General features: G+C 71.1%; 45 protein-coding genes and 3 pseudogenes. 23 read left to right on the top strand and 25 right to left on the bottom strand.

Translation table 11 applies throughout. The features are described from left to right. Positions 1 to 295 (top strand): annotated as a pseudogene (locus HLK59_RS17590) (nickel transporter); the annotation flags it as partial. Between the two features lie 57 nt (positions 296 to 352). Then, positions 353 to 1,945 carry a serine/threonine-protein kinase gene (locus HLK59_RS17585; protein ID WP_171142387.1) on the top strand — a complete coding sequence of 531 codons (1,593 nt, stop codon included), beginning with the start codon at positions 353 to 355 and terminating at the stop codon, positions 1,943 to 1,945. A 4-nt stretch (positions 1,946 to 1,949) separates the two neighbouring features. Here HLK59_RS17585 and HLK59_RS17580 read toward each other — a convergent pair whose 3' ends face one another. Next, entirely contained in the window at positions 1,950 to 2,744 is a 795-nt protein-coding gene (locus tag HLK59_RS17580) for an SGNH/GDSL hydrolase family protein (RefSeq protein WP_171142386.1), read from the bottom strand. Positions 2,745 to 3,056: 312 nt separating this feature from the next. Here HLK59_RS17580 and HLK59_RS17575 point away from each other — a divergent pair, with 312 nt between their 5' ends. The 7 genes and pseudogenes from HLK59_RS17575 to HLK59_RS17545 all read left to right on the top strand — a co-directional run bounded on the left by HLK59_RS17575 (position 3,057) and on the right by HLK59_RS17545 (position 12,614). Further along, on the top strand, positions 3,057 to 4,262 hold the full coding sequence (locus HLK59_RS17575; protein WP_171142385.1) for a S8 family peptidase: 1,206 nt from the start codon (positions 3,057 to 3,059) through the stop codon (positions 4,260 to 4,262). 124 nt (positions 4,263 to 4,386) lie between these two features. After that, complete coding sequence (locus HLK59_RS17570; protein WP_171142384.1) at positions 4,387 to 4,776, top strand: hypothetical protein; 390 nt, start codon at positions 4,387 to 4,389, stop codon at positions 4,774 to 4,776. Position 4,777: 1 nt separating this feature from the next. Further along, positions 4,778 to 5,875 (top strand): GNAT family N-acetyltransferase, encoded by a 1,098-nt coding sequence (locus tag HLK59_RS17565; RefSeq protein WP_171142383.1) that lies wholly within the window; start codon positions 4,778 to 4,780, stop codon positions 5,873 to 5,875. A 377-nt stretch (positions 5,876 to 6,252) separates the two neighbouring features. Beyond that, positions 6,253 to 7,074 (top strand): glycosyltransferase family 2 protein, encoded by an 822-nt coding sequence (locus HLK59_RS17560; RefSeq protein ID WP_171142382.1) that lies wholly within the window; start codon positions 6,253 to 6,255, stop codon positions 7,072 to 7,074. Further along, positions 7,071 to 8,004: pseudogene (locus tag HLK59_RS17555) on the top strand (glycosyltransferase family 2 protein). The gene HLK59_RS17560 and the pseudogene HLK59_RS17555 overlap by 4 nt, the downstream one beginning before the upstream one ends. Further along, positions 7,997 to 8,797: a polysaccharide deacetylase family protein gene (locus HLK59_RS17550; protein WP_171142381.1), complete on the top strand. Its 801-nt coding sequence runs from the start codon at positions 7,997 to 7,999 to the stop codon at positions 8,795 to 8,797. Before HLK59_RS17555 ends, HLK59_RS17550 begins: the two are co-directional and overlap by 8 nt. Further along, positions 8,790 to 12,614 carry a lipopolysaccharide biosynthesis protein gene (locus HLK59_RS17545; RefSeq protein WP_171142380.1) on the top strand — a complete coding sequence of 1,275 codons (3,825 nt, stop codon included), beginning with the start codon at positions 8,790 to 8,792 and terminating at the stop codon, positions 12,612 to 12,614. Before HLK59_RS17550 ends, HLK59_RS17545 begins: the two co-directional genes overlap by 8 nt. Before the next feature lie 22 nt (positions 12,615 to 12,636). Here the strand turns inward: HLK59_RS17545 and HLK59_RS17540 are convergent, their stop codons facing one another. Continuing rightward, positions 12,637 to 14,058, bottom strand: coding sequence for a xylan 1,4-beta-xylosidase (locus HLK59_RS17540; RefSeq protein ID WP_171142379.1), 1,422 nt, complete (start codon positions 14,056 to 14,058; stop codon positions 12,637 to 12,639). Positions 14,059 to 14,216: 158 nt separating this feature from the next. Between HLK59_RS17540 and HLK59_RS17535 the strand changes: the two genes are divergently transcribed. Further along, a complete protein-coding gene (locus HLK59_RS17535; RefSeq protein WP_171142378.1) occupies positions 14,217 to 15,311 on the top strand; it encodes a DUF5925 domain-containing protein in 1,095 nt (364 codons plus the stop codon). A gap of 81 nt (positions 15,312 to 15,392) precedes the next feature. Here the strand turns inward: HLK59_RS17535 and HLK59_RS17530 are convergent, their stop codons facing one another. After that, positions 15,393 to 15,761: a GntR family transcriptional regulator gene (locus HLK59_RS17530; protein ID WP_171142377.1), complete on the bottom strand. Its 369-nt coding sequence runs from the start codon at positions 15,759 to 15,761 to the stop codon at positions 15,393 to 15,395. Between the two features lie 72 nt (positions 15,762 to 15,833). Here HLK59_RS17530 and HLK59_RS17525 point away from each other — a divergent pair, with 72 nt between their 5' ends. Further along, on the top strand, positions 15,834 to 16,763 hold the full coding sequence (locus HLK59_RS17525) for a GNAT family N-acetyltransferase (protein WP_171142376.1): 930 nt from the start codon (positions 15,834 to 15,836) through the stop codon (positions 16,761 to 16,763). Further along, entirely contained in the window at positions 16,744 to 17,247 is a 504-nt protein-coding gene (locus HLK59_RS17520) for a DUF402 domain-containing protein (protein WP_171142375.1), read from the top strand. Before HLK59_RS17525 ends, HLK59_RS17520 begins: the two co-directional genes overlap by 20 nt. Here HLK59_RS17520 and HLK59_RS17515 read toward each other — a convergent pair. Beyond that, positions 17,244 to 17,858: a class I SAM-dependent methyltransferase gene (locus tag HLK59_RS17515; RefSeq protein WP_171142374.1), complete on the bottom strand. Its 615-nt coding sequence runs from the start codon at positions 17,856 to 17,858 to the stop codon at positions 17,244 to 17,246. The genes HLK59_RS17520 and HLK59_RS17515 overlap by 4 nt on opposite strands. Before the next feature lie 173 nt (positions 17,859 to 18,031). Here HLK59_RS17515 and HLK59_RS51985 point away from each other — a divergent pair, with 173 nt between their 5' ends. Further along, positions 18,032 to 18,166: a hypothetical protein gene (locus tag HLK59_RS51985; RefSeq protein ID WP_277349493.1), complete on the top strand. Its 135-nt coding sequence runs from the start codon at positions 18,032 to 18,034 to the stop codon at positions 18,164 to 18,166. Between the two features lie 29 nt (positions 18,167 to 18,195). Here the strand turns inward: HLK59_RS51985 and HLK59_RS17510 are convergent, their stop codons facing one another. Then, positions 18,196 to 18,645 carry a GNAT family N-acetyltransferase gene (locus tag HLK59_RS17510; protein WP_171142373.1) on the bottom strand — a complete coding sequence of 150 codons (450 nt, stop codon included), beginning with the start codon at positions 18,643 to 18,645 and terminating at the stop codon, positions 18,196 to 18,198. A 140-nt stretch (positions 18,646 to 18,785) separates the two neighbouring features. Here HLK59_RS17510 and HLK59_RS17505 point away from each other — a divergent pair, with 140 nt between their 5' ends. After that, the gene (locus HLK59_RS17505; RefSeq protein ID WP_171142372.1) at positions 18,786 to 19,805 is read left to right on the top strand and encodes a lytic polysaccharide monooxygenase; all 1,020 of its coding nucleotides are present in this window, start codon (positions 18,786 to 18,788) and stop codon (positions 19,803 to 19,805) included. A 60-nt stretch (positions 19,806 to 19,865) separates the two neighbouring features. On the opposite strand, the gene HLK59_RS17500 is transcribed toward HLK59_RS17505, so the two are convergent. Together HLK59_RS17500 and HLK59_RS17495 are read right to left on the bottom strand one after the other, a co-directional pair. Next, positions 19,866 to 20,726 carry an alpha/beta fold hydrolase gene (locus HLK59_RS17500; protein WP_171142371.1) on the bottom strand — a complete coding sequence of 287 codons (861 nt, stop codon included), beginning with the start codon at positions 20,724 to 20,726 and terminating at the stop codon, positions 19,866 to 19,868. A gap of 173 nt (positions 20,727 to 20,899) precedes the next feature. Further along, positions 20,900 to 21,346 (bottom strand): MarR family winged helix-turn-helix transcriptional regulator, encoded by a 447-nt coding sequence (locus HLK59_RS17495; protein WP_171142370.1) that lies wholly within the window; start codon positions 21,344 to 21,346, stop codon positions 20,900 to 20,902. A gap of 97 nt (positions 21,347 to 21,443) precedes the next feature. Here HLK59_RS17495 and HLK59_RS17490 point away from each other — a divergent pair, with 97 nt between their 5' ends. After that, a complete protein-coding gene (locus HLK59_RS17490) occupies positions 21,444 to 21,818 on the top strand; it encodes a cupin domain-containing protein (protein WP_171142369.1) in 375 nt (124 codons plus the stop codon). Here the strand turns inward: HLK59_RS17490 and HLK59_RS17485 are convergent. From HLK59_RS17485 to dnaE, 3 genes are read right to left on the bottom strand one after another with little or no spacing between them, the layout of a single operon-like run. Beyond that, positions 21,796 to 22,845, bottom strand: a complete 1,050-nt coding sequence (locus tag HLK59_RS17485) for an NADAR family protein (RefSeq protein WP_171142368.1) — start codon at positions 22,843 to 22,845, stop codon at positions 21,796 to 21,798. The two genes, HLK59_RS17490 and HLK59_RS17485, sit on opposite strands and share 23 nt — an antisense overlap. Positions 22,846 to 22,859: 14 nt before the next feature. Continuing rightward, positions 22,860 to 23,828 (bottom strand): hypothetical protein, encoded by a 969-nt coding sequence (locus tag HLK59_RS17480; protein WP_171142367.1) that lies wholly within the window; start codon positions 23,826 to 23,828, stop codon positions 22,860 to 22,862. After that, complete coding sequence (gene dnaE, locus HLK59_RS17475; RefSeq protein ID WP_171142366.1) at positions 23,825 to 27,253, bottom strand: DNA polymerase III subunit alpha; 3,429 nt, start codon at positions 27,251 to 27,253, stop codon at positions 23,825 to 23,827. The genes HLK59_RS17480 and dnaE overlap by 4 nt, the downstream gene beginning before the upstream one ends. A 133-nt stretch (positions 27,254 to 27,386) precedes the next feature. Here dnaE and HLK59_RS17470 point away from each other — a divergent pair, with 133 nt between their 5' ends. Further along, the gene (locus tag HLK59_RS17470) at positions 27,387 to 28,433 is read left to right on the top strand and encodes a DUF3533 domain-containing protein (RefSeq protein ID WP_171142365.1); all 1,047 of its coding nucleotides are present in this window, start codon (positions 27,387 to 27,389) and stop codon (positions 28,431 to 28,433) included. 171 nt (positions 28,434 to 28,604) lie between these two features. Here HLK59_RS17470 and HLK59_RS17465 read toward each other — a convergent pair whose 3' ends face one another. Then, positions 28,605 to 29,687 (bottom strand): S1 family peptidase, encoded by a 1,083-nt coding sequence (locus HLK59_RS17465; protein WP_171142364.1) that lies wholly within the window; start codon positions 29,685 to 29,687, stop codon positions 28,605 to 28,607. A gap of 233 nt (positions 29,688 to 29,920) precedes the next feature. After that, complete coding sequence (locus HLK59_RS17460) at positions 29,921 to 30,778, bottom strand: slipin family protein (protein WP_171142363.1); 858 nt, start codon at positions 30,776 to 30,778, stop codon at positions 29,921 to 29,923. Positions 30,779 to 30,867: 89 nt separating this feature from the next. On the opposite strand from HLK59_RS17460, the gene HLK59_RS17455 reads away from it, so the two are divergent. Continuing rightward, a complete protein-coding gene (locus tag HLK59_RS17455; RefSeq protein ID WP_346779750.1) occupies positions 30,868 to 31,737 on the top strand; it encodes an alpha/beta hydrolase in 870 nt (289 codons plus the stop codon). Here the strand turns inward: HLK59_RS17455 and HLK59_RS17450 are convergent. The 7 genes from HLK59_RS17450 to HLK59_RS17420 form a co-directional block, all read right to left on the bottom strand. Next, on the bottom strand, positions 31,732 to 32,388 hold the full coding sequence (locus tag HLK59_RS17450; protein WP_171142361.1) for a hypothetical protein: 657 nt from the start codon (positions 32,386 to 32,388) through the stop codon (positions 31,732 to 31,734). The genes HLK59_RS17455 and HLK59_RS17450 overlap by 6 nt on opposite strands. Positions 32,389 to 32,496: 108 nt before the next feature. After that, complete coding sequence (locus HLK59_RS17445) at positions 32,497 to 33,405, bottom strand: alpha-lytic protease prodomain-containing protein (protein WP_171142360.1); 909 nt, start codon at positions 33,403 to 33,405, stop codon at positions 32,497 to 32,499. A 207-nt stretch (positions 33,406 to 33,612) separates the two neighbouring features. Then, positions 33,613 to 34,398, bottom strand: coding sequence for a DUF1684 domain-containing protein (locus HLK59_RS17440; RefSeq protein WP_171142359.1), 786 nt, complete (start codon positions 34,396 to 34,398; stop codon positions 33,613 to 33,615). 4 nt (positions 34,399 to 34,402) lie between these two features. Continuing rightward, complete coding sequence (locus HLK59_RS17435) at positions 34,403 to 35,746, bottom strand: NtaA/DmoA family FMN-dependent monooxygenase (RefSeq protein WP_171142358.1); 1,344 nt, start codon at positions 35,744 to 35,746, stop codon at positions 34,403 to 34,405. Next, the gene (locus HLK59_RS17430) at positions 35,743 to 36,798 is read right to left on the bottom strand and encodes an LLM class flavin-dependent oxidoreductase (RefSeq protein ID WP_171142357.1); all 1,056 of its coding nucleotides are present in this window, start codon (positions 36,796 to 36,798) and stop codon (positions 35,743 to 35,745) included. The genes HLK59_RS17435 and HLK59_RS17430 overlap by 4 nt, the downstream gene beginning before the upstream one ends. A gap of 146 nt (positions 36,799 to 36,944) precedes the next feature. Next, complete coding sequence (locus HLK59_RS17425) at positions 36,945 to 38,732, bottom strand: FAD/NAD(P)-binding domain-containing protein (protein ID WP_171142356.1); 1,788 nt, start codon at positions 38,730 to 38,732, stop codon at positions 36,945 to 36,947. 432 nt (positions 38,733 to 39,164) lie between these two features. After that, positions 39,165 to 40,343, bottom strand: coding sequence for a DUF5685 family protein (locus tag HLK59_RS17420; protein WP_171142355.1), 1,179 nt, complete (start codon positions 40,341 to 40,343; stop codon positions 39,165 to 39,167). A gap of 290 nt (positions 40,344 to 40,633) precedes the next feature. Here HLK59_RS17420 and HLK59_RS17415 point away from each other — a divergent pair, with 290 nt between their 5' ends. Further along, positions 40,634 to 41,074: a cell division protein SepF gene (locus HLK59_RS17415; RefSeq protein WP_164428030.1), complete on the top strand. Its 441-nt coding sequence runs from the start codon at positions 40,634 to 40,636 to the stop codon at positions 41,072 to 41,074. Positions 41,075 to 41,113: 39 nt separating this feature from the next. Here the strand turns inward: HLK59_RS17415 and HLK59_RS17410 are convergent, their stop codons facing one another. Together HLK59_RS17410 and HLK59_RS17405 are read right to left on the bottom strand one after the other, a co-directional pair. After that, positions 41,114 to 42,304, bottom strand: coding sequence for an acyl-CoA dehydrogenase family protein (locus HLK59_RS17410; protein ID WP_171142354.1), 1,191 nt, complete (start codon positions 42,302 to 42,304; stop codon positions 41,114 to 41,116). Between the two features lie 101 nt (positions 42,305 to 42,405). Further along, positions 42,406 to 44,001: an MFS transporter gene (locus HLK59_RS17405; protein ID WP_171142353.1), complete on the bottom strand. Its 1,596-nt coding sequence runs from the start codon at positions 43,999 to 44,001 to the stop codon at positions 42,406 to 42,408. 262 nt (positions 44,002 to 44,263) lie between these two features. Between HLK59_RS17405 and HLK59_RS17400 the strand changes: the two genes are divergently transcribed. Both HLK59_RS17400 and HLK59_RS17395 read left to right on the top strand, forming a co-directional pair. Further along, positions 44,264 to 45,535, top strand: coding sequence for a mannosyltransferase family protein (locus HLK59_RS17400; protein WP_171142352.1), 1,272 nt, complete (start codon positions 44,264 to 44,266; stop codon positions 45,533 to 45,535). 238 nt (positions 45,536 to 45,773) lie between these two features. Continuing rightward, positions 45,774 to 46,772, top strand: a complete 999-nt coding sequence (locus HLK59_RS17395) for a phosphatase PAP2 family protein (RefSeq protein ID WP_171142351.1) — start codon at positions 45,774 to 45,776, stop codon at positions 46,770 to 46,772. A 99-nt stretch (positions 46,773 to 46,871) separates the two neighbouring features. On the opposite strand, the gene HLK59_RS17390 is transcribed toward HLK59_RS17395, so the two are convergent. Beyond that, entirely contained in the window at positions 46,872 to 47,087 is a 216-nt protein-coding gene (locus HLK59_RS17390; protein WP_171142350.1) for an I78 family peptidase inhibitor, read from the bottom strand. A gap of 27 nt (positions 47,088 to 47,114) precedes the next feature. Between HLK59_RS17390 and ctaD the strand changes: the two are divergent. Continuing rightward, positions 47,115 to 49,010: pseudogene (gene ctaD / locus HLK59_RS17385) on the top strand (cytochrome c oxidase subunit I); the annotation flags it as partial. A gap of 43 nt (positions 49,011 to 49,053) precedes the next feature. On the opposite strand, the gene HLK59_RS17380 reads toward ctaD, so the two are convergent. The 3 genes from HLK59_RS17380 to HLK59_RS17370 all read right to left on the bottom strand — a co-directional run bounded on the left by HLK59_RS17380 (position 49,054) and on the right by HLK59_RS17370 (position 51,975). Continuing rightward, entirely contained in the window at positions 49,054 to 50,094 is a 1,041-nt protein-coding gene (locus HLK59_RS17380; RefSeq protein WP_171142349.1) for a YafY family protein, read from the bottom strand. A gap of 71 nt (positions 50,095 to 50,165) precedes the next feature. Further along, positions 50,166 to 51,455: an ABC transporter substrate-binding protein gene (locus tag HLK59_RS17375; RefSeq protein ID WP_171142348.1), complete on the bottom strand. Its 1,290-nt coding sequence runs from the start codon at positions 51,453 to 51,455 to the stop codon at positions 50,166 to 50,168. Further along, positions 51,424 to 51,975, bottom strand: coding sequence for a hypothetical protein (locus HLK59_RS17370; RefSeq protein ID WP_171142347.1), 552 nt, complete (start codon positions 51,973 to 51,975; stop codon positions 51,424 to 51,426). The genes HLK59_RS17375 and HLK59_RS17370 overlap by 32 nt, the downstream gene beginning before the upstream one ends. A 124-nt stretch (positions 51,976 to 52,099) precedes the next feature. Here HLK59_RS17370 and HLK59_RS17365 point away from each other — a divergent pair, with 124 nt between their 5' ends. Together HLK59_RS17365 and HLK59_RS17360 are read left to right on the top strand one after the other, a co-directional pair. Then, the gene (locus tag HLK59_RS17365; RefSeq protein ID WP_171142346.1) at positions 52,100 to 52,567 is read left to right on the top strand and encodes a hypothetical protein; all 468 of its coding nucleotides are present in this window, start codon (positions 52,100 to 52,102) and stop codon (positions 52,565 to 52,567) included. Then, positions 52,567 to 54,880 (top strand): ATP-binding cassette domain-containing protein (locus HLK59_RS17360; protein ID WP_171142345.1); only part of this gene is annotated, 2,314 nt, incomplete at its 3' end. The genes HLK59_RS17365 and HLK59_RS17360, both read left to right, overlap by 1 nt.

The following is a 54,880-nucleotide window of genomic DNA, read 5'->3' as shown; positions in this document are numbered from 1 at the left end:
AGATTTGTCTAAGGGACAGGTCCTCGTCGGCGCCATGGCGCTCGGACAGGCCTGGTTCGGCTTCCTCCTGGTCGTGGCGTACGGCGTCGGTCTCGCGCTCACTCTCACCGCGGCGGGGTTCGCCGTCGTGAAGCTGGGTACCGGGATGAATCGGCTGCTGGACCGGCGTCCCCGCTGGACCACACATCCGGTGACGGCGCTCGTCCGCAGGTCCGCGCCCCTGATGTCGGCACTCCTCGTGGTGGGACTCGGGGCCGGATTGGTGCTCAAGGGGGCGGCATCCGCACTTGGCTGAGCTACTTTTGGGGAGAAATGACGCTAAGTCACGCGGAGTTGCGAATGGGGGACGCCCGTGTCCGAAGAACCGGGCAGTGAACGTCTGATCGCGGGCCGCTACCGCCTCCTGTCACCGCTCGGCGAGGGCGGTATGGGGACCGTGTGGCGCGCCCGCGACGAGGTGCTGCACCGCGAGGTCGCGGTGAAGGAGGTACGGGCACCCTCGGGTCTCGCGGTCTCGGACGTCGAGCGGATGTACGCCCGCCTCGAGCGCGAGGCGTGGGCCGCGGCCCGGGTCTCCAACCGCAATGTGGTGACGGTGTACGACGTGGCCACGCAGGACGGCCGCCCGTGGATCGTCATGGAGCTGGTCCGCGGTGTCTCGCTGGCCGACGTCCTGGACGCGGAGGGCCCGTTGCCCCCGCAGCGGGCCGCCCACATCGGTGCCGAGATCCTCTCCGCGCTGCGGGCCGCGCACGAGGCGGGGGTGCTGCACCGGGACGTGAAGCCGGCCAACGTGCTGCTGTCGAACGACGGCCGCGTGGTGCTCACCGACTTCGGCATCGCCCAGGTGGAGGGCAGCTCGGCGCTCACCATGACCGGCGAGGTCATCGGCTCGCCCGAGTTCCTCGCGCCGGAGCGGGCGCTGGGCCGTACCCCCGGCCCCGAGTCCGACCTGTGGTCGCTGGGCGTGCTGCTGTACGCGGCGGTCGAGGGCAACTCGCCGTTCCGCCAGAACACCCCGCTCAGCACCCTGCGCGCGATCGTCGACGAGGAGTTGCCCACCCCCTACCGGGCCGGTCCGCTCGCCCCCGTCATCGAGGGCCTGCTGCGCAAGGACCCGGCGGAGCGGCTGTCGGCCGACCGTGCCGAGCAGGATCTGCGGCTCGTCGCGGCGGGGGGCACCACGCGCACCGAACCCGTCCCGCCGGTCCCGTACACACCGACGATCGCCGGCTACCGGGAGGAGCCGCCGCCGGCCCCCTTCCCGACGGCGCCCACGGCCCCCACGCCGGCCGCCGCGACCACCAGGACGTCCCCCGAGCCGCCCGACCGCAACCGCCGTGCCGCGGTGGTCCTGATCGCGGGCCTCGCCGCTCTGGCGTTCGCGATCGCGGGACTGACGTACGCCCTGCTGAACCGCGACGACGGCGGGGGCAAGCAGGGGAACAACGAGACGAGCCGGTCCACGGGTGAGATCACACCGACCGGGACGGACGAGGAGAGCGAGGAGCCGCCGCCCCCTTCCACCCCGGACAAGGGCACGACGAGCGCTCCGCCGCCGGTGACCGTCCAGGCCACGCTCGCGGGGGCGAACACGGAGTACACGGGGACGTGTCCGCCGCCGAACGCCGAGGCCCCCGCCTTCACGGCGACGATCACGGTGAGCCGGGTGCCGGCGCAGGTGCGCTACCGCTGGGTGTCGTCGGACGGCGATGTCATGGACAACGGCTGGAAGACCCTGTCGTTCCCGGCGGGCGGCGGCACCTCCAAGCAGGACAAGGTGGTCGCGACGACGAACGACGACAGCGGGACGTTCGAGAGCGACATCAGTGTCGAGGTCCAGGACCCGCAGCACGTGACGTCCAACTCGGTGCCGTTCTCGGTGACGTGCGAGACGGAGACCCCGACGGACGGGGCCTCCCCTTCTCCTTCGGATACCGAGTGACGGTTCAGGCGGCGCTGTTCAGTACGGGCAGATAGCCGCCGGACTGGCCGGCCGCGGTGGGGTGGTACGACTCGCCGATGTTGAGCCAGTTGAGGCTGTGCAGCCAGGAGCTGCCCGAGCAGAGCTCGTGGCCGGTGAAGGTGGAGCGGACGTCGCCCCAGGTGAAGCCGTGGTTCGCGGCGCGCTTGGCGATGGCGGCGTCGAGGTAGTCGGCGGCGTCGTTGATCGCCTTCCGCTTGGTCTCGGAGAGGCCGACGCAGGTGGTGCCGAGCTTGTAGAAGCGCGGGTAGCCGAGGACGACGACGTGGGCGTTCGGGGCGCGGGTGCTGATCGCCGAGTAGACGCTGTCCAGTTGGCCGGGCAGCGTCGAGTCGACGTAGGCCTTCGCGGTGTTGATGCGGGACAGGCAGGAGCTGTCGGACTGGAGCACACAGGTGGTCATGACGTCGGAGAAGCCGGCGTCGTTGCCGCCGATGCTGAGGGAGACGAGGGCGGTGGCGCTGTTCAGCGGGGCGAGCTGGTTCGCCAGAACATCACCCGTTCGAGCGCCCGAGCAGGCCGTGAAGGCGAACGACGAGGGTGAGTTGGCGGCGGCCCAGAGGTAGGGGTGCGCCTTCGTGCTGCGCTTGCAGTCGCCGCTGGAGGAGATGTAGCTGCCGGCGCCCACTCCGGAGGAGTAGGAGTCGCCGAGGGCCACGTAGGGGCCGGTGGCGGCCTGCGCGGGGGTTGCCCCCGCCAGTGCGGCGCCGACGGCGAGGAGGAGCGAGGTGACGTAAGCGGCAAATCGGGAACGTCTCATGGAACCTCCCTTTAGCAGGATCTCTGCCTCAACCGTCGTAGCAACTACGCGTGTTGACGGGAAGTGTCCATGCCAAGACTTTTCCGCACTTACCCACCGTGTTCCTGTGTGTTCACAGTGTGTTTGATTACGCGCACATGACAAATTTGTTGACGAGCATTCAACTGCCTTGATCTACACCCGTAGATCACCCAGTCTTTACTCCAGCCGGTAGCGGAACGCGACGCTCCCGGTCGTGCGCGTCATGACGCGCACCCCCCACTGACGCGCCCTCACCCAAGCGCGCGTCGCCTAAGAGGAGGACTCCCTCGTATGGCACCACTGCGTAAGTTCCGGTTCGCCGCGATAACCAGCCTGGCGACCGCCGCCCTCGTGGGCGGACTCACCGCCCTCCCCGCCGAGGCCGCTCCGGCCGAGGGCAAGGTCCTTGCCGCCAACTCCCCCACGGCGATCAAGGACAGCTACATCGTCACGCTCAAGTCGGGTTCCGCGGGCCTGAAGGCGTCCTCGGCCGCGGGCAAGAACCTCGTCAAGGAGTACGGCGGCACGGTCAAGAAGACGTTCGGCACCGTACTGAACGGCTACTCCGCCACCCTCTCCGCGGCCGAGGCCAGGAGACTGGCGGCCGACCCGGCCGTGGCCCACGTCGAGCAGAACCAGACCGTCAAGCTGGCCGACACCACGCAGTCCAGCGCCCCCTGGGGCCTGGACCGCATCGACCAGGCCGCGCTCCCGCTCTCCGGCACGTACACCTACCCGGACACCGCGGGCAGCGGCGTGACGGTCTACGTCATCGACACCGGCGTGCGCATCACCCACACCCAGATCAGCGGCCGCGCCTCCTACGGCTACGACGCGGTCGACGGCGACACCTCCGCAGGCGACGGCAACGGCCACGGCACCCATGTGGCCACCACCATCGCGGGCACCACCTACGGCGTCGCCAAGAAGGCGAACATCGTGGCGGTCCGGGTGCTCGACAACAGCGGTTCGGGCACCACGGCCGGGGTGATCGCGGGCATCAACTGGGTGACCAACAACCACACCACCCCGTCGGTCGCCAACATGTCACTCGGCGGCTCCGCCTCCACCTCGCTCGACACCGCGGTCGCCAACTCCATCGCCAGTGGTGTGACCTACGCGGTCGCGGCGGGCAACAGCGCCGCCAACGCCTCCTCGTACTCCCCGGCCCGCGTCTCCACCGCGATCACGGTCGGCGCGACCACCAGCACCGACGCCAAGGCCAGCTACTCGAACTACGGCTCCACGCTGGACATCTTCGCGCCGGGCTCCTCGATCATCGCCGGCTACAACACCAGCGACACCGCCACCGCCACGCTCTCCGGCACCTCGATGGCGACCCCGCACGTGGCGGGCGCCGCGGCGGTCTACCTCGCGAGCCACACCTCGGCCACCCCGGCCACGGTCGCCTCGGCCCTGGTGAACGGCGCCACCTCCGGCGTGGTCACCAGCGCGGGCACCGGCTCGCCCAACAAGCTCCTGAAGCTCGTCCCGTAACACCCCGCAGTCCGGGCCCCGGAGGTGCTGAGCACCTCCGGGGCTCGTTACGCCCTTGACGACCCTGGTAGCGCTGCGCGACATTGAAGCCTCGCATCCGGCGCGTCGGGGGGCAAAGTCGCCAATGCAGACCATAGGTAACAGGGCATCATCAACAGACCTGTCGCCGCTGCTCGCGGGTGCCGCGACGGCCGTCGGCGGCTTCGGCGCGATCCTCGCGCTCGTCGGCTCGGACTCACCGCTGCGCGGCCCGTTCACGCTGTTCTTCCTGCTGACGGCGCCCGCCGTGGCGATCGCCGCCGCGCTGCGCGGCCTCGAACCGCTCGGCCGGGTGATCACCGCGCTCGCGGGCTCGGTCGTCGTCAACATGCTGGTGGCTCAGGGCATGCTCGCCACACACCGCTGGTCGTGGCGCGGCGGGATCGTGGCCGTGACCGCGATCAGCTCCCTTCTTCTCCTGCTGGTCTGGGTGCGGCGCCGACGCGGCCGTACGACGACGGGACGGACTCCCTGACGTGGACATCAGCGTGTACCGCCCCGGCGAGCTCAGCGCCGCCGACCGGGCGGCATGGACGTCCTTGCAGTCCAAGGCCCATCTCCAGGGCTCGCCGGAGCTGTCGAACCCGTTCCTGTCCCCCGAGTTCGCGCTCGCGGTGGGCCGGTACCGGCGGGGTGTGCGGATCGCGGTGGTGCGCGAGGGCGGGGAGCCCGCCGCGTTCTTCCCGTACCAGAGAAGCGTCACCGGAGTGGGCCGGGCCGTCGGACTCGGTGTCTCGGACGCCCAGGGCCTGGTGCACCGGCCCGGGTTCGCGTGGGACGCGCGGGAGCTGCTGCGCGCCTGCGGGCTCGCCGTGTGGGAGTTCGACCACCTGGTGGAGGGCCAGGAGGCGTTCGCGGTCGGGGCCACCGACAGCTTCCCGTCGCCGGTCATGGACGTCGACCAGGGATACGAGGCCTATCTGGCCCATCTGAGGTCCCACGCACCGAAGTTCACCAGGACCACGCTCGCCAAGGAGCGCAGGCTCGGCCGGGACGCCGGCGAGATGCGCTATGTGCACGACGAGCGCGATCCGGCGGCCCTGCGCACCCTGATGGACTGGAAGTCCGCGCAGTACCGCAGGACCGGACGGAGCGACCGCTTCGCGCACGAGTGGATCACGCATCTCGTGGAGCGCCTCTTCCACACCCGTTCCGATCCGTTCGCGGGGATCCTGTCGGTGCTGTACGCGGGCGGCAAGCCGATCGCCGCGCACTTCGGACTGCGCAGCGAAAGGGTGCTGGCCTGCTGGTTCCCGGCGTACGACCCGGCGTTCTCGAAGTACTCGCCGGGCCTGGTGCTGCATCTGCGGATGGCGGAGGCGGCCGCCGCGGACGGCATCGCGTATCTGGATCTCGGGCGGGGGCAGAAGGAGTACAAGGACTCCCTGAAGACACGGGAGATCACCGTGTCGGAGGGGTGGGTGACCCGGCGTCACCCGGTCGCACTCGGGCACAGGGCGCGCCGCGCCCCGGTCCGGGCGCTGCGCAACACCGTCCAGTCGCGGCCGGAGCTCTTCGAGCCGGCGGACCGGATTCTCAAGAGGATGGGAAGAATCCGTTCGCGGACCCCATAGGTTCCGTAACGGTCAAACCAACAAAAACGTGAGGCCTGGTTCCAGGTCTTGCCATACGGGTTCAATCGTCAATACCGTCATACATCTCACCCGTGTCGGAACGTCACCCAGCGGTACTAGGGGAGGGCTCAAGGACCGCGACGGACCGGGGCGGGGCGCGGTAGGGGGGTGCCGTGCTCGGTGACCGCACAAGTGACCGAGTCGTGCCGCGCGACCGGCGGCCGTTTCGTCCGTCGGCCGGCTTTGCCAGCTCACCCGGGCGTGCTCGGAGATTCCTTTCGGCATGCCGTAGGTGAAACAAACCCCCCTTTCGAACCGGACAACAGCCGGGCCGCCCAGGGGCGGGCGGTCCAGCCGGACGAGAGGGAACCAGACTCATGAGCTCAGTTCTGCGCTCGGCGACCACGGGCCAGGATCCGTCCACGGCCGGGAAGTACCGGCCTGTCTCCACTCACCTGGCCATCGCGCCGCCGGTGAGTGTGGTGATTCCCGCCATGAACGAGGCGGAGAATCTTCCGTACGTCTTCAAGACCCTGCCCGACTGGATCCACGAAGTGGTCCTGGTGGACGGGAACTCCACCGACGACACCGTCGAAGTGGCCCGCGGGCTGTGGCCGGAGGTCAAGGTCGTCAAGCAGCGCGGCAAGGGCAAGGGCGACGCGCTGATCACCGGGTTCGAGGCGTGCACCGGCGACATCATCGTGATGGTCGACGCGGACGGCTCGGCCGACGGCCACGAGATCCTCAGCTATGTCTCCGCCCTGCTCTCGGGCGCGGACTTCGCGAAGGGGTCCCGCTTCGCCAACGGCGGCGGCACGGACGACATGACCTTCATCCGCAAGCTCGGCAACTGGGCGCTGTGCACGATCGTCAACCGCAAGTTCGGCGCCCGCTACACGGATCTCTGCTACGGATACAACGCGTTCTGGCGGCACTGCCTCGACAAGATCGACCTCGACTGCACGGGCTTCGAGATCGAGACCCTGATCAACATCCGGGTGGTCAAGGCGGGCCTGAAGGTGCAGGAGATACCGAGCTACGAGTATCTGCGCATCCACGGCGCGAGCAATCTGCGGGCCGTGCGCGACGGGTTCCGGGTGCTCAAGGTGATCCTCGGCGAGCGCTCCAACCGGCGTGAGCTGCGCCGCCAGGCCCATCACTCCCCGATGCTCGACTCGGTCCGGGGAGAGGTGTCTTGAGCGGTCCCGACATCTCCGTCGTGATCTGCGTCTACACCGAGGACCGCTGGGAGGACATCCTCGCGGCGGTCTCCTCGGTCGCGGCGCAGTCGTATCCGGCGCGCGAGACGCTGCTGGTCGTCGACCACAACCCGGCGCTCCTGGACCGGCTGGCCAAGGAGTACAAGGAGGCCGGGGAAGGCACCGTGGTGCGGGTGCTCGCCAACGCGGGTCCCCGCGGTCTGTCCGCGGGCCGCAACACCGGGATCGCCGCCTCGCGCGGCGAGGTGATCGCCTTCCTCGACGACGACGCCGTCGCCGAACGCGACTGGCTGCACCACTTCGCCGCGGGGTACACCGACCCGCGGGTGATGGCCGTGGGCGGCCGTACGGTGCCGATCTGGGCGTCGGGGCGCCGTCCCGCCTGGTTCCCCGAGGAGTTCGACTGGGTGGTGGGCTGCACGTACCGGGGTCTGCCGCCGGGCCTGGTCCGGGTGCGCAACGTCCTGGGCGGCAACGCCTCGTTCCGCCGGACGGCGTTCGACGCGGCCGGCGGTTTCGCCACCGGTATCGGGCGGGACGGCGACAAGCGGCCGCTGGGCTGCGAGGAGACCGAACTGTGCATCCGGCTCTCCCGGGCCAGACCGGACGCGGTCCTCCTGATCGACGACCGGGCGGTGATCCACCACCGGGTGCCCGAGGCGCGTGAGCACTTCGGGTACTTCCGTACGCGTTCCTACGCCGAGGGCCTGTCGAAGGCGCTGGTGGCGCGCAGTGTCGGCGCGGACAAGGGCCTCGAGTCCGAACGCCGGTACACCACCCCGGCGGGCGGGCGCGATCGTCGCGGGGGTGCTGACGGCCGCCGGCGGGTACGTGGTGGGCAGTGTCCGGGCCCGCAGGGGCGGCGCCACGTTCCAGGTGGCGCGGATCGAGGGGGACGTACATGGGTGACGCACGTGTGCCGATTCTCATGTACCACGCGATCGCGGCCGACCCGAACGAGGCGACCCGCGAGCTGTCGGTGACTCCGGAGGCGTTCGCCGCGCAGATGGAGATCGTCGGGGAGCTGGGGCACACCCCGATCACCACCGCCCAGTTGGCGGCGAGTTGGCGCTCGGGGCGTCCGCTGCCCGAGCGGCCCGTCCTGGTCACCTTCGACGACGGCTACGAGGGGGTGCACCGGCACGCCCTGCCGGTGCTCGCCAAGCACGGGTTCGCGGCCACGCTGTTCGTGTCCACGGGGTGGCTGCGCGGCCCGCACGACAACGGCCACGCCCTGGACACCATGCTGGACTGGCCGCAGGTCCGCGAACTCGCCGCGGAGGGCGTCGAGATCGGCGGGCACAGCCACACCCATCCGCAGCTCGACCAGCTCGACGACGACGCGCTGCGCCGTGAGCTGATCCTCTGCAAGGAGATCGTGACGGACCAACTCGGCACCGTCCCGGCCTCGTTCGCCTACCCGTACGGCTACTCCAGCCGCCGGGTGCGCGAGAAGGTCCGCGAGACGGGGTACGCCCAGGCCCTCGCCGTCGGCAACGGGCTCGCCCGCCGCCGGCAGGGGCCGTACGCGCTGCTGCGGGTCACCGTGCGGCGCGGCACGGACGCCGAGGAGTTCCGTCGGCTGATCGAAGGCCGGGCCATCGCCCGCAACTTCGCCCGGGACCGCGCGTTCACCAAGGGGTACGCCATGGTCCGAAGAGCACGACAGGTCCGCCGGAAGGCCATCCGTTCCCGTGTCTGACACGACGACCACCCCTGAGGCCACCGAGCCCGCGACCGAGGCGCCCGAGCAGCCGGGGCGGCGCCTGCGGCTGCCCGGTCTCGGCCGGTCGCCGGGCGGCAGCCAGCTGTTCCGCAACGCCTACGCCCTGATGCTGAACACGGGGATCTCCGCCGTGCTCGGCCTCGGCTTCTGGCTGGCCGCGGCCCGCCACTACTCCGAGTCCGCGGTCGGCCAGGGCTCGGCCGCGATCGCCGCGATGAAGCTCCTCGCGGGGCTGACCGCGGTGACCCTGACCGGCGCCCTGGCCCGCTTCATACCGGTCGCGGGCCGGGCCACCGGACGGCTCATCTTCCGTACCTACGCGGGCAGTTCGGTGATCGTGGCGCTGGCCGCGGGCGTCTTCCTGCTCACGCTGGGGCTGTGGGGGCCGTCGTACGGGTTCCTCAACGACCCCTCGCACGCGCTGTTCTTCGTGCTCGCGGTGGTCGCCTGGTCGGTGCTGACCCTTCAGGACGGGGTGCTGACCGGGCTGCGCAGCGCGTTGTGGGTGCCGGTCGGCAACACCGTGTTCTCCGCGGTGAAGCTGGTGCTGCTGGTCGCCTTCGCCACCGCGATCCCCACCATGGGCGTCTTCGTGTCGTGGGTCGCGGCGATCGCGGTGTCGGTGCTGCCGCTGGGCTGGCTGGTGTTCCGGCGGCTGGTGGGCCGGCATGTGAAGGCCACCGAGGAAAACGCGCATCCGCCGTCGGTGCGGGAGATCGGGCGCTTCCTCGCGGGCGACTACACCGGCTCCCTGTTCTCGCTCGCCGTGGTCTACCTCGTGCCGGTGATCGTCGCCGCGCAGGTCAGCTCCGAGGACAACGCGTACTTCTACATCACCACCACGATCGGCGGCACGGTCAACCTGCTCGCCATCAACATGGGCGCCTCCCTCACGGTCGAGGGCTCCCACGACCCGGGCCGGCTCGCCTCCAACACCCGTGCGGCGCTCAGGCGCATGGCCCGGATCATGCTGCCGGTGTGCGCGGTCCTGTTCTTCGGCGCGCCCTGGATCCTCGGTGTCTTCGGCGCGGGCTACGCCGACGCGGCGACCCCGCTGCTGCGCTGGTTCGCGGTCGGCGCGGTGCTGCGGGTCGTCATGGAGACGTACTTCGCGGTGCTGCGCGCACAGAGCCGTACCGCCGGACTGGCTTGGCTCCAGGGCCTGTTGTGCGCCCTGGTGCTCGGGCTGACCCTGGTGCTGCTCCCCCGTATGGGGCTGACCGGCGCCGGTGTCGCGGAGATCTCCTCGCTCGCCGTGATCGTGGCGATCGCCGCGCCCAAGCTGTACAAGATCCTCAGGGCGGCGCCCGCGGGGGCCGTCCCCGAGGACGCGGCGCCCGACGGGGACCTCGCCGACCTGGGGGCGCGCGAGGCCACCGTCCCGCTGGGCGTCCGCAGGCGCGGGCCCGCCTGGGCGCTCGACCAGGACACGCTCGGCCTCGGCATCCACGTCGACTTCGACCACCTGGAACGCCGGCCGGACGTCCGGCCGGGTCCGGGCACACCGCCCACGGGTACGCCCGTGGTGCGTCCCCGGCCGCCTGCCGAGCCGCACCGGCCGACCTGGGCGAAGCTGCCCGAGGTCGGGCTTCCGGTGGAGGCGCGGGAGCCGGGGTCCGAGGCGTCGCTGGGACCGGTCGAGGTGCCCGAGGGTCCGGCCGAGCCGGAGGTGGACGCGCCCTTCGAGGCCGCCCGTTCCGTCGTACGGGAGGAGCCACCCGTACGGGAAGAGGTACCGGTGTCCGAGGAGCCGCCGCTCCTGTCGTGGCGTGAGCGCCTCCAGCCCAGCCGGGCCGGAGTCGTCCTGGGCTGTCTGCTGACCGCCGCGCTGCTGCTGTACTGGGTGCCCGCGCTGCGCCTGGGCGAGGCGGACCTCGACGAGATGGGCGGGCTCGGGCTGATCTCCGTGCTGCCGCTGCCCACACTGGCCGGCGCCGCACTGCTGGCCGTGGCCTTCGCCTCGCTGCTGTGGCTGGCCCGTGAGCACAAGGCACTGCTGCTGATCACCCTGCTGGCGACGGTCGTGTCGCTGCACGCACTGCCCGCGGTGATCGAGACGGAACCCCGGTTCGCGACCGCCTGGCAGCATCTGGGCTTCCTCGACTACATCGACCGGACCGGCTCCGCCGTGCCCGACCTGGACGCGCGCTGGAGCTGGCCGGGCTTCTTCGCGGCCGCCGCGTTCGTCGCCGAGGCCTGCGGGGTCACGGACTTCACCGGGCTGATCCGCTGGTGGCCGCTGGCCATCCAACTCCTGTATCTGGCCCCGATGTTCCTGCTGGTGCGCTCGATGCGGGCGGGCTGGCGGGCCAAGTGGACCGGCCTGTGGGTGTTCGTGCTCAGCGGCTGGGTCGGCCAGGACTACTTCTCCCCGCAGGGCTTCACCTACCTCCTGTACCTGGTGTTCGCGGCGCTCCTGCTGGTCTACTTCCGCGCCCCGCGGGTGATCTGGACGAAGAAGCGGCCCGGCGAGGCGGAGGTCGAACCGACGAACCGGCGCCAGCGGGCCGTGCTGCTGATGGTCGTCATAGGGCTGTTCGCGGCGAGCGTCCCGGCCCACCAGCTCACCCCGTTCGTGATGCTGGGCCTGCTGACGGCCCTCGTGCTGCTCGGCAAGTCCGAACTGCGCGGTCTGCCCATCCTGTTCGCCGTCATGGTGGCCGTGTGGGTGGGCTTCATGGCCGAGCCGTACTGGTCCGGGCACTTCGACGAACTGTTCGGCGGGGTCGGCGGCGTCGGCAGCAACGTGCAGTCGTCGGTGGGCGGCCGGATCGAGGGCGGCAGTTCGACGCACAAGCTCGTCCTGTACACGCGCGTGCTGCTGGCCGGCGGTGTGATGGCGTTCGCCTGCTGGGGCTGGTGGCGCCGCCGCGACCACCACTACCGGGAGCGCTCACTGCTCGCCTTGACCTTCGTACCGTTCCTGGGCTTCGGCATGCAGTCCTACGGCGGTGAGATGGCGCTGCGGGTCTTCATGTTCGCCCTGCCCGGCGCGGCCCTGCTGATGGGGCTCGCCCTGTTCCCGCGCACCGGGATCACGGCGAAGGAACGCGACAAGGACCGGGTGAGCCTGGCCCCGCTGGCCGCCCTCATGGCGGGTCTTCTCCTCATGGGCGGCTTCCTGATCGCCCGCTGGGGCAACGAGCCGTTCGAGCGGATCCGGCCCGGCGAGGTCGCCGCCATGGACTATGTGTACGCCCACGACGATCCGACGGTACGGCTGCTGTGGCTGAGCAACGACACGGTCACCAACGTGACGCCGGCGATGCCGTGGGGTGCGCGGGACATGGAGAAGGTCGAGTACGTGCCGACGCCGGCACCGACCGACCCGGTGCTGGTGTCGAGCCTGGTCAAGGCGCTCAGGGACGCGGGACCGAACTCGTATCTGATGATCAACCGCAGTCAGGTCACGTATCTGGAACTGGACGTCGGCTACTCGAAGATGTGGGAGCCGCGGCTGATCCAGAACCTGGACAAGCGGACGGAGCTGAAGAAGGTCTACGTCAACGCGGACGTCACCATGTACGCGCTGGCCAAGCAGCCCGCGGGCAAGGCGCCGAAGGCCGATCCGGGTCCGATCGGGCCGCAGGTGACCTGGACGCCCTGGTCGGTGGTCGGGGGCCTCGCGGCGCTGGCGCTGATCGTGCTGCTGACGGCGCGCGAGGTGGTCCGGGTCGCGGTCCGGCCGGGTGTGCGGCAACTGCGGTGGTTGCAGAGCAGCTTCTGGTTCTCGCTGCCGCTGCTGGCGGTGCTGCTGGCCTCGCTGGTGCAGCGGTTCGTGACGATGAAGTGAGGAGTGAAGCGGCTCATCCGGCTTACCGGGTGAGCCACTTGACCTCGTAGGCCGCCATGTCGAACGTCTTCCCGTCCACCTTCGCGCTGATCCGCCGGTCGAGGGTGTTGACCACCAGGACCGTGTCGTCGGTGGCGAGGACCCGTACGTTGGGCACGTCGTCGGCGGCGACCGGCACCGTCTTGTACGAGGTGCCCGGCGGGAACGCCTTGCTGAACCGGCTGACGAGGTCGAACATGGGCAGCTTCTGCCCGCCGTCCTCGCCGCTGGTCGGCGTCCAGAGACAGCCCGCGCAGTCGGTGCCCTTCTCGTTCTCCGGGTTCCAGTAGAAGGCGGAGGTGGTGCCGCCCTTGGCCAGCGCGATCATTCCCGCGGCCTGCACGGCGACGCGGCGGTCCTCGGACCAGCCCTCGCGCTCGTCCCTGCTGTCGGCGGGTTCGACGTAGTACTCGGCCCACCACAGCGGCAGGTCGCCGGTCTGCTCGCGCACCCACTTGCTGACCGCGGTGAACTTGTCGGTGGCCGTGAACTCGTCCGGCAGCAACTCGTCGTCGTTGGTGTAGCTGGAGCCGTCCACGACCACGAAGTCGGCGCCGGCCTTGTTCTTGTTCCAGTAGTCGAAGGCGTCGAGGATCCGCTGGTCCATCGCGCCCCAGGGGCCCTTGAAGGTCTTCGAGGCGTCCGCTGAGCGCGGGTCGAGGCTGTCCATCACGAGATACGGCCCGCCGACCATGATCTGGGGGTTGACCTTCTTCAACGCCTTGTAGACGAGGTTGTAGAGCTGGGTGTAGCCCTCGTAGTCCCAGCGGGCCTCGGCGTCGTTCCAGAAGCCCTTGAACTCGTTCCAGACGATGAAGTGCCGGACGTCCGGGTAGCGTTTGGCGACGGTGGCGGCGAGCGCCGCGTAGTCCTTGAAGTGCGCGGGTTCGGGCGCGGTCTCCAGCGAGGCCTGGCTCCAGTCGGTGTTGCCGACGCCGGACTCGCCGCCCTTCATCCAGTCCGGGGCGCAGCACAGGGCGACGACCGGGGTGGAGCCGGAGGCGCGGATGAAGTCGATCCGACGGTCCATGTCCTCGAAGTCGTAACGCCCCTTGACCGGCTCGGGGTTGTCGGCGCCCCAGCCCATGACGTGCTGGTTCTGCGGCAGCCCGCCGAGGTCCGCGATCCGGCCCTCGACCCGCCCGGTCGCGGTCGGGTCGCCCTCGTCGGCGCTGAACTGGGTGTGGGTGAAACCCCAGCCCACCTCGGGGTTCTCCGCGTCCGGTGTGCTGGTGGGGGTGCCGTGCGCCTTGCTGCCGTTGCGTGTGGTGCCGTCGGTGCTCGCGCCGTTCCCGGGAAGTGTGTTGAGGAGGGTCACGACCAGGGCCAGCGCCGCCGCACCCACTCCGAGCAGTGCGGTGAGCTGCCACCGCCGTGTCCCCGAATTCCACCCATGACGTCCCATTGAGGGCAACAGTAATCGGGGGATCGGCTGCTGCGGCAGTGGTTTGAGATGTACAGCTTCGTAACAGGACGGAGGCTCCGCAAACGGTCCCATCCGACACACCGGGCGCACTGCGGAAACCGGATGCAAGCGACGCGCCCGTGCCGGATCATGGCGGCATGTCTGCGAACCCATACGACGCTCTGCCGATCCGGCTCAACGTCGACGACAGCGACTCACCGTCCGATGTCGTCGACGCGCTGTTCCTCGGCCGCTTCGCGACGGGCGAGCAGCCGTACTCGCACGCGGCGAACATCGACCGCGTACGGTCCGGTGCGACGCTGCTCCCGGACAACGCGCGTGTGCTGCGCATCGCCCGCGACGACGACCGCAGCGCGACCCTGGCGGAGGGCGACGGCTGGACCCTGCTGGTCTCCCGCTGGAACCGCGGCGCGGACGTCACCGTCACGGCGACCAGCGCCGAGCTGGCGCAGAAGGTGCTCGACCAGGCCACGGAGGGCGCCACGGACGAGCCCGAGCCGCAGCCGGAGAACGTGAACATGGGCTTCTGGTACTACTCCCCGCGCCGCGGCCCGCACCGCACGACCCGGCAGATCGCGGCCGGCACCTGGGACGAGGTGCGGGAGAACTACACGGCGCCGGTGGCGGAGGCGATGCACACCCTGATGGGCACGACCCCGGAGGGCATCGCGGGCCGGCTGCTCCTGCTGCACGGTCCGCCGGGCACCGGCAAGACGTCGGCGCTGCGGACCCTGGCCCGGTCCTGGCGGGACTGGTGCCAGGTGGACTGTGTGCTGGACCCCGAGCGGCTCTTCACCGACGTCGGCTATCTGATGGACATCGCGATCGGCGAGGACGACTCGACGGGCAAGGGCCGCTGGCGGCTGCTGCTCCTGGAGGACTGCGACGAACTGATCCGCGGCGAGGCCAAGCACACGGCGGGCCAGGCCCTGTCACGGCTGCTGAACCTGACCGACGGTCTGCTGGGCCAGGGCCGCAATGTCCTGGTCGGCGTCACCACCAACGAGGACCTGGAGCGCCTGCACCCGGCCGTCGTCCGCCCCGGCCGCTGTCTGGCCCGCATCGAGGTGGGACCGCTGACCCGCCGCGAGGCGGTCGACTGGCTGGGCACGGAGGAGGGCGTGGGCCGCGAGGGTGCCACGCTGGCGGAGCTGTACGCGTTGCGGCGCGGGACGTCTCCGACGACATTGCCGGAGCCGAGGGAGGGCGCAGACGCAGGGCTGTACCTGTAGTCGCCGGTTCGCCGGACGCCCCATAGGGGCGCGGGGAACCGCGCGACCAGCCCCACCGGCGCAGCGGACGAGACCGGACACTCACCCCTCGTAAGCCGCCCGCAGGGCATCCCGCACGGCGGCCAGCGCATCGGCCTCGGTCTGCCCCAACCGGCGTGCCCGCTCGACGTACGCCTGTGCCGCGGACGCCAGCTCCCGCTCCGCCGCGGCGCCCGCCGGAGCCACGAGCGTCCCGTTGCGGCCCCGTGTCTCGATCACGCCGTCCGTCTCCAGCGCCCGGTACGCCTTGGCGACCGTGTTCGGGGCGAGCCCCAGCGACTCGGCCAGTCCGCGCACCGTCGGCAGCCGGTACCCGACCGGCAGCGCCCCCGATCGCGCCTGTTCGGAGATCTGCGCCCGCACCTGCTCGTACGGCGGTGCGCTGTCGTCGATGTGGATCTTCAAGGTCACGGGGTCGATTGTCCCGCACCCGCCGGAAAATGAGAGGCAGCGGGGCGCATCCGCCCCGTAGCGTCCGACCCCATGACTGTGATCGTGCGCGACCTGCGCCCCGACGTACGGGCCGACCTGGAGGGCTTCGTCCAGGTCCGCGACCGCGCCCTCCCCTTCATGCTGTACACCCCGGACTCCGTCGCCTACGACATCGCCCACACGCACCCCGAGGCCCATTACCGCCCCCTCGTCGCCGAGGCGGACGGCGAGGTGATCGGCACGGCGCAGGTCGGCCTCGTGCACGACAGCCCGGAGCCGGGTCAGGGCTATGTGAACGTGTACGTCCACCCGGAGCGGACGCTCCGGGGCGCCGGCGCGCTGCTGGTCCGCGCCGCCGAGGAGCACCTGTCGGCCCACGGTGCGACGAAGCTGTACGCCTGGGTCCTGGACCAGCCGGGCAACCGCGCCTTCGCCGAGGGGCACGGCTATCGCGCGAGCCGCTCCGCGCACTTCCTCCGCCTGGACCTGGCCGGCGGCACCCTGCCGCCGCTCCAGGACCCGCCGCCGGGCGTCGAGCTGCGCACCGGCGCCGACTTCGCGGACGACCCGCGCCCGCTGTTCGAGCTGGACTCTCAGACGCTGGCGGACGAGCCGAGCGACGTCGACTACGAGTTCACGGACTACGAGGCGTGGCTCCGGGAGACCTGGCACCAGCCCCTGATGAGCCCCGAGCTGACCTCGGTCGCCGTGGTCGACGGCCGCCCCGCCGCCTTCACCCTGGCCCGCACCGACGGCGGTACCCGCTACGGCACCGCCATGACCGGCACGGCCCGCGCCCATCGCGGCAAGGGCCTGGCCAAGCTCGCCAAGAACGACTCCCTGCACCGCGCCCGCACCGCGGGGTTCACCCAGGCGTTCACCGGCAACGACGCCGGGAACGGACCGATGATCGCCATCAACACATGGTTCGGATACGAGATCTGCGCCACGGAGGTTCGGTATGTCCGCGAACTCGGCTGAGACCACGGAGCGGTTGGACGTGGTGCTGGTCAAGGCAGGCCGTACGAAGATCCGTTACCCGGCCGAGCTGATCGGCGACGACGGCAACCACGTCACGGTCCGCGCCGCGTGGGCGGGCGAGGGCGTCCGTGACTTCGGCTTCGTCCGCTTCGAGCCCGGGGACGTCTTCACGGAGCACTACTGGCGCGACCGCTGGTACGCGGTGAAGGAGGTCCGCGCCGCCGACGGCACGCTCAAGGGCTGGTACTGCGACATCACCCGCCCCGCTCTCCGCTCCGGCGCCGAACTCGTGGTGGAGGATCTCGACCTGGACCTGTGGCGCTCCGCCGACGGGACGGAGGTGCTGCGGCTGGACGAGGACGAGTTCGCCGAGAGCGGTCTGGCGCGGACGGATCCCGAGGCGGCGGGCGCCGCGATGACGGCTCTGGACGAACTGGAGGTGTTCGCCTCTGTCGACGGCGGCCTGGAGTCGCTGCTCGTCTAGACGGCGGCCACCACCGCGTACCGCTCGTCCGTCACGGCCCTGCCCCACAGCAGCGGATCGCCGGACAGCCGCTCCACCCGCACCTGTACGGCGACGGGCTCCAGGAGGGCGGTGAGGCGCTCGGCGGGTATCCCGACCGGGCTGACCGCGCCCCAGACGCCCTCGATCAGCACCAGCCGGCCTCCCGGCCGCAGCAGCTCGCGCCAGTGGCGCAGGGCGCGGCCGGGGTCCGGGAGCGCCCACAGCACATGCCGGACGAGGACGACGTCGTAGCGCTGCTCCCCCACCGGTGGTGCCGCCGCGTCACCGAGCAGGAACGCCGCGTCACGTCCGGCGAGCTTGGCGCGGGCGAGGTCCACCATGGCCGGAGAGCTGTCCACGCCGGTGACGCGGTGTCCCTGCTCGGCCGCGAGGAGCGACAGGCTGCCGGTGCCGCAGCCCAGGTCGAGGATGTCGCAGGCGCGGCCGGGCAGCCAGGAGCGCAGCCGGCCGGCCCAGGCGGCGCGCACCTCGGGGTCGCGCAGACCGTGGTCCGGCTCGTCGTCGAAGGAGACGGCTTCCGCGTTCCAATCCACGGCCGCGTCGGCGTCGAATTCCCTGTGATTCGCCATGGTCCACAGCGTGCCACCCGGCACTGACAATCAGACGGCGGTGGAACACCACTCGAAAGCCAGTCGAAATCGTGATGGTCACCACTGACAGATTCGCTCCGATGAGTAACTCTCCCCAAAAGGGTCTACCTCCGCGAGAACGCGGAACACGGTAGGCACTGAAGGAGGCAGCCATGCGCCGCGTAACCGTGCAGAAGCCCCTGAAGAAGTCGGACACCCGCAGGATCCGCGAGGAGGCCGACGAGAACTCCGCCGGACGCCCGGAGGTGCGAAAGGACATCGCACGCACCTGGTGGCCGGACGGCTGACGCCGGCGTGACCCGGCGTACGAGACGCGTCAGTCCAGTCGCTTGCGGTAGTGGACGCGGTCGTAAGGCCCGTCCACGCGCCGTTCCACAATCTCGTATCCGTACCGCGGATAGATCTTCTGGTTCTCCCACATCATCGCGTTGGTGTAGAGCCTGACCTCGGCCAGACCGAGCGCACGCGCGTGTGCCTCGACGAACCGCAGCAGCCGTCCGCCCAGGCCCTCGCCGTGGGCGTCGGGGTGGACGGCGATGCTGTCGAGGTACAGATGGTCCGCGTGCTCCTCGACGACCACCAGCCCGACCACGGGCTCCCCCGTCACGAACACCCGCCCGGCGGCCACGTTCGCCGCGTGGTCCGCCTCCATGGGCTGCGGCACCACCCCGATGCGCTCGATGTAGTGCTCGTAGGCCGCGTCGGTCACGGCCTTCACGGCGGGCACGTCGGCGGTCGTGGCGGGGCGGATCTCCTCGTTCGTCATGGCCGCACGCTATCTACCTGATCTCAGTCTCAGCACTCCCTTAAGCGAGCCATAAAGATCGTCAGCGACCCTCCCTGGCTGGGGATTTCACGGTTTCTTGGTTCCGGCACCCCTCAACACCGGTTCCGAGGAGATCTCCCATGCCCGCACGCCGCAAGGCCGCCGCCGTCGCCGCCGTCGGTATCGCCCCGCTCGCCCTCACCGCGCTGGCGGCCGCGCCCGCGTCGGCGCACGGCACGATGGGTGATCCGGTCAGCCGGGTCGCGCAGTGCTACGCGGAGGGTCCCGAGAGCCCCAGGTCCGCCGCGTGCAAGGCGGCGGTCGCGGCCGGCGGTACGCAGGCGCTGTACGACTGGAACGGCATCCGCATCGGTGACGCGAACGGACAGCACCGGTCGCTGATCCCGGACGGCAAGCTGTGCAGCGCGAACAGCGACGAGTTCAAGGGCCTCGACCTGGCCCGCGCGGACTGGCCGACGACGAGCGTCAGCAGTGGCCCGTACACCTTCAAGTACCGTGTCACCGCCCCGCACAAGGGCACCTTCAAGGTGTACATCACCAAGGCGGGCTACGACCCGACGCAGCCGCTGGCCTGGGACGACCTGGACCTGGACAACCCGGTGGCGACGGCCACCGACCCGACCGCGACGGGCGGCCACTACACGTTCTCCGGCACCCTTCCGCAGCGCTCCGGCGCACAGCTGCTGTACGGGATCTGGCAGCGCTCGGACAGTCCGGAGGCGTTCTACTCCTGCTCGGACGTGACGTTCGCGGGCGGCGGCGGCTCTTCCGGGTCCGGCTCGGGGAGCAGCGCGTCCCCGGCGCCGAGCGCCTCGGCCCCTTCCGAGGAGCAGATCGAGGAGGGCGAGGACGAGTCGACGGTCGAGCACGGCGGCCATGGTGACCAGGACGCCGGGACCTCCGCGGAGCCGACCGCGACGGAGTCGGAGACCGCCGCCGCTTCCGCTTCCGCTTCCACTCCCACTCCTGCGAACGAGGTGAAGGCGGACGGTGCCGCGGAGGACCTCGCCGAGACCGGTGGCGACAGCAGCACGGCGTATGTCGCCATGGGTGGCGCGGCCGTCCTCGCGATGGGCGCGGCGATCCTCTTCGGGTCGGTCCGCCGGCGCGCGGTGAGCGGTGGCCGGAACGGCCGCTGAGACCACCACGGGGGGCGGGGGCTGTCCGGCGGCTCAGGCCGGACAGCCCCCGATCGTTCGTCAGCCGAGGACGGACGCACAGGTGGTCGGGGTGGCGTGCGCGGGGTCGAGCGCGTTGGTGACCTCGTGGAAGGCGATCAGGTCGAACAGTCCGATCGCCGCGTGTTCGGAGAGGTCGAGCGGGCACAGGTCCTGGATCACGACGTTGTTGACGCCGGCTCCGCTGAGGAACTGGCTCCGGTACGGCGTGACCACCTCGTCGTACTTGGTGGCGAGGACGGTGTACTTCACGCCGGGGACGGTGTCGCCGCCCTCGTTGAGCTTGGTGAGGAAGGGCGATCCGGCGACCTGGTCGGCGAGGGCCGGGGTGCTCGTCGAGAGCAGGTCACCGGCTCCGGGGAAGTAGTCCAGCAGTTGGGTGAGGCCGTTCAGCGTGGTGCCGTGGTTGCTGGGCGCGATGCCGACGAGGGCGTCCACCTTCGCGGCTCCGCCGAGGAACTTGAGGTAGTAGCGGGGCATCATGCCGCCCTGCGAGTGGCCGACGAGGTCGGTCTCGGCGGCGCCGGTCGAGCCGAGCACCTTGTCGACGAAGGTGGACAGCTGCTCGGCCGACTTGTCGATGGGGCCCAGTCCGTAGAAGACGGGGACGCCGGACAGCTGGCCGTAGTCGAAGGAGTAGACGCAGTACCCGCGGTTCTTCAGGTACGGCGCGAGGCCCAGCCAGTTGTCGACGGAGTTGGCGAAGGTGCCGTGCACGAGGACGACGGGGTGGGGGTGGGCGGTGGACGGCTTGCAGGAGAAGTCGTTCCAGCCGCTGCTCGGAGCGGCGGCGGCATGGGCGGTGGTGGCGGGGACGATGGCGACCGTGGCGGTCAGCAGCAGCGCGGTAAGGGGTCTGAGCAGGCGTTTCCAGGGCAGCATCGTGTGATCTCCTTGCGGCTCAAGGGAGTTGCGACGGCCTTACGCCCTGTGATCCGGATCACGAGGATGCTGTTCTCTTTCGCAAGTTACGGACGAGTAGTTCAGTTGTGAAGTTACGCGTCAGTAAAAACTTGCAGCGCTAGCAATGGGCGAGCGGGACTACAGATGAACCGTCACCAGGCGGGCCTGATGGGACCATAGGGGGCGATACGCATCAATTGGGCGCACAACGCGCGCACTTCACCCTCACCGAGGACATCGACCCACCCCTGCACGGCCTCCGCGGCCGCCTCCTCCGCCGCGCGCGTACAGGCCCACCCTCGTTCCGTCAGCACGACCAGCCGGGCCCGCGCGTCGCCGGGATGCGCCCGCCGTTCGACGTACCCCTTGCGCACCAGCTCGTCGACGAGCTGACTGGCCGCCTGCTTGGTCACTCCGAGGTGCGCGGCGACGGCGGTGACGGTGGCGCCGTCCCGCGAGATCAGGGTGAAGGCGAAGCCGTGCGCGGGCCTGAGGTCCTCGAACCCCCGGGCGACGACACCGGCGTGGATGCGCTGGGTCAGCTCACCGGCGGCGGCGAGCAGGGCGGCGGTCACGGCCATGGCCTCGGAGTTCTGCACGGGTGCATTGAAACACCCTTGACGAATTGGTCAAGCGGCTTGACCATGGGGCCATATAGTCAACCTGCTTGACCATGTGTCGATACGGAGGCCCGCCATGCCCGTCATCCGCTCGTCCGAAGCCGTCACCCACGAGATCCACGGTGCCCGCTTCGTCTCGTACGCCACTCCCCTCACCGGCAGCAAGGAGCTGTGCGCCTGGCGCGGCGAGATCCCGGCGGGGACGAAGGCTCCCGCTCACACGGTCAACCGTGAGGAGATCTTCCATCTCCTCGACGGCGAACTCCTGATCACTCTCGACGACGAGACCTGTCGCGTCACGGCGGGTGACACCCTGATCATCAACCCCGGCGCGACCCTCAGCGTCGAGAACCCGACCGACCGGACCGCGATCTCCTGGGTCACCACGTCCATCGGCCTGGAGGCGACCCTGGCCGACGGCACGGTCATCACTCCGCCGTGGGCCAACTGAGCTCGGAGCGGACCAACTCCAGCAGCCGGCCGATCCAGTTGCGGCCGCCGCGGGAGCCGGCGTCCCGCCAGTAGGGGGACTCCTCGTGGCCGGTGTAGCTGATCGTCGCGCTTCCGGTGGCGAGGAGGATCTCGGCGAGGTCGGGGTGCTGGGTGAACTTCGCGCGCAGGAGACCGGCCATGACGGCGAGCCGTACGTCGGGCCAGTCGTCGCCCTGGTGGCTCTCGGCCAGGGCCCAGTAGCCGTCGTGCACCGAGGGGTAGGTGACACCGGCGTAGTGGATCTCGGCGGGGTAGTCGTTGCGCAGCACGAAGAGGTCGAGCCGCTCGGGCCAGCCGGCGGGGTAGATCGTGTGGTGCAGGACGACAGGCGGCGGACCGGCCTCGACCGGGTCGTCCGCGTACACCGGCTTCGGCCGCTCCGTGACTCCGTGGTCGTACCGGTCGAAGTACTCCAGGATCTCCCGGTGCCGCTCCTCGGTCACCATCGGACCGTCGCCGTCCGCGGGCTCCCCCACGTCGGTGACCAGCATCCGCAGCGGACGGTCCTGCGCCTCCATGTCGCCGAGGAGGAAGATGCGCACATGCGCCGGAACTGCGAGGTACGCCTCGCGGAGCAGTACCCGGTGGGGTTCGGTGGGCTCCTGCCGGTAGCGCCGGATCGCCTCGTGGCAGCGCTGCGCGGTCGTCGGCCTGCCGCTCAACTCCTCGATGCGGTCCGCCACTTCGAGGAGGAAGCTGTCCGCGGTGCACGGTTCGGGCCACCGGGACCACCACTTGGACGGCTGCTCGGGAGGCGGCGGAGCCTGGGGGTCCCGCACCGCGAGGAGCCCATCGGCCAGCCGACGCTCCAGTCCCTCCAGATCGGTCGGCTCGCGCCTCTCGCACTCGATCGCGCCGTCCGCGTACACGACGAGGTCGTGCACGTGGTACGCACCACCCGGCCGGTGCCGGCGCCACACATGGCACCAGGCCCCTTCGATCCGCTCCCCGTCCACCGTCCGATACGTCGGCCCCCGCCATGTCATGCGCGCACCCTACGTCATGCCGCCAGCGCCCCCGGCATCACCGCGTGCGGTCCGAACCTGGCCCGCACGCGGTCCGCGACCTCCTCGACACGGCGGAGCTTCTCGTCGGCGGGGTCGAAGGTGAGCTGGTGGGAGGCCTGTTCGGCGGGGCCGAGGCTCTCGGCGCGCAGGGACAGCGAGCGGACCCGGGCGCGCTGGAGGCCGAGCGCCTCGTACATCCCGTAGGCCGTCCTGGTCAGCGCGGCCGAGTGCGCGGTGGGTTCCTTGAGGGTGCGGGTGCGGGTCGTCGAGGAACGGTCGGCGTAGCGGACGGTGAGGGCGAGGGCGCCGCAGACCTTGTCCAGGGCACGCAGTCGGGCGCCCAGTTCGTCGGCGGCCGAGAGCAGGGCGCGGCGATGCCGGTCCGCGTCCAACTCGTCGCGGGTGAAGGGACGTTCGGTGGCCAAGGAGCGGGAGATCGCGTTCGGGACCACCCGGCCGCGGTCGACTCCGCCCGCCTTCTCCCGCAGTTCGCGGCCGACCCGCGCACCCACCAGGCGCTGGAGCGTGGACAGGGGGGCGGCGGCGACCCGGCCGAGGGTGTCGAGACCGTACTCGCACAGGGTGCGGGCGGTGGCCGTGCCGACGCCGGGGAGCGCGCCGACGGGTTTCTCGGCGAGGAAGTCCACGCTCTCCTCCTCGGTCACCGCGCGGGTCAGTCCGGGCCGCGCGTCCGTCATCGCCATCCGGGCCAGCATCCGGCCCGGCCCCGCGCCGATCACGCAGTCGACCCCGTACAGCGCGAGGGCACGGACCCGGATCACCGAGGCCAGTTCGACGGCGTCCCGCCCGAAGTACCGTTCGGCGCCCCGCAGATCGGCCAGTGCCGCGTCCGGTGGCAGCGCCTCGACGACCGGTGTGAACTCCTCCAGCAGCCCGAGCAGGCCCGGCAGGGCCGCCTCGCCCGTCGGCGGCAGCTGGAAACGTACGCAGAGGATGGTCATCCCGCACTCCCCGGACTCTGGTGCCACAACTTCCGTACCTGTGAGGGCTCTTGACCCGCAGGTCGCAGATCCGCCCACGGATGCATTTCGTATCCCGTCGGCATTTGGATTCGCCGGCCGCCGGTCGGATCTCCACTCGTCCCACCGGCCCCTTGCGGCACGGGCTCCGCCAGTCGGGCGGAGACCGCGTCGAGGCCGTGCCCGGCGCGCAGTTCGACCAGTTCGGCGAGGTTCCAGGCGGCCGCGCCCACCACGCTGAGGCTGCGCGGGCCACGGCGCTGCACCACCCCGCGCACCAGCAGCAGCCAGGAGTGGAAGACGGTGTGGGCGCAGGCGTCGTGCGAGTCGTCGAAGAAGGCGAGGTCGACCAGGCCGGTGCCGTCGTCCAGGGTGGTGAAGACGACCCGCTTGCCGGACCGGATCGGCGGCGTCTGGGTGGCCGCCTTGGCGCCCGCGACGAGGACCGTCTCACCGTGCCGTGTGTCCCGCAGCCGCCGTGCGTCGACCACGCCCAGTTCCTCCAGGAACTCCCGGTGGTCGTCCATCAGGTTGCGGGAGGCGTCCATCGACAGCACGCCCAGCTCGGCGCTGAGCTTCTCGGCGGAGGACAGGTCCGGGAGTCCGGCGGGCGCGGTCCTCCGTCCGCCGGCCATGGGGAGTTGGCCACCGCCCGCGCCTCGCGCTCCCCGGTGCAGCTCGGTCAAGTGCAGTTGCAGGTCACGCCGGTTGGCGCCGAAGGAGTCCAACGCCCCGACCTGGGCCAGCCTTTGCGCGAGCGGCCGGCTCGGCCGGGCCCGCTCCCAGAAGTCCAGCAGCGAGGCGTACGGCTGCCCGTCCGCGATCCGTGCCGCCTCGGCCTCGCTGATGCCGTACACGTCGGAGAGGGCGAGCCGCAGCCCCCACACCACCGGGGATTCAGACACCAGTTCGATACGGTGGGCGACCGCCGACCTGTTCACGTCCAACGGCAGGATCGGCACCCCACGCCGTCGCGCGTCCGCCAGCAGCAGCCGCTTCGGATACATCCCGGGGTCGTGCGTGAGCAGTCCCGCGTAGAAGGCCGCCGGGTGGTGCGCCTTCAGCCACGCCGACTGGTACGTCGGTACGGCGAAGGCGACCGCGTGCGCCTTGCAGAAGCCGTACGACCCGAAGGCCTCGATGATCTCCCAGGTCCGCTGAATCGTTTCCGCGGAGTACCCCTTCACCGCCGCGTGCTGCGCGAACCAGAACCGGATCCGCCCCTGCGACTCCGGGTCGGACAGCCCGCGCCGCACCCGGTCCGCCTCGTCACGGCCGCAGCCGGTCATGATGTCGACGATGTCGATGATCTGCTCGTGGAAGACGACGACCCCGTACGTCCCCTTCAGCGGCTCCTCCAGATCCGGGTGCGGATATCTGATGGGTGCCCGTCCGTGCTGTGCCTCGATGAACGGCCGCACCATGTCGGCGGCGACCGGACCTGGCCGGAACAGCGAGATGTCGACGACGAGGTCGTGGAAGGTGGCCGGCTGGAGCCGCCCGACGAGGTCCCGCTGCCCCGGCGACTCGATCTGGAAGCAGCCCAACGTCTCGGTGGACCGGATGAGTCGGTACGTCGCCGGGTCACCCGGTGGCACGGCGTCCAGGTCGACCCGCTCCCCCGTCGCCCGCTCCACCTCCGCGACCGCGTGCGCCATCGCCGACTGCATCCGCACGCCCAGCACATCGAGCTTGAGCAGCCCGAGGTCCTCGACGTCGTCCTTGTCGAACTGCGACATGGGGAAGCCCTCGCCGCTGGTCGGCATGACCGGCGTACGGGCGAGGAGGGACGCGTCGGAGAGGAGCACCCCGCACGGGTGCATGGCGACTCCGCGCGGGAGGGCGTCGAGGGCCTCGGTCAGCTCCCAGAGCCGCCCGTACCGGTCCATCTCCCCCGCGAGCTCCTTGAGTTCGGGCAGCTCCTCCAGTGCCGCGCGGGCGTCCCGGGCCCTGATGTGCGGGAACGACTTGGCGATGCGGTCGATGTCGGCGGGGTCCATGGACAGGGCCGCGCCCACGTCCCGGATCGCGTGCCGCACCCGGTACGTCTCCGGCATCGCGACCGTCGCCACCCGCTCGGTGCCGAACCGGCCGATGATCGCGCGGTAGACCTCCAGGCGACGGGCGGACTCCACGTCGATGTCGATGTCGGGCAGCACCAGCCGGCGTCTGGACAGGAACCGCTCCATCAGCAGCCCGTGTTCGACCGGATCGGCGTGGGCGATGCCGAGGAGGTGGTTGACCAGGGAGCCGGCACCGGAGCCACGCGCGGCCACTCTGATGCCCATGCCCTTCACGTCGTCCACGACTTGAGCGACCGTCAGGAAGTAGGAGGCGTAGCCGTGGTGGGCGATGATGTCCAGTTCGCGGTGCATCCGCTCCCAGTAGTCGCGCCGGTCGGCGTACCCCTTCAGCACCATCCCCGCCGCCGCCCGTGAGGCGAGCGTCCGCTGGGCGGTGCGGCGGCCCGCACCGACCAGGTGCGGTTCGGGGAAGTGGACGGTGCCGATGCCGAGGTCGTCCTCGGGGTCGACCAGGCACTCGGCGGCCGTCGCCCGGGTCTGCTCCAGCAGACGGTGGGCGGTGTCGCGCCGGAAGCCCGCGGCCTCCACGATCCGCTCGGCCGCCGTCAGCATCGCGGACGCGTCCTTGAGCCAGGCCTCGCCGGAGTCCAGTTCCTTCGTCGGGTCGACGGGGACCAGGCGGCGGGCGGCGTCCAGGACGTCGGCGACCGGGCCCTGGCCGGGGTCGGCGTAGCGGACGGCATTGCTGAGCACGGGACGCACCCGCTGTTCGGCGGCGAAGCCGACGGTGCGGGCGGCCAGGCGCAGGGAGCCGGGCCCGGTGCCCTCGCGGCCGTGCCAGACGGCCTCCAGCCTGAGGGCGTCGCCGTAGGTCTCGCGCCAGGGGGCCAGGAGCCGGGCCGCCCGGTCGGGGCGTCCGGCGGCGAGGGCGCGGCCGACGTCGGAGGCGGGGCCGAGCAGGACGGTCAGACCGTCCCCCTCGTTCTCGGCCCAGGGCAGCAGGGGCACATCGTTCTCTCCCGCGTGGACCGCCGTGACGAGCCGGCACAGGTCGGCCCAGCCGTGGGCGCCGTCCCGGGCGAGGAAGGTGACACGGGGTGTCGACTCGTCGATGAAGGCACCTCCGCGCACGGGCGCGCGGCGCCGCTCCCGCCGTACGGGCGCGTGTTCCTCCACCGCCAGCTCCGCACCGAACACCGGTCGCACCCCTGCCTTCGCGCAGGCCTTGGCGAAGCGGACCGTGCCCGCGAGGGTGTCGCGGTCGGTGAGGGCGAGGGCGTCCATGCCCCGCTCGGAGGCGCGCTCGGCCAGCCGCTCCGGGTGGGAGGCGCCGTAGCGCAGGGAGAACCCGGAGGCGGTGTGCAGATGCGTGAACCCTGGCACCCGCGCCTCCATTATCGAACATCAGTTCCCAACAGCCCCACCCCCACCATACCCCCAATCCCGAACATCTGTACGACAACCGTTCGGCCGCCTCCCACCTGCGGAAACGTCCCTCACCTCGGACTGTGGGGACATGACACAGAACGGCACCCAGAACGGCTTCCTCGCCGAGGTCAAAGACGCGGTCACCCCGCGCGCCACGCTACTCGTCCTCGGAGTGATCGCCCTCCAGCTGCTGTTCATCGCCTCCTACGTGGGGGCGCTGCACAATCCGAAGCCGAAGGACGTGCCGTTCGGGGTGGCCGCGCCACGGGCCGTCGCCGCGCAGGCGGTGGCCCGGATGGAGAAGCTGCCCGGCTCGCCCCTGGACCCGCGCGCGGTGGCCGACGAGGCGACCGCCCGGAAGCAGATCATGAACCGGGACATCGACGGGGCGCTGGTCATCGACCCGGCCGGGACGACCGACACGCTCCTCGTCGCGAGCGGTGGCGGCACCGTCCTCGCCACCACTCTGGAGAAGTACCTCACCGCCCTGGAGGCCCCCCAGCGGCGGAGCCTCAAGACGGTGGACGTGGCCCCGGCCTCGTCCCAGGACTTCGACGGGCTCTCGGCCTTCTACCTGGTCGTCGGCTGGTGCGTCGGCGGCTATCTGTGCGCCTCGATCCTGGCGATCAGCACCGGCGCCCGTCCCGCCAACCCGCGCCGCGCGGTGATCCGGCTGGTCGTGATGGCGCTGGTGTCGATCGTCGGCGGACTGGGCGGCGCGGTGATCGTGGGGCCGATCCTGGACGCCCTGCCGGGCAGCGTGCCGGCCCTCTGGGGACTCGGCGCGCTGGTCACCTTCGCGGTGGGGGCGGCGACCCTCGCCCTCCAGGCGATCTTCGGGATCGTCGGCATCGGCGTCGCGATCCTGCTCGTGGTGATCGCGGGCAACCCGAGCGCGGGCGGGGCCTTCCCGCTGCCGATGCTGCCGCCGTTCTGGCGGGCGATCGGCCCGGCGCTGCCACCGGGCGCGGGGACCTGGGCGGCCCGCTCGATCGCCTACTTCAAGGGCAACGACACGACCGCCGCCCTGCTGGTGCTGTCGGCATGGGCGGCGGCCGGGATCGCGATCACACTGGGGGCGGCGGGACTGCGCAAGAAGCGCGAGGACGAACCGCTGCCGACTCGGACGCCGTAGCACGCCCGGGTGGCCGTCGGCAGGAGACCGCCACGAGCCGGCCCGCGTCCGCCGACGGCGCTCCACCCCCGCGAAGGCCACCGCAGGGGCCCCGTACCCGGCCACGAAACCCGCACAGGTGGTGCGGGCGGGAAGCCGAATCCCGCCCGCACCACCACGAACCACGAACCGTCAGCCGATCGACGTCCCCGTGGCCGCCAACGCCTCGCTCACCGGCTGGAAGAACGTCTCCCCGCCGGAGGTGCAGTCACCGCTGCCACCCGAGGTGAGCCCGATCGCGCTGCTCCCGGAGAACAGCGAGCCACCGCTGTCCCCGGGCTCGGCGCAGACGTCCGTCTGGATCAGCCCGTTGACGATGTCGCCGTTCCCGTAGTTCACGGTCGCGTCCAGCCCCGTGACCTTCCCGGAGTGCACCTGTGTCGTGGAGCCGCTGCGTGTGACCGACTGCCCGACCGTCGCCTCCGCGGCCCCGGTGATCGCCTGCGCGGACCCGTCGTAGAGGTTCACCTCGCTCGGGTGGTCGACCTCGGCGGTGTACTTGACCAGCCCGTAGTCGTTGTCCGGGAAGCTGGACACCTCGTTCGTGCCGATCTCGGTCCCGCTCGAGTCCGACCAGGTGGAGATGGACTCGGTGCAGTGCCCGGCGGTGAGGAAGTACGGCTGACCGCCCTTGACCACGTTGAAGCCGAGCGAGCACCGCCCGCCGCCACCGGTGATCGCGTCACCACCCGCGACGAAGGGCTTGAACTCCCCCTTCGTGCGCTGGAGTTCGGCCGTGGCGCCGAGCCCGTCGACGACCTTCGTGAGCTTGGCCCACTCCGTGTCGGAGACCGTGCGGTCGGCGGTGACGACCACCTTGTTGGTGGTCGGGTCGGTCGCCCAGGACGTACCCGGGATCGTCGCGTCCTGCTGGAGCGTGGAGCGGGCGCCCTTCAGCTCGGCGAGGGAGTTCGCCACGACCCGCGCCTTGGCGCCGGCCGCCTCGACGGTGTCGGCGGCGGTCTCGCTGAGGACGTTCACGACGAGGTTCCTGGTCTTCGCGTCGTAGTACGTTCCCGCCGCCGCGGTCCCGAGGTCCTCGCCGAGGGCCGAGGCGAGCTTTCCGGCCGCGGCGACCGAGAGGGCCTGGGGCTCGGCGGTCTTCGTGGGCTCACTGGCGTTCGCAGTCTGGAAGGTGATGCCCGCGGCGACGAGTGCGGCGATTCCCGCACCTGCCAGGGCCGCCCGCCGCCTGGGTATGCGTCGGTGCTTCAACTCGCGTCCTCCTGTGGGGGGTCGGCCCGGTCGGTTGTGGGGACCTCGCGGGCCGGAAGGCTGGTTGACGAGCCCTTACTCTTCCGAACCCGGCGGGGAGCGCACAAGGTTGAGTTCCGGACGCGCGTAGAACGCGGTTGCACGCCCCCCAGATATTGACGGTACACAGTCACGCCAGGCGAGTTCGCAGTGCAAACACTACGTGCGGGTAACCAATGAGCAGCCTGTGAGGTCTAGTCCTGTCCTGAAATCGACCCCTCCTGGCCGGGATCCAAGCGGGGCGCGGGAGACGGAAGTTGCTCCTGCACCGGTTGCTGCACAGCACCGGGCGCCGGCTGCGCCCTCTCCAGGAACCGCAGCAGCTCCACCGGGAAGGGCAGCACCAGCGTCGAGTTCTTCTCGGCCGCCACCGCCACCACCGTCTGGAGCAACCGCAGTTGCAGCGCGGCCGGCTGCTCGGACATCTCCTTGGCCGCCTCGGCGAGCTTCTTCGACGCCTGGAGTTCGGCGTCCGCGTTGATGACCCGGGCCCGCCGCTCCCGGTCGGCCTCCGCCTGCCGGGCCATGGAGCGCTTCATGGTCTCGGGCAGGGAGACGTCCTTGATCTCGACCCGGTCGATGGTGACGCCCCACTCCACGGCGGGGCTGTCGATCATCAACTCCAGTCCCTGGTTGAGCTTCTCGCGGTCGGACAGCAGATCGTCCAGCTCGCTCTTGCCGATGATGGACCGGAGCGAGGTCTGGGCCATCTGCGCGACCGCGAACCGGTAGTCCTCCACCCGGACGATCGCCTCGGCCGGCGCGGTCACCTTGAAGTAGACGACCGCGTCCACCCGCACCGTGACGTTGTCCCGGGTGATGCCCTCCTGCCCGGGCACCGGCATCGTCACGATCTGCATGTTGACCTTCCGGAGCTTGTCGATGCCCGGAACGATCATCGTGAACCCCGGCCCGCGCACTTCGGAGCGGAGCTTGCCCAGCCGGAAGACCACGCCCCGCTCGTACTGTTTGACGACCCTCGCCGCCGCCATCACGTACACCGCTCCGGCGGACGCGAGTACAGCTCCCGCCGCCACCAGCTCCTCGACCATGACGGCCCCCAGGGTCCGAATCAGGCGCTCAAGGTGTGTACTTCGACGGTAACTCCGCGATGTACACGATGGGGAGACGGAGGACACAGGTGCTCGACGGCATACAGACGCGCGACGGCAGGTGGCTGACGGTCGAGGAGTACGGCGACCGGGACGGCACACCGGTGGTGCTGCTGCACGGCACCCCGGGCTGCCGGACCGGGGTCGTGCCCGACGACGTGGTCAAGGCACACCCCTGGGTGCGGTTCATCGCCTACGACCGTCCCGGCTACGCGGACTCGGACCGCCACCCCGGACGCCGGGTCGCCGACGCGGCCCGGGACGTGGCGGACCTGGCCGACGCCCTGGGGCTGGAGAGGTTCTCCGTCCTCGGCCGCTCGGGCGGCGCCCCGCACGCCCTGGCCTGTGCGGCGCTGCTGCCCGCCCGGGTACGGCGGGCGGCGGCCCTGGTGTCACCGGCGCCGCCGGACGCGCGGGAGCTGAGCTGGTTCGACGGCATGGCGGCCTCCAACGTCGAGGACTACACCCTGGCACTGACCGACACACTCGCCTTCGCGGAGCGGCTCGCCTCCCGTGCCGCCGCCATCCGCCAGGACCCCGCCCAGCTGCTCGTGACCATCCGCGACGGGCTCACCGACGCCGACCGGCGGATCGTCTCCCAGCCGGCCGTCGGCGACATGCTGCTGCGCAACTACCGCGAGGCGCTGCGCACTTCGGCGTACGGCTGGCTCGACGACGCCCTCGCCCTGCTGAGCCACTGGGGCTTCGACCCGGCGGACATCACACGGCCGGTCCTGCTGTGGCACGGCGCCCAGGACCGGTTCTCCCCCGTGGGCCACTTCGAGTGGCTCCTGGACCGCGTCCCGCGCGCCCGTCCCGTCCTGGACCCGGACGCCGGCCACTTCGGGGCGATCGAGGCACTGCCCGCCGTACTGGACTGGCTGTGCCCGGCGTCATGATCCGGGGCGTTCGTTGCGGGCTCCCCGCATGAGGTCCATGACCCGCTCGTGGCTGTCGCCCACGGCGTCGGTGACCCGCAGCCGCAGGCGCAGCTGGTCGATCTCGTCGACGAAGCGCCGGCCGTAGGTTCCCGCCCGCATCCCTCCGGCGCCCAACGGGAAGCCGGGGCCGGTCAGTTGGAGGTAGTAGTCCTTGCCCGCCACAAGACCGTGGTCGGCGAGCGCCCGGATCAGCCCGGCGTGGTCGGTCCACTCGCCGGCCTCGCCGCCGCGCGGCACGAAGCAGTAGTGCGTCTCCTCCACCACCGCGTGCTGCGAGCCGCCGTTCACCACGTCCACCCGCCAGCCCGGTTCGTCCGGGCCGAGGTCACCGACGGTCCAGGCGGAGCTCCAGCCCATCGCCGGGCGTACGGTCCGCGCGTACTGGGCCCGTCCGAACACCGCCGCGAGCGCCACCGCGAGCAGGGCGCCGAGCGGGTTCATGTCCATGAGCCGCAGCCGCCAGGGCCACTGCCGGGCCAGATCGCCGGTGATGTTCGACCGCACGATCTCCCACAGGAGCACCAGCGTCAGCAGGATCAGCAGCACCAGCGGTGCCACGAACAGCAACGGGCTGCGGCGTATGCGCCGTTGCCGGTCGTCGAACTCCAACCCGCTGTCCTCTCCCCCGTGTTGCCGCCGACAATAGCGAGCCCCCGCACGGCAGACGCGTGCGGGGGCTCACCACAGGTACCGGCTGCGATGCGGGCCGGTCCGGGACTAGAAGACGCTGACGCCGTACGCGCTCAGGGCCTCGGTGACCGGCTGGAAGAAGGTCGTACCGCCGGAGGAGCAGTTGCCGCTGCCGCCGGAGGTCAGACCGTAGGCGACACCGCCGTTGGAGTAGAGCGGGCCGCCGGAGTCGCCGGGCTCGGCGCAGACCGTGGTCTGGATCATGCCGTAGACGACGTCGCCGCCACCGTAGTTGACGGTCGCGTTCAGAGCGGTGACCCGACCGCTGTGGGTACCGGTGGTCGAGCCGCGCCGGTAGACCGTCGTGCCCACGGAGGGCGTGGCGGCGCTGGTGATGTCGACGCTGCCGACGGTGCCCGAGATCGAGGACGTCGGGTAGCTGGTCGAGTACCGGACGATGCCGTAGTCGTTGGTCGGGAAGCTGGACCCGGCGGTGGCGCCGAGCAGCGACGTGCGACCGGAGTTGGACCACCAGTTGCCCGCGCCGTCGGTGCAGTGACCGGCGGTCAGGAAGTAGTAGGTGCTGCCGCTGCGGACGTTGAAGCCCAGGGAGCAACGCCAGCTACTCGCATAGATTGCGTCGCCGCCGGAGATCAGCTTGTTGAACTTGCCCGGGGTCCGCTTGATCGTCAGCGCGTCGGCGTTGGCGCCGGCCTGCCGCTTGATCTTGGCGATCTCCGCCTTGGAGACCGTGCTGTCGACGGTGACGACGACACGGTTGGTCTTGCTGTCGACCGCCCAGGCGGTGCCCGGGATGTCGGCCTTGAGCACCGAACCGCTGGCGCTCTTGAGCTCGTTGGTGCTGAAGGTGGTCACGTCCGAGGCGTTCGCGTTGGGGATCGCGATCGCGGCGGCGGCCACGAGTCCGGTGGAGACGGCGATCAGCCGGGTCCGTCTCGTGATGCCGCTGCGGGGGGTGGTGCGCTTGATCCTCACTTTTCGTTCCCTCCCAGGGAGGTAGGGGGCCCGCGTGGGGTCGGGGCCCGTGAGGCGCAGCCGGAGGCACGGATGTCCGGATTCCGAACACGCCGTGCCCCTGACAAGCGCTGTGGGGGAGTATTCGGCCGAACGACCGGTAGCCGCAAGGGCGCCTTTCGGCCGTCAACCTTTGAACCACCCATGGGTTCCCCAAGAGTTGACCACTTATCGGAGAAGGGCGCGCTCCCCCGCCTCGACGGCGACATCCAGCGTATTGCCCGGCGGCGGGAAGGGGCAGATGAAGTGGTCGGCGAACGCGCACGGCGGAAGCAGGGCACGGTTGAGGTCGACCGTCGTGCGCCCCTCGGCGTCGGGTGCGGCGGGCCGCAGGAACCGGAAGCGGTGGCTGCTCGACCCGCTCGTCACATCGCCGAAAACCGCCCACAGCGATCCGTCCGCCTCGACCGTCACCTGGAGCGTGAGCTCCTGTCCGTCGAGGGTGAACGCCAGCTCTCCGCCCAGCCCGAGCCCGCGCCGCCGTCCGTCCGCGTTCTCCACGCGGAGGCTGCGCGGTGCGTCGTACGGCGTGAAGCGCCCCGGCACCGACCAGCGCGGCTCGTAGGGCGTGGCCGCGATACCGCGGAACGCGCGCCGCGCCTCGGAGCCGGGGTCGAAGTCCCGTACGCCCCAGACCCCTTCGCGCACCAGCACGACCAGCCGCCGCTCGCCGTACGCGACCCGGCTCGCGTCCGTCGGTCCGAGGTCGGCGGCGAGCCGTACCGCACCGCCGAAGGGCCGGCCGTCGACGGTCAGCCCGTCCTCCTCGGCGGCCCTCAGCACCACCGCGTCCCCCTCGGCCGACCAGGTCCCGGGGGTACCGGGAAGCCGTCCGTCCGGGTGGTCCTCCAGCCAGTGCGTGCCGGTGAGCGAGAGCGGCCCGTAGGGCGCGGAGACCGCTTCGACGCGGTCCTCGTGCCATTGCTTCCACGCGTCGAACGCGTCCGAAGTCATGTGATCAACCCTTCCATATCGGTTCGGAGAGCCCGAGGTGGGAGCGGAGCGTGGCGCCCCGGTACTCCGTGCGGAACACCCCGCGCTCCTGGAGCAGCGGCACCACCCGGTCCACGAACTCGTCGAGTCCGGACGGGGTGAGATGCGGTACGAGGACGAAGCCGTCGGCGGCGTCGAGCCGCACGAACTCGTCGAGCTCGGCGGCGACCGCCTGCGGGGTCCCGATGAAGGACTGCCGCCCGCCCGCCTCGATCACGGTCTCCCGGATGGACAGCCCCTTCTCCTTCGACAGCGCCCGCCATTTCTCGGCGATCTCCAGGGTGTTCCCGCGCCGGGTCCGCCCCCGGGTGAGTGCCGGCTCGGCCACCGGGTCGATCTCGGGCAGCGGACCGTCCGGGTCGTACGAGGAGAGGTCGACGCCCCAGATCTGCTCCAGTGTGAGGATCGCGGTCTGCGGTGAGGTCTGCTGCCGGCGGATCTCGGCGGCCTTCTCCCGCGCCTCCGCGGCGGTGTCACCGAGGACGACACCGACACCGGGCATGATCTTCAGGTCCTCGGCGCTACGGCCGTACTTCGCCAGGCGCCGCTTCACATCGGCGTAGAAGGCGCGACCGCCCTCCAGCGAGCTCTGCCGCGTGCTGTGTCTACCTGGGGGATAACCCCCAGACCCCCAGCCGGAAAAAACCACATCGGCCGTGCCGGCGGCGAACTCCCGCCCCTCGTCCGAGTCCCCGGCCTGGATGACGACCGGATGCCCCTGCGGTGAGCGCGGCACCGTGAACTCGCCGGCGATGTCGAAGTGCCGCCCGCGGTGGGCGAACGGCCGGGACAGTCCGTCCGGCGTCCACGAGTCCCACAACTCCCGTGCGGTGGCGACGAACTCGGCGGCCCGTGAATACCGGTCGGCCCGGTCGAGGAACCCGCCGCGGCGGAAGTTCTCCCCGGTGAAGGCGTCGGAGGAGGTCACCACGTTCCAGGCGGCCCGGCCCCCGCTGAGATGGTCCAGGGTGGCGAGTCTGCGGGCGAGTTCGTACGGCTCGTTGAAGGTCGCGTTGACGGTGGCGGCGAGCCCCAGACGCTCCGTGACGGCGGCGAGCGCGTTGAGCACGGTGAGCGACTCCGGGCGCCCGACCACGTCCAGGTCGTGGACACGGCCCTTGTGCTCGCGCAGCCGCAGCCCCTCGGCGAGGAAGAAGAAGTCGAAGAGACCGCGTTCGGCCGTGCGGGCCAGGTGCTCGAAGGAGGAGAACTCGATCTGGGACCGCGAGCGCGGATCGGCCCAGACGGTGGCGTTGTTGACGCCCGGGAAGTGCGCCGCGAGATGGATCTGTTTGCGGCCTGTGGTCATGACGCTCCCCCTGTCACGGCGTACTGGTTGGCGGGCTTGGCCAGACCCAGGTGGTCCCGGAGCGTGCTGCCCGGGTAGAAGGTGCGGAACAGACCGCGGTGCTGGAGCAGCGCCACCGTGCCGTTGACGAGCCGCTCCAGGTCACGGCGTGGTTCGGCGGGCGTGAGGTGGAAGCCGTCGACGGCGCCCTCCCCGCGCCAGGAGGTGATCAGGTCCGCGAGGTCGACGGGACCGCCGCGGTACAGCGGGCCCTGCGCGGTCTGCCGGGGGCCGCCCCCGCCGTGGCCCGGCTCGGCCGCGTGCTCCCCGTCGCCGAGGTCGACGACGAGACTCGCGAGGACCCGCGGTTCGCCGGGGCCGCGGCCGAACCGCACGGCGGTGGCGCGCAGTTGGTCCCGTACGGCCCGGGCGTGCGCGGCGCTCACGGACCGTACGAGGGCCACGTCCGCGTACCGCGCGGCGATGTCCCGGGCCTGGCCCTCGGAGGCGTCGACCACCCGGACCGGACGGCCCTGCGGAGGGCGCGGCACGATCGAGGGGCCCCGCACCGAGAACTCCGTGCCCTCGAAGTCGACGTGGTGCAGCTTGTCCCGGTCGATGAAACGGCCGGTCGGCTCGTCCCGTATCTCGGCGTCGTCCTCCCAGCTGTCCCACAACCTCGCCGCCACGTCGGCCACTTCGCCGGCCTCCTGCCACAGCGCGTCGGCGGGGGCGGCGTGCCGGCGGCCGAAGAGGCGGGCCTCGCCCTCGGTGGTCGACACGTCGAGCCGCCAGCCGGCCCGGCCCCGGCTGACCCAGTCGAGGGTCGCGACGGCCGCCTGGACGTGGAAGGGCTCGGTGTGGGTGGTCGTGACGGTCGGGACGAGACCGATCCGGCTGGTGGCCGGGGCCACCCGGGACAGGACGGCGAGCGCGTCGAGCCCGGGGCGGGCGAAGGTGTCGTCCAGCGTCACGAAGTCGAGGACACCGTGTTCGGCGAGCCGCGCCAGTTCGACGTAGGAGCCGGCGTCATGGGCCGACCGCTGGTCGACGGCGGCGGAGAGATGCAGCATCACAGCGCCTTCGGGAGAAACGCCCGCGTGCGGTCGGGCCGCGGGTTGTCCGGCGGGCCGGTCGGCGGGCCCTGTTCGACGGTCACCATGACGCTCATCGCGGGAAGTCCTTGGAGTAGAAGGTGTCTTGAGTGGCCGGCGGTGTCTCAGGCGACCGCGCGCCCGGCATGGGAGGCGAGGAACTCCAGTGCCGCCCGGGCCGTCGCGTCGTTCTGCCGGAACGCCGGGCCGCCGGTGCGGGGCCGGGTGAAGGCGCCGGGGGTACGGCCGTCGGTGAAGGGGCCGAGCGCGAAGCGCCGGGGATGCGGACGGCCGGCCCGGTCCAGGATCCGCCCGTCGCCGGGGTCCACCCGGAGCAGTCCGTCCGGGGTCTCGGCGGCCCCGTCCTCCTGGAGCTCGCGCAGCAGGGCGTCGCGGGCCCGCCCGACCGTGGGTTCGGGCAGCCGTGCCTCGACCAGCGCGCGCGTCTCGACGGAGAATCCGGGCAGACTCGCGCTCGTGGCCCGGAAGACACCGTCCCGCGCGGCCACCGAGACGTCCGCGCCGAGAAACCTGACGACACCGGCCCGCGAGAGAGCCTGCAACTGCCGCAGCCGGGGTCCGGGCGGCCCCGAGGCCAGATAGCTGAAGAAGCCGTGCCACCAGGGCCCGGTGCCTCCGAGCCGGATCAACTGGCCGTAGACGGAGAGCAGTCCGAGGAAGACCGACAGGTCCTGGCTGTACGAAGGGTCGTGCCGTCTGTCCAGATCCTGCTCGACATATCCCCGCAGCCCCTCCTGGAGCTCCTCGAACGACCCGTACCGCACGCCCTCCAGCGGCCGGTCCAGCGCGTCCAGGTCCGATCGGTCGGCGGGATCGGGCACGGCGGCCTCCACCAGTGCCTGGATGTCCGTGCGGCTGCCGACCGCGTACTTCTCCTCGAAGTCGGCCCAGGACATCGTGGTCCGCTCCCCGTGCGCCGTGAACAGCCGGTGGTAGTGCGCGAACCCCAGCTCCTTCTCCACCAGCGGCCACACGTCCCGCCCGAAGTCGAACCCCGCCGGCCGAGCGAGCAGTTCGTCGACCTCGGCGGGTCCGAAGAACCGGGGCAGCGGCGGCCGTTCACCGGTCCAGTCGTAGCCGATCTTCGAGTGGTACGGCACTCCGCGCCGCGATCCGACGTACAGCACCGGCTCCCGTCCGGACGGCACGTAGGTGTCGCCCTCGTAGCGCCCGCCTCTCCCCTCCGTGAGCAGCACCATCAGGTCGACGAAGGCGAGCCCGAAGCCGCGGACGAGGACGTGGGAGCCGGGCGTGAGTGCGGACAGGTCGCTGTCGGCGGTGAAGTCGGGCGGGAGGTGGACGAGGCCGTGCTCCGCCGCGTAGGCCGCCAACGACTGCTGCTCGTCGTCGAGTTCGGCGTCGAGATGGCCGAGCGCCAGGACCACGAGGTCGGCGAGGAGCGGGCGCGGGCGGCCCTCCAGCCACACCTGCTGACGTCCCTCGCACGGTCCGCTGACCCGCAGGGCGCGCCGCGGATGGTGGTGCACCCGCACCGACGGAGGCAGTGCGGCCACCGCCTGCTCGTGCACCCAGCGCAGATAGCCGCCCTGGAGCTGCCGGTCCGCGAAGGTGGTGCCGTCGATGCCGGCCCACTCGTGCAGTGTGGGTCCCGAACGCACCGGTCCGGCCATGTCCACCGTCTCGTCGGTGAACATCGTGACGTCCTCGGCGTGCGAGTTCATCCACAGCAGCGGCGACTGCGCCGCCCGCCAGATGCGCCCGGCACCCGGTGTGTGCGGGTCGACGAGATGGATGTCGAGGCCGGAGCCGTCGTACAGCTCAGGTGCGTTGGCCGCGATCCGCTCGATGAGACCGGACCCCCGCGGCCCGGCACCGACGATCACCAGGGAGTGCCGGGTACGGCGTTGTGGGACGAGGGTGTCGGAGGACATGTGAAGGCTCCGTGGCAGCAAGTCGTTCGAACTCGGACGAATGCCTTCACACCAGCGCGCCGCGCGGCGCGGATCGCGGCCGAGCCCCTCAGCAGGGCCGCCCCTTGAGACTACGGGGGCGTTTCCCCTCACTGTCAAGGCTGTCCATACTGTGAGCTGTACGTCTCAAGTCAGTTGACGCACAACCGGATGCCTGTTCCACTTACCCCATGTATTCGCAGCAGTGGCTGGTCAAGCGCTCCCACATCGACCTCGGTCGAGTGTGGTCCTGTTCCTGTTGAGCTGACCCCCTGCGCGCCCTGATTCCCGGGTGCCCTTTCGTCTTCTCCTCCTTCGCCTTCACACGCGCCTCCCCTCATCTCGCGTTTCCTTATCGCCCCCTTTGTCCTGAATCACTGACGGCCAGCCCCCCGAAGGGGCCCCTACGGCGAATCAGCAACCGCAGTCGCACCCGCAATCGCACCCGTCACAGCAGTTCCCACAGCAGTCGCCGCACTCGCAGCAGTCACAGCAATCGCCGCAGTCGCACTGGCTGCACAACCCCTCCCGGCGCTGCCGCGTCCACGGGTCCTCGAACTCCCCGCAGCACATCTGGCACGTGCAGGCCAGCCCCAGCCACACGGCACACCCCGCGAGCAGCCCCCGCCGGTCCCGGCGAGGCGGTTCCGGGGGCGGCGGGATCCCCGGACCACCCGGCCCGGGAGGCGCGTAAGGGTGCGACAGCTCGGCCGGCTCGCCCGCGTGCCCGCAGGACGACGTGCCGAAGACCCGGTCCACGGACGTCCGCAGCTCGTGCACCAGCAGCACATGCGCCAGCTTCCGATCACCGAATTCGGCTTCCCGCAGCGCGAGCCGTATCCCGTGCACGGCATCGTCCGCGAGCCGCCGCGCCTCCGCCAGGGACGTCCCGGTGGCCGTCAGCGGATTCCACGCCCCCGACGCGGCGTCGGCCTCCCGGTCCTCCACGGCGTCCAGCAGATGCGCGAGCCGCCCGAAGAGCCGCCCCGCCTCGGCGAGCGGCCCGGCGTTGCCCGGCCGCCCGGCGAGGACCGCGGTGTGCGCGAAGGCGGCCGCGGTGGCCGTCTCGGTCGGTTCGGTGACGGTCAGGATCGGCGTCCCGAGCCCGGCCAGCGTCTCGATGCCGAGCTGCCGGTCCACCGCGTCGACGAGCACCGCGGTGTCGAACCCGACCGCGGACCCGCTACGGGCCCCCGCCGCACCCCAGCTCGACGCGACCCGGCGGGCGGCGAGCGCCATCGGCCGGCGGGCCAGCAGCCCGTCGCCGTCGGCGACATGGTCACGGACCTTCGCGGACGCGAGCACCAGCGAGACGGCGGCCGAGAGCCGTGCGCCCTCGCCGTCGGCCACGGACGCGGTGCGCATTCCGCGCAACAGGCAGGGGCCCGCCGTACGCCGTGAAGAGCCCCTGCTCTGGGTGGCCTGAGCATCCGTCAGAACGGATATCAGCAAGCCGTCGTAGTTGGTGACGATGCGCGCGAACTGCCCGTGGTCCTTGCGCAGTGCGAGACACAGCCCGCACAAATGCGCCATCCACTGGGTCTTGAGACTTTCACCGAGCCGATGGCGGCAGGGCCTGACGATTCCGAACACGACGATCCCCCGTGGTCAGTGCGACGTTGAGCGGCGGCATCGTATCCACCCCGTCGTTCACCCGTACGCCCCGCCCGTCACCCATACGCCGCGAAGAATCATATTTCACTCACAGTCAGCAGCCGTATGGGGAACGGGCCTTGTGAATCCCGGGCTCTCGACGAATGCGCTGTGCACCAGTACCGTCACAAACCCCCCGCGCGGCGTCTATCCACATGGCGCGTCATCCGCATCATGGATGACGATAGGGATACGTAAAGCGAGAAAGACCGCTGTGAGAGGAGGCGTCCATGGGATCGGTGCGCAAGGCGAGTGCCTGGCTGGGCCTCGTTGACGACAACGATGACGAGCGTTACTACGACGACGACGGCTACTCCGAAGGAACCGAGCCCGGGGATGCCTGGGTCACCGACCCGCGGGTCAAGGTGGCCTCGGACGTCGCCGAGGAGAAGGGCCGTCGCATCGGCACGGTCACTCCGGACAGCTTCCGGGACGCGCGCGCCATCGGCGAGCTCTTCCGGGACGGGGTGCCCGTCATCATGAACCTCACCGCGATGGAGGCCGGCGACGCCAAGCGGGTCGTCGACTTCGCGGCCGGACTGATCTTCGGGCTGCGCGGTTCCATCGAGCGCGTGTCCACACGCGTGTTCCTGCTGACCCCCGCCAACACGGAGATCGTGAACGGCGACCCGGCGCAGCACCGCACGGACGGCTTCTTCAACCAGAGCTGAGGCAGGGCCGCTCACCGGCCCTGCCCCCGCGCAGGGTTTTCACCGGAAGGCATCCAGCCCGGTGAGCGCCTTGCCCAGTACCAGTTGGTGCATCTCGACGGTCCCCTCGTACGTCAGCACCGACTCCAGATTCGTCGCGTGCCGCATGACGGGGTATTCGAGCGAGATCCCGTTGGCACCGAGGATGGTGCGCGACGTACGACAGATCTCGATCGCCTCCCGCACGTTGTTCAGCTTGCCGAAGCTGACCTGCTCGGGACGCAGGCGCCCGGCGTCCATGCGCCGCCCCAGATGGTGGGCGAGCAGAATCCCCTTGTGCAGCTCGACCGCCATGTCGGCGAGCTTGGCCTGGGTGAGCTGGAAGCCGCCGATGGGCCGCCCGAACTGCTCCCGCGACTTCGCGTAGTCGACGGCCGTCTCGAAACAGGACCGCGCCGCCCCCATCGCCCCCCAGACGATGCCGTAGCGAGCGTGCGACAGACAGCTGAGCGGGCCCTTGAGCCCGACGACCTCCGGCAGCACCGCGTCCGCGGGCAACCGCACGTCGTCGAGGACGAGTTCGCTGGTGACCGAGGCGCGCAGCGACCACTTGTGCTTGATCTCCGGTGCCGAGAAGCCGGCCGCGTCGGTCGGTACGACGAACCCGCGGATCCCCTCCTCGGTCTGCGCCCACACGACGGCGACCCCGGCGACGGACCCGTTGGTGATCCACATCTTGCGCCCGTTCAGGACCCAGTCCGTGCCGTCCCTCTTGGCGTACGTCCGCATCGCCGCGGGGTCGGACCCGTGGTCGGGCTCGGTCAGTCCGAAGCATCCGATGACCTCACCGGCGGCCATCCGCGGCAGCCAGGTCCGCTTCTGCTCCTCGGAGCCGAACCGGTGGACGGCGTACATGGCGAGGGAGCCCTGCACGGAGACGAGCGAGCGGATCCCGGAGTCGGCGGCCTCCAACTCCAGGCAGGCGAGCCCGTACTGCACGGCGCTGGCCCCGGCGCACCCGTACCCGTCGAGCGACATCCCGAGCGCCCCGATCCCGCCGAGCTCGCGGGCGAGTTCACGGATGCCGGGCAGTTCGCCGCTCTCGTACCACTCGGCGACGTACGGCAGCACCCGGTCCGCCGCCCACGACCGCACGGTGTCCCGGATGGCGAGGTCCTCCGGGTCTAGCAGGTCGTCGAGGCCGAGCGGGTCGGCCGGATCGAACGGGGGCAGCTTCGCGGACGCGGACATGGGGCACCCTCCGACGACTCAGAACGCGACTGAAAACTAGCAGCGCTAGTTACGACTCTCGGGCCGACGTTACGGGTGCAGTGTCGCGCACGTCCAGTACCTCAGGCCGAGACGCGGGCCTCCGCGACCTCCCGGGGCGCGGGCACCTCGACCGCCATCGGCTCGCACTGCATGGTCCGCGGCAGCCGCAGCGCCATCACCGCGCCGAGCAGCAGCAGACCCGCGCTGACCAGCAGCGTCACATGCAGCCCGTGCACGAAGCAGTCCCGCGCGGTGCGGCGCAGGGTCTCCCCTGCCGAGCCGCCGAGCCGCCCGGCGATCTCGTAGGCCTCGCCCAGCGAATGCCCCGCCGCGGCCGAGTCGGCCGCCGGAACGCCCCGCACCGACGACAGGCCGGGCGCGTACGCCGCGTTCATCACACTGCCGAGCAGGGCGATACCGATGCCCGCGCCCAGTTGGTACGAGGTCTCGCCGATCGCCGCGGCCCCACCCGCCTGCTCCGGCGGTGCCTCGCTCAGCATCGACTCGTACGCGCCGAAGAGCGTGGTCTCCAGGCCGAAGCCCAGCAGGACGAAGCCGAAGAGCAGCAGCGGCGCATTGTCCTCGCCGCCCATCGCCATGAGGGTCACCACGGCGAGGGCCGTCAGGACGAAGCCGAAGCAGACCATCCGGCGCGGTCCGAAGCGCCGCAGCATCCGGGCGCCGGCCAGCCCGGAGGCCATCGCCGCGATGGTGAGTGGCAGCAGCCGCAGCCCGGTCTCCAGCGGGGAGAGCCCCAGCACCAGCTGGAGATACTGCGCCGCGATCAGCTCCAGGCCCACCAGCGCGAGCATGGCCAGCACGATGCAGCCGACGGAGGTGCTGAAGGCCGGGCGGGAGAACATCCCCAGGTCGACGAGCGGATGGGTGCGGCGCCGCTGCCGTCGTACGAAGAGGACCAGCAGTACGGCGCCCACGACCAGCGGCAGCGCCGTGATCCCGTCGAGTTCCCCGCTGCCGAGCCGCTTCACGCCGAGGACCAGGCCGAAGAGTCCGGCCGCGGCCATCAGCGCGCCGATCACGTCCCAGGGGCCGTCGACGGTGCCCTTCGACTCGGGCAGCAGCAGACGGCCCACCGGCAGGCTGACCAGCATCAGCGGGATGTTGACGAGGAAGACCGAGCCCCACCAGAAGTGTTCGAGGAGGAAGCCGCCGAGCAGCGGCCCGACCGCGGCGCCCACGGCGGCCACCGCGCTCCAGATGCCGATGGCGAGCGCGCGCTCGCGCCGGTCGGGGAAGACCTGGCGGAGGATCGAGAGCGTGGCGGGCATGATCATCGCGCCGCCGACGCCGAGCAGGGCCCGCGCCACGATCAGCACCTGGGCGTTGTCCGCGAGGGCGGCCATGCCGGAGGCGACGCCGAACAGGGCGTAGCCGAGGAGAAGGACCCGTCTGCGGCCGACGCGGTCACCGAGCGTGCCGAACAGGATCAGCAGCGAGGCGCAGACGAGGGGGTAGACATCGACGATCCAGAGCAGTTCTATCGCGCCGGGCTTGAGATCCTCGGTGACGGCGGGGACCGCCACGTGCAGCACGGTCGCGTCGACCGCGACCAGCAGCAGGCTCACACAGAGGACGACGAGGACGACCCAGCGGTTGGCACCGGCCCCGGCCGCCCGACGGCGCAGCGCAGCGGCGGCCGTGGTCGTCCCGGACATGTACGTACCTCCCAGATGTTCCCTCGCGGTCGGCGGGCACACGGGGTGGGGACTCCCCGTGATCTCGGCCGGAGAGGAGCGGTGGTCTCCGGCCCGCGCAACGAAGGCGAGTGACACGTCAGCGTACGCGAGTTCACGCGTCGGCCAAGTGGTGGACCTCTCACACTCCGCGGAGAACACGTGTGGCGTACGCCACTCCCCCTCCCCTCCCTGCACGCCCCGATGGACGGTGCGGTTCGGCGGGCGGTCGATAATCGGACCCGTGACCGATCTTGAGACGCGCCCGGCGCCACCCGAAAGCGCGTTGCGCCGTGCGGCCCCGGCCCTCCTCGGGTACGCGGCCGTCCGCGCCCTGGGCCTGCTCGCCCTGATCCTGTGGAGCGCCGCGCGCGACAAGAGCGCGTACACGCTGCTGACGGCCCGCTGGGACTCCCTGTGGTACACGAGGGTCGCCGAGCTGGGGTACGGCTACGAGGTGCGGCTGCCCAACGGGGACGTCCACTCGAACCTGGCCTTCTTCCCGCTGCTGCCGTGGCTGGAGCGGGGCATCGCGGCGGTGACCCCCCTGTCCGCCGCCGACGCCGGCTTCGTCGTCAGCCTGCTCGCCTCGCTCGCGGCGGCCTGGGGCGTCTTCGCGGTGGCGGACCATGTGTACGGCCGTAGGGCCGGGGTCTGCGCGGTGCTGGTCTGGGCGATCCTCCCGGTCGGGATCGTCCAGTCGATGGCGTACAGCGAGTCGCTGTTCACCGCGCTCGCCGCGTGGTCGCTGTACGCGGTATTGACGGGCCGCTGGGTGACGGCGGGCGCCCTGGCGTCCCTGGCGGGCCTGACGCGGCCGGTGGGACTCGCGGTGGTCGCGGCGGTGTGGGTGGCGGGGATCGTCGCGTTCAGGCGGGACCGGGCCGCCACCGGCGGTCCCTCGTCCGGGCGGCGCCGAAGCGCGGCACGGCACGGCAGCGCGGCCGCCGGGGAACGCGCCCCGGAACCGGTGACGGAGGACTCGGACCGGCGCGCCCCGGGAACGGCCGGCGCACGCCCCCTCTTCCGCGCCCTGGGCATGCTCCTCGCCCCCCTCGGCGCCGCCGCCTACGTCCTCTGGGTCGGGCAGCACACCGGCAAGGGCCCCCTCGGCTATCTCGACGTCCAGGCGGGCTGGCGCAACGGGTTCGACGGGGGCTACGCCTTCGCACGGTTCGTCGGCGAGAAGTTCACGTCGTTCCCGTCGGCGCTCGCCGGGGTGGGGCTGATCGTCGGGGTCGGGCTCGTGGTGTGGCTGTACGTCGTCGGCGTACGGCAGCGTCAGCCGCTGCCGCTTCTGGTGTACGCGGGTGTCGTCACCGCGCTCGCCCTGTGCGCGTCGAGCTACTTCGGCTCGAAACCGCGCCTGCTGCTGCCCGCCTTCCCCCTTCTGTTCCCCCTCGCCCTGGCCCTCTCGCGGCTGCGGACGTCGAGGTCCGCGCTGGTGGTGGGCGGTATTGCCCTGGCGTCGGCCGTGTACGGGGCGTTCTGGCTGAACGGCTCGGGTCCGCCATGATCGACTCGCGGGGTCCGATGAGCACCGGGAGAATTCCACCCCATGATTCGGTGAACGAATTCATAAGCGGCAATAAACCGGAACCCGGAATGATCAAAGGAATTGAAGGGGGCGACCGGGTCAGATAGTGGATTCCTCGGAAATAAACCTCTCCCTGAGAGGAATCCCACATCACATCGTCATCACAAAGCCGTGGATTCGACGGGCATCGGACCTCACTCGCTGTAACGTCGATTGGGTGCGTACCGAACGAAACCTCACCCGTCTGGACCGGGTGTTCGCCAGGCTGGACCGTGAGCCGGAACGACCGGCTCACATCGACGTGCCCAGGATGTCCCGGCACCGGGTCGCGCTGATCGCCGGAGGCCTCGCCTTCTACCTGGCGATCGTGTGGCTCGTGGTCGACACATCGTGGCTGGTCCGCCTGGACTGGCAGGTCATGTTCTTCCGGCCGTACCAGCAGTGGGCGGAGATCCACTGGTTCGTGGACTACTACGTGGTGCTCGGCCAGCGCGGCCCGACCGCGGTGATGGTCGCGGCCTGGCTGGGCTGGCGCTCCTGGCGGCAGCACACCCTGCGCCCGCTGCTCACCCTGGGCGCCGTGCTGCTCCTGCTGAACATCACCGTGGGCGCCGCCAAGCTCGGCATGGGCCGGCTCGGCCCGCACTACGCGACCACCATCGGCGCCAACGAGATGGGTCTGGGCGGCGATATATTTCCCAGCGGCCACACCGCGAACGCCGTGGTGACCTGGGGCATCCTGGCCTATCTGGCCTCCACCCCGAGAGCCCGCAGATGGCTGTCCGCCGTCTCCGCGGTGACCTCGCTCGGCGTCGGCCTCGCCACCGTCTACCTCGGTACGCACTGGCTGAGCGACGTCATCCTGGGCTGGGTCGCGGGGCTGCTGGTCCTGCTGGCGCTGCCGTGGTGCGAGCCGCTGATCGCCCGTACCGAGACCGCCGTCTTCGACCTGCGCGACCGCTGGCGGGCCCGCCGCAGCGCACCCGCCGCCGTCAGGCCGGTCGAGGTCCCGATGCCGCTCAAGCCGCGCACCCCGGCCACCCAGAGCGAGCCCGCGGCCCGTTCGGCCCGGACGCCCGTCCATCTGGCACCGGGCCCGCACTCGGTCCGCTCGGAGCGCACCCCGATCACCCCGGTCGGCCCTCGCCGGCCGCCCCAGCCGGACCGCGTCGCACGCGGCACGACCTCGGCCGCCCGCCCCCTGACAGGCGGCTAGCCGGCGGACAGCGGGGACGGTACGCACACACCCACCCCGCCACGACGGCCCCGGTTCCCTCACAGGAGCCGGGGCCGTCGTCGTCCTCCGGGACGTGGGTCAGCCCTTCCAGGCGCGGGCCACGCGGCCGTCCCTCACCTCGAAGTTCAGCCGTCCCACGCGGTACTCCATGGTGATGATCGCCCCCGGTGGCAGCGAGCGCACGCTCGACCAGCCCTTCTCGCGGGCGAGCCGCTCAGCCCTGGCGGACTCCAGACCGACGTACGCGTCGGGGCTGTCGTGGGGTTCGGCGGGTGGTGTCGGTATCGGTGCCATACGGCCACGCTAGGCCCTGTCCGCGGGATGGGGCCAGGAATCAGGACACTGTGGGTCACTGATCCCTCTCCGGTCACGCTTCTGTCACAGGATGCCGACAGCCGTTTCTCTCAATCCCTGTCACACGTACGGGCGGTTCCGCAGGCCTTCCGCACGCAATCGAACGCAATTCCCGCGTGCCGGAGAGACCCCTCGAATAACCGGACGGAAAGTGCCGGAAGACGCGCTTCCGGAGCCTTTCCATTCCGATTCGGTGCGGGGCCGCGGGAGCTGACGCCGCGTAGGAAAAACACGGATCCGACACAGAATCCCCGTACGCCCCCTGTCGCCGTACACGACGACGCGAGCATCATGACGGCGGACCCGGGACGTGACGAGCGAAGGGGCGAGCTGGCGATGGGGACCGAGACCGCGCAGACGACGGTGCGACCCGTGCGGAGCAGGAGCCACGGCCGGGTGATCGTCGACTGGCTGACCACCACCGACCACAAGAAGATCGGCCATCTCTACCTGATCACGTCGTTCGTGTTCTTCCTGGCCGGCGGTCTCATGGCGCTGCTGATGCGCGCCGAACTCGCCCGGCCCGGGCTCCAGATCATCGACAACCAGCAGTTCAACCAGATGTTCACGATGCACGGCACGATCATGCTGCTGCTGTTCGCGACCCCGAGCTTCGCGGGCTTCGCCAACGAGCTGATGCCGTTGCAGATCGGCGCGCCCGACGTGGCCTTCCCGCGGCTGAACATGCTGTCGTACTGGCTGTTCCTGTTCGGCGGTCTGATCGTGATGGGTTCACTGCTGGTGCCGTCCGGGCCCGCGGCCTTCGGCTGGTTCGCCTACGCGCCGCTCAACAGCATGGAGCGCTCGCCCGGCATCGGCGCCGACCTGTGGATCATGGGGCTCGCGCTGGCCGGCTTCGGCACGATCCTCGGCGCGGTCAACTTCATCACCACCATCATCGGGATGCGCGCCCCCGGCATGACGATGTTCCGGATGCCGATCTTCACCTGGAACACGCTGTTCACGTCGATCCTGATCCTGATGGCGTTCCCGGTCCTCGCGGCCGCGCTGCTCTGTCTGGAGGCGGACCGCCGGTTCGGCTCCCAGGTGTTCGCCTCGGCCAACGGCGGGGCACTGCTGTGGCAGCACCTGTTCTGGTTCTTCGGCCATCCCGAGGTGTACATCATCGCGTTGCCGTTCTTCGGCATCATCACGGAGATCCTCCCGGTCTTCAGCCGCAAGCCGCTCTTCGGCTATCTGACGCTGGTCGGGGCGACGATGGCGATCACCGGGCTGTCCGTGGTCGTGTGGGCGCACCACATGTTCGTGACGGGGGCGGTGCTGCTGCCGTTCTTCTCCTTCATGAGCTTCCTGATCGCGGTGCCGACGGGCGTGAAGTTCTTCAACTGGACCGGGACCATGCTCAAGGGCTCGCTGTCCTTCGAGACCCCGATGCTGTGGGCCACGGGCTTCCTGGTGACGTTCCTGTTCGGCGGTCTGACCGGGGTGATCCTGGCGTCACCACCGCTGGACTTCCATGTCTCCGACTCGTACTTCGTCGTCGCCCACTTCCACTACGTCGTCTTCGGCACGGTCGTGTTCGCGATCTTCGGCGGCTTCTACTTCTGGTGGCCCAAGTTCACCGGGAAGATGCTCGACGAACGGCTCGGAAAGATCCAGTTCTGGACGCTGTTCATCGGCTTCCACACCACGTTCCTGGTGCAGCACTGGCTGGGCGCGGAGGGCATGCCGCGCCGGTACGCCGACTATCTCGCCGCCGACGGGTTCACCGCGCTCAACACGATCTCGACGATCGGCGCGTTCGTGCTCGGCATCTCGACGCTGCCGTTCCTCTACAACGTCTGGAAGACCGCCAAGTACGGCGAGAAGGTCGAGGTCGACGACCCCTGGGGCTACGGCCGTTCCCTGGAGTGGGCGACCTCCTGCCCGCCCCCGCGGCACAACTTCACGACGCTGCCACGGATCCGCTCCGAGTCCCCGGCGTTCGATCTGCACCATCCCGAGTACGCGGCCCTGGCCCCTCGGCCCGAGCCAGAGAGCGGGCGAGCCGGTCACGGGCCGTCCTGATCGCCTCGGTCAGCTCGGCGGGCTCCAGCACCTCGAACTCGAAGCCCATCAACATCACGTGGATCACCATCACGTCGAGGCTCGCGGCCCCGGTGCGCAGGATGCAGGCCTCCGGCCCGTCGGCCTCCAGCTGCCCGGCGGAGGGCGAGACGCGGCCGATGGCCTCCTCCAGGGGCACCAGGAGCCGCACGACGGCGTGCGCCGCGTACGCGCGCGTGGAGACGCCCCGGGAGACGAACTCGGCCAGGTCCTCGGCCGGGGGTGTGCGCGGGGTGAAGCGGGGGCCGTGCGGCGGCCTGGGGGTGATGCGGTCGACGCGGAAGGTCCGCCAGTCGTCGCGGTCGAGGTCCCAGGCGACCAGGTACCAGCGCCGCTCGGTGCACACCAGGCGGTGCGGCTCGACGGTACGGCGGCTGGGGGTGCCCGTGTGGTCGCTGTACTCGAAGCGCAGGCGTTCGGCGTCCCGACAGAGGTGGGCGAGTTCGGTCAGCACGGCCGGGTCGACGGCGTTCGGTTGCGGGCCGCGCAGCATCGGCACGGTGAAGGCGTTCAGGGCGCCCACGCGGCGGCGCAGCCGGCTCGGCAGGACCTGCTCCAGCTTGGCGAGGGCCCGCACCGAGGTCTCGCCGATGCCCTCGATGCCCTGCCCGGCGGCCGTGCGCAGCCCCACGGCGACCGCGACCGCCTCGTCGTCGTCCAGGAGCAGCGGCGGCAGCTCGGCGCCCGCGCCCAGCTGGTAGCCGCCGCCGGTGCCGGGGCTGGCGTTGACCGGGTAGCCCAGCTCGCGCAGCCGGTCGACGTCCCGGCGCACGGTGCGCGGGGTGACGCCGAGACGTTCGGCGAGGTCGGCGCCGGACCAGTCGCGGTGGGCCTGGAGGAGCGAGAGCAGGCGCAGGAGTCGTGCCGAGGTCTCCAACATGCACCCGAGTCTGGCAGGCCTTGCGGACAGTCACGGTCCGCAAGCCGAGCAGACCAACGCCCTCCCCCGGGTCAGTAGGGCAGTTGCGGCACGTCGAAGCAGGTGTCGTCCATGTCCCCCTGCGACACCCACCCCTTGCCGTCCTGCCACCGGGCCACCGACAGACACGTCCTGCGGGTCGCCGGCGGCTCGGCCAACCGCTCGAACCGGACCGGAACCAGCAGCCCGTCGGCGGTGTAGTCCTCGCTGCGGTTCATGTACGCGTCCACGCACGCGCGCGTGACGTCGTCCCCGCAGGACTCCGCGGCCGCAGTGAACCACTTCGCGGCCGCCCACCCTTCCAACTGCCACTGGGAGTGCGTCTTCAGCCCCTTCGTGGCGTCCCGGAACTCCCGTACGGCCTCGTGGTCCGTGTCCTCGTAGTCGCGGCTGGAACCGGTGGCCCACAGGGCGTTGCGGCAGCGCGGGGAGTCCTTGTAGTCGTCGGGGACGGTGGAGCTCCAGTTCTGCACGTTGGTGACCTTGGCGGTGACCCGCACGCCGACGTCGTCCATCGCCTCGCACAGCCGCGCGTTGCCATGGGAGTCGATGGCGTCGAAGACGAGGTCGGCGCCCTGCTCCTTCAGATCGGCCGCGACGGCACGGAAGTTGGGCAGCGCGAAGTCGACCTGCTCGCTCACCACCTCGTATCCCTCGGCCTCCAGACCCCGCTCGACGAGCCGGGCGTAGGCGGCCGAGGCCGCCTGGTTGTACGAGACGACGGCGGCCGTGCGCGCCCCGTGCTCCCGCTTGAAGTAGCGGTAGACCTCGGTACCGCCGTACTGCTCTCCGTTCCACCCCTTGGTGCCGTCGCGGGGCGCGAGGCTGCCGTAGATGCCGTACAGGTGCGGATACGTGTCGTAGGCGGCCCCGATGGGCTGGCCGCCGATGTCGGGCACGCGCGCGCGGGAGACCCGGGAGGCGCCCGCGTAGTCGAGGGCGGTGGTGGCGACCAGGGCCACCACCTCGTCCTCCTCGATCAGCTGGTGCACACAGGTGTTGTTGCCGACGCCGCTGCCGCCGTCGTCGCACTCCCGGACCTCGACGCGGCGCCCGTCGATGCCTCCGCGCGCGTTGAGCCGGTCGAACCAGGCCTTCGCGCCGTCACGGGGGCCGACGAAGGTGTCGCCGCCGACCGGGCTGGTGGCGCTGGTGATGATGCCGACGCGGATCGGAACGCTGCCGCTCGGCGTGGCCGCGGCCCCCTCGCCGTTCCCTTCGAAGTCGCTCTCCGGGAGCCGGCTGCCGCAGGCCGCGCTCAGGGCGAGCAGCAGCACCGCGGCCGCGGCCTCAGCAGCCCGGAAGGGCCGACGCCGACGCATTGCCGCTCAGCTGGACCAGAGCGCACAGCGTGCTGACGGACACCTTCCAGGCGCCGTCGTCCTCGACCGCCGTCCCGGAGGTGTCCGGCAGGGCGGTGGCGCCGTTCATGAGCAGGGTGTACGTCACGGTCGCCTTGGTCGGTGAGGTGAACTCGACCTTGGTGACCTGCGCCTCGACCTGTCCGCCGCGCTCGTCGCCGCTGAAGGCCGCCATGACCGGGCCCATCTCCTCGCCGTTCTCCAGGACGGCCTGCTTCTCCTTCGTGGAGGTCTTCGGGTCGAAGAACTTCTCCCAGTTCTCCTTGACCTCCTTCTCGGCCGCCGCCTGGTCGGCGGGCCCACTGGCCGGCGCGCTCGTCTGAGGTGCGCTGGTCGTCGTCTCCGGGGTCGGGGTCATGGATGGCGTCTCGTTCCCGCCGCTGTCGTCGCTGCACGCCGTGAGGGCCGCGGCGAGGACGAACACCACCGCCACCAGCCCTCGGCTGCCGTTCCCCCACTTGCGGTCGCTCCCGAGAACCATCTGGCTCACCACCGGGTGTCGGTCCGGGCCATGTGCGCCCGGTGCTTTCAGGGTCAGCTTCCAGAAGGCATAGTGCAAGCCATTGGCTGACATGGACAGACACATGACGTGCTGGGAGCCAGAGATGCGGACAGCCCGACTGCGGACCGTGCACCCTGTCCTGTGGGCCGGCTGGGCCGCGCTCGCCGCGGGTGCGGTGCTGTGTGTCATCGGCTGGTACGGCGTCTCCGGCGAACGCTACGCCGAACGTCAGCTGCCCTACCTCGCCTCCTGCACGGTCCCCGGCGCCGCGCTGATCATCGCCGGCGCGGTCCTGCTCGCGCACGGCCGCAACACGATCGCCGCGCTGCGCGTGGAGGAGCTGTACGGCCTGCTGGTGGCCACGGAGCCCGCGGAGGAGCCGGGGCGGGCGACGGCACCGATCGCGGTCAGCCCGGACCTGCTGATGGTGCCGGGCGGCACGCTGTGGCACCGCGCGGACTGTCCGCTGGTCTCCGGCAAGGTGGAGGCCGTGCCGGTGGACACCAAGCTGGTGGCCAACGGTGAGCTGGGCCCCTGCCCCATCTGCGAGCCCGCCGAAGAAACCGACTGATGTCGTCCCTCACCTACGACCTCACGCTCGCCGGTCTCTCCGTCGGCGCCGCCGCCGCGCTCACCGGGATCGGCCTGATCGTGACGTACCGCGCGACGGGTGTCCTGAACTTCGCGCACGGGGCGATCGCGATGGTGTGCGCGTTCGTGCTGCGCCAGTGCGTGGTCGAGTGGGGCTGGCCGCTGTGGGCGGGCGCGACGCTGACGCTGCTGGTGCTGGCGCCGGGGCTCGGCGTGGTGCTGGAACGCTTCGTCTTCCGGCCCCTGTCGGCCCTGGGCGGCGACCCGGCGCAGACGCTGGTCGCGTCCATCGGGGTGTTCGTGCTGCTGGTGGGCGGGGCGGCGCTGCTGTGGGGGCAGGGGGCGCGGGACGACGCGCCGGAGCTGGTGTCGGCGGACCCGTGGGGCCAACTGGCCGTGGTCCTCGTCCTGTCCGTGGCTGTCGGCGCGGTGATCCGCCGGACGCGCTTCGGGCGGGAGCTGCGGGCCGTGGTGGACGACCGGCGACTGGCCGTGCTGGGCGGGATCGACGCGGACCGGGTGGCCGCGGCGGGCTGGGCGTTCGGCTCGTTCACGGCGGGCCTGACGGGCGTACTGCTGGCCCCGTTCGTCCGACTGGACCCGTACGGCCTGCCGCTGCTGGTCATGGAGGTCGTGGCGGTCGCGGTGGCGGCACGGATGCGCAGTCTGCCGGTCGCCGTGGTGGTCGCGCTGGGCATCGGGGTGGCGCAGAGCCAGCTGACGCGGCTGCATCCGTCGGGCTGGGGCGAACCGTTGCTCCAGGCGGTGGGGGCGAACCTGTTCGTGGTCGCGCTGCTCGTCGCGGCGCTCGTGCTGCCCCGGATCGGCACCCGCGACGCGCTCCCGCGCACGGCCACCGCGCGCGTGGCGACTCCGCCGGGCGCGTGGATCGTGGCGGTGGTGCTCTTCCTGCTGCCGCTGGGCTTCGCGGGCTCGGATCTGCAGACGTCGGTACAGGTACCGGCGTTGGGCGTGGTGCTGCTGTCGCTGGTGGTGGTCACGGGCCGCGGCGGTCAGATCTCGCTCGGGCAGGCGGCGTACGCCGGACTGGGCGCCCTGTTCACGGCGCTGCTGGCGGCGGGCCGCTTCCCCGGACTGCCCCGCCTTCCCGAGCTGGCCGCGCTCGCGGTGGCCGTCGTGCTGGTGGCGCCCCTGGGCCTGCTGACGGGCTGGCCCGCGATCAGCCGCCAGGGCCTGGCGCTGGCCCTGGCGACCTTCGCGGTGGGCGTGGGGGTGAGCCGTTTCGTCTTCGCCCAGCCGTACGCCACGTCGGGGCTGTCGCTGGGCCGCCCGTCGGGCTTCGACGGCGACCGGGCGTACTACGTCCTGGAGTTGGCGCTGCTCGCGGCGGCCCTGCTGGCCACGCGCCTGCTCCGCACGGGCCGTACGGGCAGGGCGCTGGCGGCGATGCGCGACCACGAGGCGGGTGCGTCGGCGGCGGGCGTCCGGGTCCCGTCCCTCAAGCTGCTGGCCTTCGTGGCGGGCGCCGCGCTGGCCGCCCTCGGCGGCGGCATGCTCGGCATGGGCCTGCGCGCCTTCGACCCCGGCGCCTACGACCCCGTCCGCGGGCTGCTGTGGTTCGCGGCGGTGGTGGTCCTGGGCGCCGACAGCACCCTCGGCGCCCTGCTGGCGGCGGCCCTCCTCGTCGGGCTCGACGCGGGCGCGCGGGGCGGCATGGCGGCGGCCCTGATCGGCGTACTCGCGCTGCTGGTCGGCCGCTTCCCGGGCGGCCCCTACGAGGCACTGCGCACGGCGACGGGCAGACTGCGCCTGCGCCGGGGCGCGAGCCTGACACCGCTCGGGGAGCGGGTACGGACGCGGCTGCGGACGCCGGGGGAACGGCCGGCGCAGATCCAGGATTCAGCGGGCGACCGTACGAGAGCCGCAGCCGCCGACGGCGCTGTACCCCCACAAGGGCCACCCGCACCCGCCGACGAAAGTGGCACGGGTGATGCGGGTGGGAAACAAATCCCGGCCGAAGGCCGGGTCCTGAAAGCCCGCAACCTCAAAGCCCGCTACGGCGGTTTCACCGCCCTCGCCGGAGTCGACCTCGACATCACCCCAGGAACGGTCACCGCGATCATCGGCCCCAACGGCGCAGGCAAGAGCACCCTGTTCCACTGTCTGGCCGGCACGCTCCGCCCCACCGGCGGCAGGATCCTCCTCGGCACCCGGAACATCACCCGCCTCCCCGCCCATGCCCGCACCCGCCTCGGCATCGCCCGCACCTTCCAGCAACTCGCGGTCTTCCCCTCGCTGACCGTGTCCGAAAACGTTCACGTGGGCGCCGGAC

This window comes from Streptomyces sp. S3(2020), from assembly GCF_013044505.1.
Taxonomy (GTDB): Bacteria; Actinomycetota; Actinomycetes; order Streptomycetales; family Streptomycetaceae; genus Streptomyces.
The sequence above is the reverse complement of the archived record's forward strand: the minus strand, read 5'-3'. Positions and strand labels throughout refer to the sequence as shown.

What these genes read in the sequence shown, in the direction of transcription:
- HLK59_RS17580 (WP_171142386.1), bottom strand. Translation starts at nt 2,744, where the DNA reads ATGAGACGTTCCCGATTTGCCGCTTACGTCACCTCGCTCCTCCTCGCC.
- HLK59_RS17575 (WP_171142385.1), top strand. Translation starts at nt 3,057, where the DNA reads ATGGCACCACTGCGTAAGTTCCGGTTCGCCGCGATAACCAGCCTGGCG.
- HLK59_RS17570 (WP_171142384.1), top strand. Translation starts at nt 4,387, where the DNA reads ATGCAGACCATAGGTAACAGGGCATCATCAACAGACCTGTCGCCGCTG.
- HLK59_RS17560 (WP_171142382.1), top strand. Translation starts at nt 6,253, where the DNA reads ATGAGCTCAGTTCTGCGCTCGGCGACCACGGGCCAGGATCCGTCCACG.
- HLK59_RS17550 (WP_171142381.1), top strand. Translation starts at nt 7,997, where the DNA reads ATGGGTGACGCACGTGTGCCGATTCTCATGTACCACGCGATCGCGGCC.
- HLK59_RS17540 (WP_171142379.1), bottom strand. Translation starts at nt 14,058, where the DNA reads ATGGGACGTCATGGGTGGAATTCGGGGACACGGCGGTGGCAGCTCACC.
- HLK59_RS17535 (WP_171142378.1), top strand. Translation starts at nt 14,217, where the DNA reads ATGTCTGCGAACCCATACGACGCTCTGCCGATCCGGCTCAACGTCGAC.
- HLK59_RS17525 (WP_171142376.1), top strand. Translation starts at nt 15,834, where the DNA reads ATGACTGTGATCGTGCGCGACCTGCGCCCCGACGTACGGGCCGACCTG.
- HLK59_RS17520 (WP_171142375.1), top strand. Translation starts at nt 16,744, where the DNA reads ATGTCCGCGAACTCGGCTGAGACCACGGAGCGGTTGGACGTGGTGCTG.
- HLK59_RS17515 (WP_171142374.1), bottom strand. Translation starts at nt 17,858, where the DNA reads ATGGCGAATCACAGGGAATTCGACGCCGACGCGGCCGTGGATTGGAAC.
- HLK59_RS51985 (WP_277349493.1), top strand. Translation starts at nt 18,032, where the DNA reads ATGCGCCGCGTAACCGTGCAGAAGCCCCTGAAGAAGTCGGACACCCGC.
- HLK59_RS17510 (WP_171142373.1), bottom strand. Translation starts at nt 18,645, where the DNA reads ATGACGAACGAGGAGATCCGCCCCGCCACGACCGCCGACGTGCCCGCC.
- HLK59_RS17505 (WP_171142372.1), top strand. Translation starts at nt 18,786, where the DNA reads ATGCCCGCACGCCGCAAGGCCGCCGCCGTCGCCGCCGTCGGTATCGCC.
- HLK59_RS17500 (WP_171142371.1), bottom strand. Translation starts at nt 20,726, where the DNA reads ATGCTGCCCTGGAAACGCCTGCTCAGACCCCTTACCGCGCTGCTGCTG.
- HLK59_RS17490 (WP_171142369.1), top strand. Translation starts at nt 21,444, where the DNA reads ATGCCCGTCATCCGCTCGTCCGAAGCCGTCACCCACGAGATCCACGGT.
- HLK59_RS17485 (WP_171142368.1), bottom strand. Translation starts at nt 22,845, where the DNA reads ATGACATGGCGGGGGCCGACGTATCGGACGGTGGACGGGGAGCGGATC.
- HLK59_RS17480 (WP_171142367.1), bottom strand. Translation starts at nt 23,828, where the DNA reads ATGACCATCCTCTGCGTACGTTTCCAGCTGCCGCCGACGGGCGAGGCG.
- HLK59_RS17470 (WP_171142365.1), top strand. Translation starts at nt 27,387, where the DNA reads ATGACACAGAACGGCACCCAGAACGGCTTCCTCGCCGAGGTCAAAGAC.
- HLK59_RS17460 (WP_171142363.1), bottom strand. Translation starts at nt 30,778, where the DNA reads ATGGTCGAGGAGCTGGTGGCGGCGGGAGCTGTACTCGCGTCCGCCGGA.
- HLK59_RS17440 (WP_171142359.1), bottom strand. Translation starts at nt 34,398, where the DNA reads ATGACTTCGGACGCGTTCGACGCGTGGAAGCAATGGCACGAGGACCGC.
- HLK59_RS17435 (WP_171142358.1), bottom strand. Translation starts at nt 35,746, where the DNA reads ATGACCACAGGCCGCAAACAGATCCATCTCGCGGCGCACTTCCCGGGC.
- HLK59_RS17430 (WP_171142357.1), bottom strand. Translation starts at nt 36,798, where the DNA reads ATGCTGCATCTCTCCGCCGCCGTCGACCAGCGGTCGGCCCATGACGCC.
- HLK59_RS17425 (WP_171142356.1), bottom strand. Translation starts at nt 38,732, where the DNA reads ATGTCCTCCGACACCCTCGTCCCACAACGCCGTACCCGGCACTCCCTG.
- HLK59_RS17415 (WP_164428030.1), top strand. Translation starts at nt 40,634, where the DNA reads ATGGGATCGGTGCGCAAGGCGAGTGCCTGGCTGGGCCTCGTTGACGAC.
- HLK59_RS17410 (WP_171142354.1), bottom strand. Translation starts at nt 42,304, where the DNA reads ATGTCCGCGTCCGCGAAGCTGCCCCCGTTCGATCCGGCCGACCCGCTC.
- HLK59_RS17405 (WP_171142353.1), bottom strand. Translation starts at nt 44,001, where the DNA reads ATGTCCGGGACGACCACGGCCGCCGCTGCGCTGCGCCGTCGGGCGGCC.
- HLK59_RS17390 (WP_171142350.1), bottom strand. Translation starts at nt 47,087, where the DNA reads ATGGCACCGATACCGACACCACCCGCCGAACCCCACGACAGCCCCGAC.
- HLK59_RS17380 (WP_171142349.1), bottom strand. Translation starts at nt 50,094, where the DNA reads ATGTTGGAGACCTCGGCACGACTCCTGCGCCTGCTCTCGCTCCTCCAG.
- HLK59_RS17375 (WP_171142348.1), bottom strand. Translation starts at nt 51,455, where the DNA reads ATGCGTCGGCGTCGGCCCTTCCGGGCTGCTGAGGCCGCGGCCGCGGTG.
- HLK59_RS17370 (WP_171142347.1), bottom strand. Translation starts at nt 51,975, where the DNA reads ATGGTTCTCGGGAGCGACCGCAAGTGGGGGAACGGCAGCCGAGGGCTG.
- HLK59_RS17365 (WP_171142346.1), top strand. Translation starts at nt 52,100, where the DNA reads ATGCGGACAGCCCGACTGCGGACCGTGCACCCTGTCCTGTGGGCCGGC.